A 57,671-nucleotide genomic window follows, 5' to 3' on the forward strand; every position below is an offset into this window, starting at 1 on the left:
GTCAAGCGGTTATTTTAGGATGTTTTCAAAGTTTCCTTTGTAACATCAACCACTTGCGCTTTCGATCTCTCGTTAGCGGGAGGCGAATTCTACAGCGTTACACGCTGCTGTCAACACCTTATTTCCTACTTCGATGACTTGAAGCTGACACTGCCGAAGAACCATCCAACTCATTGAATCTCAAGGAGTTTTCCGTTTCGACTGCGCCGGAAGTGGGCGAATTATAGGCCGTTAGAATTTTGAGTCAAGGGCTAATTCAGATTTAGACCACCGATACCGGCTTCTTCTTATATAGACGAGGAATTCGACGCATAACTGCAGGAATGCGCAGCAGTAGCAGGCAAATACCTATAAAGGCGTAGATTGACCATTCCTTGAGGTCCGCCCGCACAATCCAAAGCATATGCAGCAAACCTAGCCCCAAAATCACATAGACCAGACGATGGAGCTTCTTCCAGCGCCCCCCCAAACGCCTCTGGCTATAGCGGTTTGAAGTCACAGCCAATACCAGTAAACACAGAAACCCCAAACTCCCGACAATAATGTAGGGCCGCTTACGCAGCTCCACGCCCAGCTGCGACCAGTCGAACCCCAACACGAAGGCCAAATAGGCACACAGGTGCAAGACTACGTACGCAAAACACCACAAACCTAATTGACGGCGCACTGCAATCCAGCCTGCCCAGCCAGTGAGTTTCTGCATTGGAGTCATACAGAGAGTCACCAACAGCAGAATCAGCGTCCCCAATCCAAGCCGATCGACCAGCACCTTCCCCGGATCAGGCCCCAAAGCCAAACTCCAGGCTTCATACAGCCAAAATACGGGCCAGACAGCAGCTGCAATAAAGACACTTAGACGCCACAGACCTGATCGCATCAGTAGTTCTTCCTCAGGTCTAGACCGGTATATAAAGAAGCAACTTCATCGGCGTAACCGTTGAACATCTGGGTATCACGCACATTCGGGCTAAACAGACTGCTCGGTAAACGCCGCTCACGCGCCTGAGTCCAGCGCGGATGATCGACTTGCGGATTCACATTAGCGTAGAAACCGTATTCATCCGCAGCAATGCTTTGCCATGTAGTCTTGGGCTGCTCCTCGACCAGACTGATCCGCACAATCGACTTAACGCTCTTAAAACCATACTTCCAGGGCACCACCAAACGCAGCGGTGCGCCATTTTGATTGGGCAATTCGCGCCCATACATGCCCACTGCCAGTATCGCCAACGGATTCATGGCCTCGTCCAGCCGCAAGCCTTCAACATAGGGCCAGTCAATCAACGCAAAACCTGAGCGCTGCCCCGGCATGACCTTTGGATCCTGCAAGGTTTCAAAACGTATGTATCGGGCTTTAGAGGTCGGCTCCACTTGCTTGAGCAATGCAGAAATTGGAAAGCCGATCCACGGGATCACCATTGACCAGGCTTCAACGCAGCGCAATCGGTAAATCCGCTCCTCCAACTGGTAAGGCTTCATAAAATCTTCGAGGGCGTATCGCCCTGGTTTGCCCACCTCGCCATCCACCACTACAGTCCAGGGCTCTGTTTTCAAAGCACCCGCGTTCTGGGCAGGATCGCCCTTATCAGTGCCGAACTCGTAAAAGTTGTTGTAATGCGTTGCATCCTTGAATGGCGTAATCGCCTCGTCCTTGACCGTGACTGCCTGCCACTTGGTCTGCGGCAGTTTCTCGGCAAACCAGCCCGGCGCCTTGCCCGACTCTACACCGGCATAGCGGGCCGCATCATCTGCATTCGCCCAGCGCGGAATTGCACCCACGGCCAATCCGGCAAGGGAACTACCCAGTAGCGCACGACGGGATAAATAGAAAGGTTCAGGCGTAACGTCCGACTCTTTGCAGTCGGACGCTTTAGGCAGCTTGATGAGCATGGCAACTCCGTAGTATTGGAGGACTGATGCACCAATAGACTACGGAGTTCGGGAGAAATTACATCACTCCGCGGCTTTGTTACGGCGCAGACGCAACAAATACTGGATCGGACCCGAGGCGGCATAGGCCAGGAAAGCCAGCAACAAGATGCGCGGCGGATCGCTGAACACAACAGCAAATACCAGGACCACAGCCAGGATCGCTACAAAAGGAACGCGCCCTTTCAAGTCCAGCTCTTTAAAGCTGTTGTACTTGATATTACTGACCATCAGCATGCCCGCGGCAGCTACCAGCAAGGCCACCAAGAACGACATTTTCGAACCCTGGATTCCGTAATCGCTGAACGCCCAGACAATACCCGCCACCACACCCGCCGCAGCCGGGCTGGCCAGACCAATGAAGTAACGCTTGTCAGCTGTTCCGACTTGCGTATTAAAACGCGCCAGACGCAACGCGGCACCCGCTACATAAATGAATGCCACCATCCAGCCAACCTTACCCATATCTCCCAATGCCCAGCCGAAAGCCAGCAAGGCGGGAGCAACACCAAAGGCAACCATGTCCGACAAGGAGTCGTATTCGGCACCAAACGCACTTTCGGTGTTAGTCATACGGGCAACACGACCATCAAGACCGTCCAGCACCATCGCGACAAAAATCGCAATTGCCGCAAATGCAAAATACTTGCTGGCACCAGCAGCATCGCCCGCACTCATTGCGCTTTGGGCGCTCATGGAACTGATGATGGAATAAAAACCGGCGAAGAGGTTCGCCGTAGTGAACAGGTTCGGCAGCAGATAGATACCACGATGCCGGACTTTGCGGCCTTCAGCGTCATGCCCTTCTTCGACATGCTCATCGATAGGCAGGAGGCTATCGGCGTCAGAAGCCTGTTTTGGCTCTTCGGGACGTTCGCTCATGGACATTACCTTGCAACGATATGAAAAGTTTCAGTAGAGGTCTGCGGATCGACACTGATCCGCAAACGATCCTGCTTTATACCAGAAGCCGCTGCTTAAACGAAAAAACGCGGCCTAGGCCGCGTTTTCTTCATACGCTTTTACTTAGTTCTTTTCTTTGTCGACAATCTTGTTCGCGCCGATCCAAGGCATCATCGAGCGCAATTGGCCACCGATAACTTCGATACCGTGAGCAGCGTTGTTACGACGCTTGGCGGTCATCGACGGGTAGCCAGTAGCGCCCTCGGAGATGAACATCTTCGCGTACTCACCATCCTGAATGCGCTTCAGAGCGTTGCGCATTGCCTGACGGGATTCAGCGTTGATGATTTCCGGACCAGTCACGTACTCGCCGTACTCGGCGTTGTTGGAGATCGAGTAGTTCATGTTGGCGATACCGCCTTCGTACATGAGGTCAACGATCAACTTCAACTCGTGCAAGCACTCGAAGTAAGCCATTTCCGGGGCATAGCCCGCTTCAACCAGCGTTTCAAAACCGGCTTTGACCAGCTCAACAGTACCGCCACACAGAACAGCCTGCTCACCGAACAGGTCGGTTTCAGTCTCGTCCTTGAAGGTAGTTTCGATGATGCCGGTACGACCGCCACCCACGCCGGCTGCGTACGACAGCGCTACATTTTTGGCGTTACCGGAAGCATCCTGGTAGATCGCGATCAGGTCAGGAATACCGCCGCCTTTGACGAACTCGGAGCGCACGGTGTGGCCCGGAGCTTTTGGCGCGATCATGATCACGTCAAGGTCAGCACGCGGAACAACCTGGTTGTAATGGATCGCGAAGCCATGGGAGAAGGCCAGCGTGGCGCCCTTCTTGATGTTCGGCTCGATTTCGTCCTTGTACAGCGCAGACTGGAACTCGTCAGGGGTCAGAATCATGACCAGGTCAGCAGCGGCAACAGCGCTGGCAACGTCAGTTACTTTCAGACCATGAGCTTCGGCCTTGGCAACAGTTGCCGAACCTTTACGCAGACCAACAGTAACGTCTACGCCGGAGTCTTTAAGGTTGCACGCCTGGGCGTGACCCTGGGAACCGTAACCGATAATGGCTACTTTCTTGCCCTGGATGATCGAAAGGTCGCAGTCTTTGTCGTAATAAACTTTCATGATTTTCCCTTATATCCAGGCCATTCAGGCCATTTACTAATTGTTAGATTTAGATGCTGAGTACTTTGTCGCCACGAGCTATGCCCGTAACGCCACTACGAACCGTTTCCAGGATCGACGCGGTACCAATCGACTGAATGAAGCTGTCGAGCTTGTCACTTGTGCCGGTCAATTGCACGGTATACACACTGGCGCTGACATCAACGATCTGCCCACGGAAAATATCCGTCGTACGCTTGATTTCTGCGCGCTGCGCACCTGTTGCCTTGACCTTGACCAACATCAGTTCACGCTCGATGTGAGCGCTCTCCGACAGGTCAACCAGTTTGACTACTTCGATCAGCTTGTTCAGGTTTTTGGTGATCTGTTCAATGACCTCATCGTGACCGACAGTGGTCAGCGTCAGACGCGACAAGGTCGGGTCTTCAGTCGGTGCCACAGTCAGGCTTTCGATGTTGTAGTTACGTTGCGAGAAAAGACCGACAACGCGAGACAGGGCACCGGGTTCGTTTTCGAGAAGCAAGGAGATAATGTGCCGCATGATTAAGTACGCTCCGTCTTGCTCAGCCACATGTCACGCATGGAGCCATCTTTGATCTGCATCGGGTAAACGTGCTCACTGGTATCGACCTGGATATCCAGGAACACCAGGCGATCTTTCATGGCGAAGGCTTCTTCCATCTTCGGCTTCAGATCTTTCAGATCAGTGATGCGGATCCCGACATGCCCATACGCCTCGGCCAGCTTGACGAAGTCAGGCAGCGACTCCATATAAGAGTGCGAATGGCGACTGCCGTAGTTCATGTCCTGCCACTGGCGAACCATGCCAAGAACGCCATTGTTCAGGCTGATGATCTTTACTGGCAGGTCATACTGCAGGCAAGTCGACAACTCCTGAATGTTCATCTGAATACTGCCCTCGCCTGTCACGCAAGCAACGTCAGCGTCAGGAAAACTCAGTTTCACACCCATGGCAGCCGGGAAGCCGAACCCCATCGTTCCCAGACCACCAGAGTTGATCCAGCGATTAGGCTTGTTGAAGCGGTAATACTGAGCAGCAAACATCTGGTGCTGGCCCACATCGGACGTTACATAAGCATCGCCCTTGGTCACTTCGCAGAGCATTTCGATCACGGCTTGTGGCTTGATCTTGCTCCCGTCACCCTTGTCGTAAGGGAACAACCCGCGATCACCGCGCCATTCGTCGATTTGCTTCCACCAACTGGCAACCGCCTCAGCATCCGGCTTCTCGCCAATGTCCTTGAGGATCGCGACCATTTCGCTCATCACGCTTTCCACCGGACCTACAATCGGCACGTCTGCCTTGATGGTCTTGGAGATGGATGCCGGATCGATATCTACATGGATGATCTTGGCATTCGGGCAGAATTTGGAAGGGCCGTTAATGACACGGTCATCAAAGCGCGCACCGACCGCCAGAATCACGTCCGCGTTATGCATCGCCATGTTGGCCGTGTAGCTGCCATGCATGCCGAGCATGCCGACAAACTGACGATCAGTGCCAGGGTATGCCCCCAGGCCCATCAGCGTGTTGGTTACCGGAAGGTTGAGCATTTTGGCCAGCTCAGTCAGAGGTGCCGAACCGCCACCCAGAATAACGCCGCCGCCTGCATACAGAACTGGACGCTTGGCCGCCAGAAGCATTTCGGCTGCTTTGCGGATTTGCCCCGAATGGCCCCGTAGCGCCGGGCTATAAGAGCGCAACTTGGCCTTTTTCGGAAAAACGTATTCGAACTTTTCAGCCGGATTGGTCATATCTTTCGGGATATCGACCACGACCGGGCCAGGACGGCCGGATTGTGCAAGGTAGAACGCTTTTTTCATGACCTCCGGGATTTCCGAAGCATGCTTGATCATAAAGCTGTGCTTCACGATGGGCCGGGAGATACCGATCATGTCGGTTTCCTGGAAAGCATCGGTTCCTACCATGGTGCTGGGCACCTGGCCGGAAATGATCACCATCGGGATGGAGTCCATGTAGGCAGTCGCAATACCGGTAATGGCGTTGGTCGCACCCGGGCCGGAGGTAACCAGCACTACACCGGCTTTACCGGTAGCACGGGCATAGCCGTCTGCCATGTGGGTTGCAGCCTGTTCGTGACGAACCAGGATGTGGGTAACATCCGGCTCTTTGAACAATGCGTCGTATACGTGAAGGAGAGCACCGCCCGGGTACCCGTAGATATATTTGACACCTTCGTCGCGCAAAAAGCGGACGAGCATCTCACCGCCAGATAAAAGCTCCACGTTGTTCACCTCTAAAACGCCAGAATACCGTCCGTAAAAATTCGAACGGGTCTTAATAGGTTTACTTTTCAGCAGAGCATGAGCGACGGTGGTCGCCGACTACGTCAGCACTGACTGAGCAAGTATTGGGAGCGCCCCAAATGTTGCGGGGTTTTCCCACCCAGCGCGAGGTAACGCGTTGCGGGTGTTACAAGTCGGCGCGGGTGTGCGCCTCATGATCTGCTGAGAGAGTCTGCTTCTGGCAGTCCCTCTACAGCGGACTTTCGATTCTTCTGTTTCAGCCTCCCCAAGTCAAGCAGTAATTGCGCTTTTTTCCATCTAAGCGCATGAGAACGTAGAAGAAAGCGGCTTGAGGAGGGATAAAACTCGCCTAAATGGCGCAAAGTGGTAGAAATATGCGCGAGACTGCCGAAAAACCCGGCAGTCAGGCAATTAACCAGCGTTGACGATCAGTTGATCGAACTTTTTCAGCGCAGTGCGAAGCCCCAGGCTTTCCTGTGGCCGATCGGCATAAACCATCTCGGCCATCTCCAGAATCCCCGACACCGTTGGCAGTGGCAGGTCCTGCTCCAGGATTTGCTTCATCCTTGTCAGAAAAACCCACTGCAGCCACTGATGAAAGTCCAGGGTATCCACAGAAAAAGGCTCAACGCTGCTCAAGGCTTCGGGGCTGGGGGACACTTCATCCCACCACCCTTGCACACGCAACTCACGTTCTATGAGCAACAACTGGTCAGCAAGCGATGCAAAACGCGCATCCATCACAGACTCACCTTGGCCTTTTGACGAGCCAGTGCCGCGCCAGCTGCATCGCCCTGCTTCTCACGGGCCTGGGCAATCAAACCCCACAGGCTTGCCTGCAAATCCGGACGTCCACTGGCGAAGGTCAGACCGCGACGGGCAAACTGCTCTGCTTGAGCTGCATCGCCTTGAGCCATGCGTACTTGGGCAAGACGATACAGCACTTGCGGTTCACGAGGCGCTACGCGTTGTGCCCGTTCCAGACTGGACGAAGCACCATTGAGGTCGCCACTCGATTGTTGCTGCTGAGCAGTCGTCAACAGCGCCAGCACCGGACCATCCAGCTGCTCATCGGCAGCAAGACCGCCACTGCTGGACGGAATGCCGCTCGCAGTGATCGGCGCAGGAGCTCTGTACGTCGTACTTGGTGTATAGCTGCCAGTGGTAATCGGAGCTGCTGCCGGGCCCGGAGTAATGGGCCCCGGTGTAAACGGCTGACTGCTGATCGGTGTCGAGACAGCTGCCCCGCCACCCGGGATCATCACAACCACACCCGAATCCTCGGTGATCGCCCGGGGCTGAGCTGTCCGTTGCGCCGTAGCCTGTGGATAATTATTCGCCGTACGCTGGGACGAAACGCGCTCGCTGTTCGATACCGGCACACCGGAATCGACCACAGGGATCGAACCCTGCGGCACGCTGGCACAACCATTGAGCAAAGCCAGGGCTGAAACAGCCGGAATCCACCACTTATTCACGTCAAACCCTCTTTGCTTAATTCAACCAGCCCTTGACCCAATCCATCACGGCATCGCCTGTCGCAGGCGCCTGGGCGCCACAACTGGCCCCCGCAGGTGGCTCACTGCCGCGAATATACGGCATCTGCACCGCGCCAGGGCAGCTGGCATCAGAGCCCTGCCCTGTATGCGGATCAATCCAGGCCTGAACAATGTTATCGGGCTGTGGCATATCAAGCGGCAACGGATCGGCTTTATTCATAAAGCTGGTCCATACCTGCAAGGCGCCAGTGGCTCCGGTGAACGGCGTTTTGCCATTGTCATCGCGCCCCAGCCAGACCACCGCCAGCAAGTCCTGGCTAAACCCTGCAAACCAGCTGTCACGGGAATCGTTACTGGTACCGGTCTTGCCCGCCAGCGCAAGGCTTTTAGGCAACACGTTATAGACAGAGCGACCCGTACCTTCGCGCATTACATGCTGCATGGCGTTCTGAATGAGGTAGATAGAGCCCGGATCGAAGCGCTGCTGGATCTGGAACGGATAGCGTTTGAGCGGCTGACCTTCTGCCGTCAATACACTGCGGATCCCGCGCATCGGCGTATTGAAGCCGCCGTTGGCCAGCGTCTGATACATCGTCGCCACCTCCATCGGGCTCAGCGCGCCAGCACCCAGCAGCATGGACGGGAATGCAGGGAACTGACGTTCAACGCCGAGTCGCGCCAAGGTCTTGAGCACATTAGGCACGCCAACTTCCTGACCCAACCGGACTGTGCCCAGGTTGTAGGAGTTCATCATCGACTGATACAGAAAAATCGTCCCGTGAGAGCGACGGTCATAGTTCTGGGGCTTCCATATCTGCCCGTCAGCGCCTTTGATCGACAGCGGGTCATCCGACAGCCAACTGGTCAGCGTGTACTGGCTAGGCCGCTCAAGTGCAGTGAGATACACCGCAGGCTTGATCAGCGAGCCGATCGGACGAACCGCATCCAGCGCACGGTTGAACCCCGCGAAGCCGGGTACGCGACTGCCAATAAGCGCCTGAACTTCGCCGGTTTCCGGGTTAGTCACCACCATCGCGGCTTCAACCTCATCAGACCCCTTGCGCCCTGCAAGGCGTTTAAAGGTCTCACCGACGGCAGCTTCCGACTTCATCTGCAGGATCGGGTCGAAGCTGGTGAAAATGCGCAGTCCCTCCTCGGTCAAATCTTCATCGCGATAATCTTCACGCAGCTGACGCTTGACCAGATCCAGGAAACCCGGGAACGAACTGTCTGCAAGACTGCCGCGCTTGGTCACGCCCAATGGCATCTTCTTGGCCGCAGCCACCTGTTCAGCCGTAGCAACGCCCTGCTGCTCCAGCAGGTCGAGCACCAGATTGCGGCGCTCCAGCGCACGTTCAGGGTAACGACGCGGGTTATAGGCCGAAGGCCCTTTGACCATACCTACCAACAATGCCACCTGATGCAACTTAAGCTCGGCCAGGGGCTGACTGAAGAAAAACTGACTGGCCAGACCAAAGCCGTGCACGGCGCGCTGCCCGTCCTGACCGACAAATACTTCGTTCAGATACGCTTCCAGGATCTCGCGCTTGTCGTAATGCAGTTCCAGCAGCAACGCCATCATGGCCTCGGTCAGCTTGCGACTCAGGCTACGTTCGTTGGTCAGGTAGAAGTTTTTGACCAGCTGCTGGGTCAAGGTACTGCCACCCTGACGCATTTGCCCGGACGATGTGTTCACCCACATGGCACGGGCGATCGATTTCGGCGACACGCCAAAGTGATGATAGAAGTCCCGGTCTTCTACGGTTACCAACGTGTCCAGCAGGAACGGAGGCGCCTGATCAATGTTGATCAGGATGCGGTCCTCAAGGTTCTTCGGATAAAGGCCGCCAATCAGCAACGGCTCCAGGCGCACCACTGGCAATTTGGAACCGTTGGTCGACGAAAGCTCTGCAACGTAGTCACCAGAGAACCGAACCCGCACCGGCTGTGCTTGTTCAGCGCCTTCATAGAACTGGAAACCCCGCGTGTTGAGATCAACAGTATTGCCATTAACCGCAGCAACACCGGGCCCACTGACAGCGCTTTCGCGACGATAGCCCAGAGCATCGAGTTCTGTAAGGAAGTCGTTCTTGCTCAGTTTCTGGCCGACGAACAGCTCGAGCGGGCGAGCGTAAACCTTGGCAGGGATGGTCCAGCGCTTGCCGGAGAACTTCTCCTGAACGATGGCATCGAGGTACATGGCAAAACCTGCCAGCACTACCAGGCCAACCAGACTGAGCTTGAGAGCCCAGCCCAGCCAAGGGCGCAGGCCGCCAGAAGGAGGTTTTTTACGGGAACGAGGAGATCGGGTACGAGTCATGGCGCGAGATTATACGCACTTTGTTCATGTTCATCATGCGCAGCCCGGCGGTTTGCACTACCGCTGTCAGCAGCCATAATGGCGACCATTAATTTTCTAAACCTTGAAGGATCAACCGTGAGCCAGAACCTGATTGCTGCCCTGAAGAACCCGGACCTTTACCCGCATCAAGTCGATGGATTTCAGGTAATCGAGACGCACATCTCCTGGGTCATTCTCACCGGGCCTTACGCCTACAAGATGAAGAAACCGGTCAACTTCGGCTTTCTTGACTTTACCGGGCTCAGCGCACGCGAGCACTTCTGTAATGAAGAGCTACGTTTGAACCAGCGGCTGACAGAAGGCTTGTACCTTGAGGTACTGCCGATTACCGGCACCGCTGAAGCGCCGGTTCTGGGCGGCGAAGGCCCTGCGCTGGAATACGTTCTGAAAATGCGCCAGTTCCCACAAAGCCAGTTGCTGAGCACCTTGCAAGCCAATAGCGAACTGACGGCTGCGCATATCGACGAAATGGCCCAGCAGATCGCCCGTTTCCATAGCCAGGCGCCGCATGTCCCTCTGGAGCACTACCAAGGCTCACCCGAAGCGGTGATGGACCCGGTCCGCCAGAATTTCGAGCAAATTCGCCCATTCCTTTCAGACAAAGCTGACTTGCAGCAACTGGATGCGCTCCAGGCCTGGGCAGAGGCAAGCTTTACCCGCCTGAAGCCGCTTTTTGAGCAGCGCAAGGCTGAAGGTTTTATTCGTGAATGCCACGGTGATATTCACTTGGGCAACGCCACCATTATTGATGGCAAGGTCGTCATCTTCGACTGCATCGAATTCAACGAGCCGTTCCGCTTTACCGATGTGTACGCCGACGCGGCTTTTCTGGCGATGGACCTTGAAGACCGTGGCTTGAAATCCCTGGCCCGACGCTTCGTCAGCCAGTACCTGGAGCTGACCGGCGACTATCAGGGGCTTGAGCTGCTGAACTTCTACAAGGCCTACCGCGCACTGGTTCGCGCCAAAGTCAGCCTGTTCAGCATGCCGGCAGAAGCCAGCCCGGTTCAACGTAAAGCTACCCTGCAGCAATATCGCAAGTACGCCAACCTGGCAGAAAGCTACAGCACTATCCCTTTTCGCTTTATGACCATTACCCACGGCGTATCGGCTGTAGGCAAAAGCTCCGTAGCCATGCGTCTGGTCGAGTCTCTGGGGGCCATTCGTTTACGCTCAGACGTTGTTCGCAAGCAACTGTTCGGCGAACAAACCGCCGAAAATGCGGTAGGCGATGGCATCTATAACGCGGATGCCAGCGTTGCAACCTACAACAAGCTCCATGAGCTGGCCGGGATCGTACTGCGCGCAGGTTTCCCGGTGGTAATTGATGCCACCTACCTCAAGCGTGATCAGCGCGATGCTGCCGCCAAAGTGGCAGAGGCCACCGGCGTGCCCTGCCTGATCCTCGACTGCACCGCGCCAGACGCAGTGATCGAAGGCTGGCTGGCTCATCGCCAAAGCATTGGTACCGACCCATCAGACGCGACCATTGAAGTGGTCAAAGCACAGCAAGTGAGCCGCGAGGCGTTGGGCGCGGATGAAGTCCTGCGTAGCAAGCGCGTGGAAACCCATAACAGTAAAAGTCTCGACACCCTGATTGCTGACATCCGCCAGCGCCTGCCAGGCTTGTAATTACTCTGGCGCGCCGTGAGACCGCAATGGTTTCACGGCGCATCAATAGTGGCACTATAGTATTACCCGCTCTCTGCAGGAGTTACCCCATGAGCCGCCCGGCACTGCTTGATTCGGCGCTCTATGCATTACTCCATGAAGACGATATACGCGGGTTTAACCAACAGCGGCCTGCCGGCCCCATCGACATGCGCGGCGGAGACTTTCGCGGACTGGATTTACGCGAACTGAATGCCGAAGGCGTGGACTTTACCGATGCTTACTTTCGCTCAGCCGACCTGTGCGGGCTCGATCTTCGTACAGCCAGCATCGAAGGTGCCAGCCTGGCTCATGCACAAATCTCAGGCACGTATTTTCCGGTGGAACTGACCGCAGATGAGATTCTGATGTCAGTCAAATTCGGCACCCGCTTACGGTACAGCATCAAATAAAGCAATTACGACACAGCTCCTGCGCTACCGCGTAGCGACGCTTCGCGCACGTATCTTTACTGCAAACGCTCTGTTCTCTACCTCACGAACCTGGGCTGACATTTCTTTAGTTCAATTTCCCAATACTGTCCTCGCCTGCTTGTTCCAAAAACGACTATTAAAGGGCGAGTTTTCTGCCTGACGCTACACTCTTGTACTAGTCGTTTTGTCCCGTAACCGCTGAGCTCATGCCGTCGCAAGGAGGGCTGATGAACGATGAACTCCAGCATCTGAAAAATCTTGGAAAAACGTCGTCGCAATGGCTACACGCTGTGGGCATTCACAACGCTTCGGATTTGAAACGTCTGGGTGCTGCCAATGCTTATCGGGCGGTCAAGGCACGAGGCTTCAGAGCCTCGAAAGTGCTGCTATATGCAATCGAGGGTGCCCTACAGGATGTTCACTGGAACGATATCCCCGCAGAACGTAAAGAGGCGCTGAATCGACAGGTAGAACTGTTATCGGCTGCACACAAGGCCTGACATAGATTTTTACAACGGCGGCGGGAAGAAGAAAAAACAGTTGTTGACAGCGTAATGAGAATTGTTATTATTACGCCATCTGGTCGCGAGGCCAGTGGATCTTCTGGAAGGCCCTTGGTTCGGACTCTCAGAAAATCTCCTCATCAGGCTAATCACGGTTATTTGACCCGGCTCTTGCCGGGTCTTTTTTTGTCTGCCGAAAACCCCGGCGAAGAACGTCTGGCGCTATCTGTCAGCGTGCAATGATGACCGGGTGGCCAAGTTCGGGGTGCGGCTGCACAAGCACATCCAGACCGAACACAGCCTTGAGCAACGCCGGCTGCAGCACTGCCTGCGGGCAATCCAGTGCACACACCCGCCCCTCTTCGAGCAGAAGCAAGCGGTCGCAATACCGCGCAGCCAGATTCAAGTCATGCAGGATAATCAGCACTGCAGCGCCGCGATCGGCAAAGGCACGTATCGCCTTCAATGTGGTGTGTTGATGCAAAGGGTCGAGCATTGAGGTGGGCTCATCGAGCAACAGCGTCTGGCCGTTTTGCCCCGGCCATAATTGCGCCAGCACCCGTGCCAAATGTACGCGCTGGCGTTCACCGCCCGACAACGCCAGATAACTGCGCCCCGTCAGATGCTCAACATCCGCAGCCTGCAAGGCAGCTTCAATAATCTCAGCATCTCGGGCATAACCGGTCTGATGGGGCAATCGGCCCATACCCACAACTTCTTCGACACGAAATGCAAAGTCCAGAGTGGAGGTTTGCGGCAGCACGGCGAGACGCTGTGCACGCTCGGAGCCTTTCCACTGGTTCAAGGCTTGCCGGTCCAGCGAGACCTGACCTGCGGTTGGCGCCAGCTCCCCACATAATGCCGCCAGCAATGTGCTTTTACCTGCACCATTAGGACCCAACACACCCAGCACTTCGCCCGGTCGCACATCAAGGGTGACGTCAGAAAGGACCACTTTTTGCCCGCGACGTATCTGTAAGTTTTCTGTGCGCAGCATCAGTGGCGGCCTCGCAGCAGTAAATATAGAAAGAAAGGTGCTCCCAGGAATGCAGTAACAATCCCGATAGGCAGCTCTGCCGGCGCCAGGGCCAGCCGGGCGATCAGGTCGGCGAATAACAACAGCGCGGCTCCCGCCAGCACGGACGCGGGCAACAGGACACGATGATCGGGCCCGGCCAGCAATCGCACCAAATGCGGCACCACCAAGCCAATAAAACCGATCATGCCTGCCGCTGCGACCGCCGCACCGACACCCAATGCCGTGCAAAACACCAGCTCGCGCTTCAGGCCTTCAACATTGATCCCCAAATGACTGGCTTCTGATTCGCCAAGCAGCAACGCGTTGAGTGCCTTGGCCCGGCGAGGCAACCACAAGGCGACACCTGCGGTAACAATCAGCAGGGGCCATAGCCGCGAGTAGCTGGCGCCATTGAGGCTACCCAGATTCCAGAACGTCAGCGTACGTAATGTCGCGTCATCGGCCAGATAGGTGAACAGTCCTACCGCAGAACTGGCCAGCGCAGTGAGCGCGATCCCCGCCAGCAACATGACGGCCACATTGGTCTGCCCGTTGCGCCGGCCCAGCCTGTAGACCAGCGCCGTAACACCCAGCCCGCCCATAAATGCACACAAGGACAGCAGATACGGGCCAAAAACATCGGGCAGGCCGCCAAACGCCGAGCCACCGACAATCGCAATTGCCGCACCCAAAGCTGCACCGCTGGAAACACCGACCAGACCCGGGTCCGCCAGAGGATTACGAAACAGCCCCTGCATGGCCACACCCGACAGCGCCAGCACACCGCCAACCGCCAGCCCCAGTAGCGTGCGGGGTAAACGGATCTGGCCCAGAATCAACTCGGCCTGCTCCAGCCCGTCGCCCTGAATCGGCACGCCGACCATGCGCAGTGCGGCCCGCAAAGTGTCAAATAACGGCAAGCTCACGGGCCCCAGCGCCAGCGATAACCAGATCGCCAGCAAACACAACGCACTCAGACCAACAAATAAAGAGCGAGGCTTGACCAGCGTCCTCATGGGTTGGCCGCGGCGGCTGGATAAAACTCGGCCGTCAGCTGCTTCAAACTGGCCGGCAGACGCGGCCCCAGGCCTCCCACCAGCAGAGTCGGATCCAGCTCGTAGACCCGACCGTTCCTGGCTGCACGGATCGAGCCCAGAATCGGGTTCTCTTTCATCAGTGCCTTGCGGGCCTCTTCGCCTGTAAGGCTACGATCAGCAAATACCAATACTTCGGGGTTAAGCCCGGCCAGAGCCTCGACCGAAAACGGCTTATAGCCGGTATGAGTGGCAAGGTTATGGCCACCCGCCTGAGTCAGTAACCAGTCCGCCGCGGTGCCCTTGCCGGCAATCAAAGGCTTGCCGCCTGCATGCCCCAACAGCAGCAGCACTCCAGGTTCCTGATGATGAGCTTTAGCTTGTTTGACTTGCTGCTGATGCGCCTGCAGTTGCTGCTGGTAATCCTTGAACAGTTGTGCGGCTTGCGCCTCGTCACCCAACAGACGCCCCAAATGCGTGAGCGTCGCTTCCAGGCTAGCCAGGTCGGCCTGCGCCGAAAACATCTCGACCGGCACTCCGGCGCTACGAATCTGCGCCAAAACAGGCGGCGGCCCCATCTCATCGGTGCCTATCAACACATCCGGCTTCAAACTCAGAATGCCTTCCGCCGAGAGCTGGCGCTGATAGCCGATGCTGGGCAACGACTTCAGTGATTCAGGATGTTGGCTGGTGGTATCGACCCCAACCAATTTAGACTCTGCCCCCAACGCACTGACCCACTCCGAAAGCGCACCTCCCGCACTGACCCAGCGTTGTGGCAACTCGCCAGCCAAAGCGGCATGACTGATCATAAGGCCTGCACAGAGCGTAATCAGGCGGGTACTCAAGCGCATACAGTGACGTTCCTAGATAAATAGGGCCCAGCGCGACAAAGGGATTGCCACCCCGTGAAAACAGCACATTGCAGAGCAAGCAGCTATTTGATAATTGTTTGCATTTGCACGTCAACCTATAACCCGCCACAACCCGCGCCACTGACCAGACGTTTAGGTGCCATTAAGGATTGTCATGAAGTTTTTATGCACCTCGAAGGCGCTGATTGAAGGTAGCAGCCGCGGCTTCGAATACAACGGCATGCGCTTGCTTGCGGTTCGCCGCAATGGCCAGGTTTATGCCTATAAAAATCGCTGTCCGCACCGCGGTGTGCCGCTGGAATGGCAGCCGGACCAATTCCTCGATTCCAGTGCCAGCCTGATCCAGTGCGCGACCCACGCCGCGCTGTTTTTGATTGAAACGGGCGAATGCGTTGCCGGGCCCTGTGCCGGTCAGTCATTGACCGCCATTGACTGCCGCGAAGACAGTCAAGGCATCTGGATCACGCCACCAGCCTCAGAGGATGACCTCTAAGCGACGATCAACCACTACCGCATCAGATGTAAGGCTTACACCATAAGCCAGCACCTGCACCCCGGCGGCAACCGCTTCGCGTAGCGCAGCGGCGTAACCCGGGTCGATTTCCTCAGCCGGACGGACCGCGTCGATCCCCGTGAGATTGACACAATACAGTTGCACGGCACGCACCCCTTCCCGGGCCAGAGTCGCCAACTCGCGCAAGTGCTTGGCACCGCGTTGTGTCACTGCATCCGGGAATGCTGCCACCCGCGAGTCATCAAAGCCCAGGGTGACACTTTTAACCTCGACAAAGGCATAGCCGTCGGGGTACTCCAGCCGAAAATCAATCCGGCTGTTTTCCTGCCCGTAAGCGACTTCGCGCTTGAGCGCAGTGAAGCCTTCAAGTTCGGTGATCAACCCGGCCAGCAGTGCTTCCTCGATCAAGCGATTGGCACGCCCGGTGTTCACACACGCCAGCCGTCCTTGCGGGGTCTCACTGATTTCCCAGGTCCCCGGCAGCTTGCGCTTGGGGTCGTTGGAGCGACTGAACCAGACCTGCCCGCCCTCCACCATGCAATTAAGCATCGAGCCGGTGTTCGGGCAGTGGATGATCATCAACTCGCCCGAAGCCGTTTCAATGTCAGCCAGAAAACGCTTGTAACGCTTGAGCAAACGCCCTTCTTCCAACGCCGGAGAAAAGCGCATCAGCCTTTCCAGCTCTGCAGGCCGCGGGCAATCCGCTCAACGGCTTCCTGTAACCGCGGCAGACTCTGGGTGTAGGCAAAACGTACGTGGTGACCTGACTGAAAACGGCCAAAGTCCAGGCCAGGAGTAATGGCCACATGTTCCGTTTCAAGGAAGTGCCGGCAAAATGCAAAGGCATCCCCACCAAACGCACTGATATCGGCATACAGGTAAAACGCACCTTCAGGCTCTACTGCAATACCAAACCCAAGCTCACGCAAAGCCGGTAACAGAAAGTCGCGACGACGCCCAAACTCGGTGCGGCGCTCCTCCAGAATAGCCAGCGTCTGCGGCTCAAAACAGGCCAGGGCGGCATACTGGGCCATGCTCGGAGCACTGATGTAGAGGTTCTGCGCCAGTTTTTCCAGATCAGCTACAGCTTCCGGTGGCGCTACCAGCCAGCCTAGTCTCCAGCCAGTCATGCCGAAATACTTGGAGAAACTGTTAAGCACAAAAGCACTGTCATCGACTTCCAGCACGCTGGTCGCATCACAGCCATAGGTCAGGCCGTGATAAATCTCGTCCACGACCAAATGCCCGTTACGTGCCTTGATTGCTGCCGATAGAGAGGCCAGTTCATCACGGCTCAAGATCGTGCCGGTCGGATTCGCCGGCGAAGCGACCAGCGCTCCTACACTGTCTTGATCCCAATAGCGCTCAACCAGGTCGGCCGTCAGTTGATAACGCACGTCCGGACCAACAGGAACGAGCTGCGCCGCACCTTCAACCAGGCGCAGGAAGTGCCTGTTACAGGGGTAGCCGGGGTCGGCAAGCAGCCAGTGCTTGCCTGGATCCACCAGCAGGCTGCTGGCTAAAAGCAACGCGCCGGAGCCTCCGGGCGTAATCAGAATGCGCGAAGGATCAATGTTCAGACCGTAACGCTGCTGATAAAACCCGGAGATGGCTTCGCGCAACTCCGGCAAGCCCCGGGCCGCTGTATAGCGGGTTTTACCGGCGGCCAGCGCCGCCTGCCCGGCAGCAATAATCGGCTCAGCCGTAGTGAAGTCCGGCTCACCTATTTCCAGGTGAATCACGTCGTGCCCCGCCGCCTGCAACTCGTTGGCACGCGCCAGCAACGCCATCACGTGGAACGGTTCGATCGCGCGACTGCGCGCACTGTAAGACTGAGCCATGAGCCTGCCTTCCTGGGTAAGCAAAAGCCCGATTCTACCCAAGCACTGGCGCCAGGTAGAGCTAATTACAGTCTTAGATTGCCAGCCAGTAGAACCAATCAGCGCAAGCACTAGTCATAGCTCGGCTAAAATTATTATTCAGCCACTAATCTCAAGCATCACAGGCTCTTCACATGGCCACTGGCAACGGGCTAGACAACCGGGAGTAGCGCGGCCCGATTTGATCTGGTAAGTTCGCCCGCTTGCAGCCGCAGGGCCGGCAGGTGTCGGTGATGTTGCAATCCTGCGCAATGGATTAGAAGAATGAGAGGCGGTCCATTTCATGCCCACACAAGCTAAGCAACAGAATAGTCAACTCAGCGGTTTCGAACCGTACGTTGAAAAGAAGGGCGAAGAGTACATGGGCGAGCCCATGCGCAAGCACTTCACCAAGATTCTGCAAAAGTGGAAACAGGACTTGATGCAGGAAGTTGACCGCACCGTTGATCACATGAAAGACGAAGCGGCAAACTTTCCTGACCCGGCCGACCGCGCTAGCCAGGAAGAAGAATTCAGCCTGGAACTGCGTGCCCGCGATCGCGAGCGCAAGCTAATCAAGAAAATCGACAAGACGTTGCAATTGATCGAAGACGAAGAATACGGCTGGTGCGAATCCTGCGGCGTCGAAATCGGCATTCGTCGACTTGAAGCCCGTCCTACTGCCGACATGTGCGTAGACTGCAAGACCTTGGCTGAAATCAAGGAAAAACAAGTCGGCAAGTAATCGCCGGCTTGACCAGATGGGGCGTGCGAACGCCCCATTTTTGTTTCTGAAATATGCGATTCCATCGGGGACGCTGGCTTGCCGGCGATGCAGGCGATTCTGCTTGCCTGCAAAACCTCGGTGATCCCTTCGCAGGCAAGCCGGCTCCCACCAGAGGGGGCGTCCAGGATCAATGTCATGACTGTCTCCTCAAACCCCTCATATATCGGACGTTTCGCCCCGACGCCCAGTGGCCATCTGCATTTCGGCTCGCTGGTGGCCGCCCTCGCCTCCTATCTCGATGCGCGCTCAGTCGGCGGGCGCTGGCTGCTGCGCATGGAAGACCTGGACCCGCCACGGGAAATGCCCGGCGCCCAGGGCGCTATTCTCGACGCACTGCAACGTTATGGCTTTGAGTGGGACGGCGAACTGGTTCGCCAGAGCGAGCGCCACGATGCTTACGCCCAAGTAGTGGATCGCCTGTTCAGCATGGGCCTGGCCTATGCTTGCACCTGTTCGCGCAAACAGCTCGAGGGTTACCACGGCATCTATCCCGGCCTGTGCCGCAATGCCGGTCACTCCATGGAGAACGCAGCCATACGGGTGCGCGTCCCGGAACTGATGTATTCCTTTGAGGATCGAGTGCAGGGTTTGTTTGGCCAGCACTTGGGACGAGATGTTGGTGACTTCGTGATTCGTCGCCGTGACGGGCTTTATGCCTACCAATTGGCGGTGGTACTCGATGATGCCTGGCAGGGCGTGACAGACATCGTACGCGGGGCCGATTTGCTGGACTCCACACCGCGCCAGCTGTACTTGCAAGAGCTGCTGGGTTTGCCTCAGCCGCGTTATCTGCATGTGCCGCTGATCGTGCAACCGGATGGGCACAAGCTGGGCAAGTCGTATCGCTCGCCGCCCCTCACGGCCGACCAGGCTACGCCGTTGCTGCTTCGCGCATTACGTACACTGGGCCAGGCCACCGATGACAGCCTCACCCTTGCCACGCCGCGTGAAGTGCTCGACTGGGGCATCGCCCGCTGGAATGCCGGCCTGATCCCGCGCACGCTCACTCTGGCCGAGGCGCAATTACGCTGACAACCCTTGCAGGTTGGCAGCCATCCGTTACCATCGCCGCACGTTTTCGGGCATGCGGCCTGTAAAAGTGAGGGCGGGATGTATATCTATCGATTGGTCCTGTTGCTGGTTGTCGGGATCTACCTGTTTTCTCCCGCCATCATGGATTGGTGGATCGACGCGACGGGCGCCTGGTACAGGCCTTATCTGCTCTGGCTGATTCTGATTGTTGTGACCTTTATTTTGCAGAGCCAAAAAGATGCCGATGAGCTTTAGCCTGACCCAGATGATCCTCATCAGCGCCGCCTACCTGACGGTACTGTTTGGCGTTGCCTGGATCAGCGAGCGCGGCATGATCCCGCGTGCAATCATTCGTCACCCGCTGACCTACACCTTATCCCTGGGCGTTTACGCCAGCGCATGGGCGTTCTACGGCACCGTCGGGCTGGCTTACGAATACGGCTACGGCTTTTTATCCAGTTACCTGGGGGTTTCCGGGGCGTTTTTGCTGGCACCGGTGCTGCTGTACCCCATCCTCAAAATTACCCGCACCTACCAGCTCTCATCACTTGCCGACCTGTTTGCTTTCCGCTTTCGCAGCACCTGGGCCGGCGCGCTCACCACGATTTTCATGCTGATCGGTGTATTACCGCTGCTGGCCCTGCAAATTCAAGCCGTGGCCGACACCATCAGCATCCTCACCCGCGAACCGGTGCAACACCGGGTGGCCCTGAGTTTCTGTGCACTGATCACCCTCTTCACGATTTTCTTCGGCTCGCGACACATTGCGACCCGGGAAAAGCATGAAGGACTGGTGTTCGCCATTGCCTTCGAGTCGGTCGTAAAACTGATCGCCATCGGTGGCGTGGGCCTTTACGCGCTCTATGGCGTGTTCGATGGCCCGCAACAACTGGAAGTGTGGCTGTTGCAAAACCAGACCGCCCTTGCAGCCCTGCACACACCGCTGCAAGAAGGCCCATGGCGCACCCTGCTGCTGGTGTTTTTTGCCTCTGCCATCGTAATGCCGCACATGTATCACATGACCTTCACCGAGAACCTCAACCCTCGGGGACTGGTCAGCGCCAGCTGGGGGCTACCGCTGTTCCTGCTGCTGATGAGCCTCGCCGTACCGCTGATTCTGTGGGCAGGTCTCAAACTCGGGGCTACAACCAATCCCGAGTACTTCACCCTCGGCATCGGTATCGCCGCCAACAGTAAACCCCTTGCCCTGCTGGCCTATGTGGGCGGGCTGTCAGCCTCAAGCGGGCTGATCATCGTCACCACCCTGGCACTCTCGGGCATGGCCTTGAACCACCTGGTCCTGCCGCTCTACCAACCGCCTGCCGAAGGCAATATCTATCGCTGGCTGAAGTGGACACGCCGGGCGCTGATCGTTGCCATCATCATGGCCGGTTATGGCTTTTACCTGCTGCTGGGAGCCGAGCAGGATCTGGCCAACCTCGGCATCGTGGCCTTTGTAGCCACCTTGCAGTTCCTGCCGGGCGTGCTCTCGGTACTGTACTGGCCAACGGCCAACCGCCGCGGCTTTATTGCCGGCTTGCTGGCGGGGATCCTGGTGTGGATGGTCAGCATGCTGTTCCCGCTGATCGGTGACTTCCAGGGTTTCTATATTCCGTGGCTGAACATGATCTACGTGCTGGATGACACCAGCTGGCATATGGCAGCCATCGCGTCATTGGCGGCCAACGTTCTGATGTTTACCCTGATATCCCTGTTTACCAACGCCAGCCCGGAAGAGACCAGCGCCGCCGAAGCCTGTGCCGTGGATAACGTGCGGCGCCCGCAACGCCGCGAATTGCATGCCGCCTCGCCCCAGGAATTTGCCACTCAACTGGCCAAGCCGCTGGGGGCAAAAGCGGCGCAAAAGGAAGTCGAGCAAGCATTACGCGACCTGTTCCTGCCCTTTGATGAGCGGCGTCCTTATGCGTTGCGCCGCTTGCGCGACCGGATCGAAGCCAACCTCTCGGGCCTGATGGGCCCCAGCGTTGCCCAGGACATGGTCGAAACCTTTTTGCCCTACAAGTCCGGTGGCGAGAACTACGTAACTGAAGACATTCACTTCATCGAAAGCCGGCTCGAGGATTACCACTCGCGCCTGACCGGCCTGGCAGCCGAGCTTGATGCCCTGCGTCGTTACCACCGCCAGACACTGCAAGAATTGCCGATGGGCGTGTGCTCTCTGGCCAAGGATCAAGAGATTCTAATGTGGAACAAAGCCATGGAAGAGCTGACCGGCATCCCGGCACAGCGCGTGGTCGGTTCGCGCATGAGCACGCTGGGCGATCCGTGGCGCGAGTTGCTGCAGGGGTTCATCAACTTGCCCGACGAACATTTGCACAAGCAGCATCTGGCCCTGGACGGCCAGACCCGCTGGCTTAACCTGCACAAGGCGGCCATTGATGAACCGCTGGCCCCGGGCAACAGCGGTTTGGTGTTACTGGTCGAAGACCTGACAGAAACGCAAATGCTCGAAGACAAACTGGTGCATTCCGAACGTCTTGCCAGCATCGGGCGACTGGCTGCGGGCGTAGCTCACGAAATCGGCAACCCGGTAACAGGTATCGCTTGCCTGGCGCAAAATCTGCGTGAAGAGCGCGAAGACGATAGCGAACTGACGGAAATCAGCAGTCAGATCCTGGAGCAGACCAAACGTATTTCACGCATCGTGCAGTCCCTGATGAGCTTTGCCCATGCCGGCAGTCATCAGCACAACGATGAGCCCGTATGTCTGGCAGAAGTAGCCCAGGATGCGATCGGGTTACTGGCCTTGAACCGGCGCAATTTTGAAGTGCAGTTTTACAACCTGTGCGACCCGGATCACTGGGTTGACGGCGACCCTCAACGGCTGGCCCAGGTGTTGATCAACTTGCTGTCAAACGCCCGTGACGCCTCGCCTGCCGGCAGTGCCGTGCGAGTCAAAAGCGAAGCCAGCGAGCACACCGTCGACCTGATCGTGGAAGACGAAGGCTCAGGTATTCCAAAGAACATCATGGACCGATTGTTCGAACCGTTTTTCACCACCAAGGACCCGGGCGAAGGTACCGGCCTGGGCCTTGCACTGGTCTATTCCATCGTTGAAGAGCATTATGGACAAATCACCATCGACAGCCCGGCTGACATTCAAAGCCAACGCGGAACCCGTATCCGGGTGACACTTCCGCGTCATGTCGAAGCGACGTCCGCTGTGAACTGAGACCGTCGAGAGAACTGAATCAATGCCGCATATTTTGATCGTCGAAGATGAAACTATCATCCGCTCCGCATTGCGCCGTTTACTGGAGCGTAACCAGTACCAGGTCAGCGAAGCTGGGTCGGTACAGGAAGCGCAGGAGCGTTTCAGCATTCCCTCGTTCGACCTGATTGTCAGCGACCTGCGCCTGCCAGGGGCCCCGGGCACCGAACTGATAAAACTCGGGCAAGGCAAGCCGGTGCTCATCATGACCAGCTATGCGAGCCTGCGCTCGGCTGTAGATTCAATGAAAATGGGCGCCGTCGACTACATCGCCAAACCCTTTGATCATGATGAAATGCTGCAGGCCGTAGCGCGCATCCTGCGTGATCGCCAAAACTCCCAGAGCACCCCCGTCGAACGTCCTGCCAAGGCTGGCAGCACGGACAAAAGCACGGTGGACAACAGCAACGGTGAAATTGGCATCATCGGGTCCTGCCCGCCGATGCTGGACATGTACAGCAAGATCCGCAAAGTGGCGCCAACCGATTCCAATGTACTGATTCAAGGCGAATCAGGAACGGGTAAAGAACTGGTCGCCCGCGCCCTGCACAACCTGTCCAGGCGAGCCAAGGCACCGATGATTTCGGTGAACTGCGCCGCCATTCCCGAGTCGCTGATCGAATCCGAACTGTTCGGCCACGAAAAAGGTGCATTCACCGGCGCCAGCGCAGGCCGGGCCGGGCTGGTAGAAGCAGCTGATGGCGGAACATTGTTCCTTGATGAAATCGGCGAGCTGCCCCTCGAAGCCCAGGCACGTTTGCTGCGGGTACTGCAGGAAGGCGAAATCCGCCGTGTGGGCTCGGTACAATCGCAAAAAGTTGATGTGCGCCTTATCGCGGCTACCCACCGCGACCTCAAGAGCCTGGCCAAAGTCGGCCAGTTCCGCGAAGACTTGTACTACCGCCTGCATGTGATCGCTCTCAAGCTTCCTGCCTTGCGCGAGCGCGGTGCTGACGTCAATGAAATTGCCCATGCCTTTCTCGCCCGTCAAAGCGCCCGCGTAGGCCGCACCGACCTCAAGTTTGCCCCGGATGCCGAGCGCGCCATCAGCCATTACTCATGGCCCGGTAACGTTCGCGAACTGGAAAACGCTGTAGAGCGAGCCGTCATTCTGTGCGAAAGCCCGGAAATTTCTGCCGAGCTGCTGGGTATCGATATCGATCTGAACGACTTGCATGACGATGACTTCATCGGCCTGGCCCCGCAGCAGAGCATCAGCAGCGGTAACACCAGCCTGGACCCCACCGAAGACCTGTCTCTGGAAGACTACTTTCAGCACTTCGTCCTCGAGCACCAGGACCACATGACCGAGACGGAGCTGGCACGCAAGCTGGGCGTCAGCCGCAAGTGCCTGTGGGAGAGGCGCCAGCGACTGGGGATCCCACGCAGAAAAACCGGGGTCGTCAGCGAGGGGTAACACGCTTAAATGTGAAAAAACTGTTACCTCTGTCTAATCACGTAACAAAAGCCGGGTCTTACGGTAACGAAGACCCGGCTTTTTTTTGCCCTCAAAAAAGCAAAAACCCCGAAACTCCCTTATTTTGCTGGCCCGCACAAAAGTTGGCACGACACCTGCTATATGTATCCGTACAAGAACAATAAGAATCACAGCAACACACAATAAAAATAAGACGTATCGGCTCACGCATAACAAAAACAACACGGCGGAGGCGCAGCTAACTGATTCTTTTGGAGAGGTGTTGTGATTGGGGCTTGCCCCATGGCTAGGCAGAGAACAACAAAAACTGCACTTAAAGCAGAGCCTGAACTAGTCGGATCACTGATCACACCAACACAGCGACCAAAGCAATCCGTTTGCTCTTATCTCCCGATTGGGAGGGTTACACAGGCAAAACCTCTGTAACCAGGGCGATTAACAAAAACAAAAAGCCCGCAATCAATAATAAAAATAGAGCACGCAACTACTTCTGGGGGAGCTTCGGCTCCCCTTGTAGTTTCTGCAATTCAACGAAACTTCCCCGCAAGCTCTATCTCAGTCTTCTTGCAGCCATTTTTGCTTACTGTCAGCGGCTTCATACGCAAGAGCGGCTCAGCTTCCTACACCATCCCCTGACTAAATGCTAGAATCCCCGCCCATCATGCGGTCATTCTTCGTTTTGGCCGAACATTCCTTCAAACAGTGCATCCCATGCTGAAGAAGCTGTTCCAGTCACTCCGTTCTCCCAAGCGTCGCACGCAACAACTGCGCAGCACCCCTGAAGTGCTCAATAGCAGCCAACATTCGCTGCAACGTGCCCAGTTCAGCCGGTACGCGGTCAATATCGTCGAACGCCTGCAGAACGCCGGTTATCAGGCCTATCTGGTCGGCGGTTGCGTACGCGACATGCTGCTCAACATCACACCAAAAGACTTCGACGTCGCCACCAGCGCTACGCCCGAGCAAGTGCGGGCCGAATTTCGCAATGCGCGAATCATCGGTCGTCGCTTTAAATTGGTACATATCCACTTCGGTCGCGAAATCATCGAGGTCGCCACCTTCCGCGCCAATCACCCGCAAAACGACGAAGAGGAAGACAGCAACCAGTCCTCGCGTAATGAAAGCGGGCGCATTTTGCGCGACAACGTGTATGGCACCCTTGAAGAAGACGCCCAGCGTCGTGACTTCACGATCAATGCCCTGTACTACGACCCGGTCAGCGAGCGCATCCTCGACTACGCCAACGGCGTACACGATATTCGCAATCGCTTGCTGCGCCTGATTGGCGACCCGCAACAGCGTTACCAGGAAGACCCGGTGCGCATGCTGCGAGCCGTGCGGTTTGCCGCCAAGCTCAACTTTGGTATCGAAAAACATACCGCAGAGCCCATTCGCAAACTGGCGCCGATGCTGCGCGAAATCCCGTCAGCGCGCTTGTTCGAAGAAGTCCTCAAGCTGTTCCTCTCGGGGAACGCTTCAGACACCTTCGAAATGCTGGTCGACCTCCAATTGTTCGATCCTTTGTTCCCGGCCAGCGCCGAGGCACTGGAGCACAACCCTACTTATACCCACACCCTGATCAGCGAAGCCTTGCGCAACACTGACCTGCGCATCAAGCAAGGCAAGCCGGTCACCCCGGCATTCCTGTTTGCCGCGTTGCTCTGGCCTGCTCTGCCGGCTCGTGTGGAGTATTTGCAGGACCGTGGCATGCCGCCCATCCCTGCCATGCAGGAAGCCGCGCACGAACTGATCGCCGAACAATGCCAGCGCATCGCCATCCCCAAGCGTTTCACCATGCCGATTCGCGAGATCTGGGACATGCAGGAGCGTCTGCCGCGTCGCAGCGGTAAACGTGCTGACATGTTGCTCGACAATCCACGCTTCCGTGCCGGCTATGACTTCTTGCTCTTGCGTGAAAGCGCGGGCGAAGAGACCCATGGTCTGGGCCAGTGGTGGACCGAGTATCAGGACGCCAATGACAGTGGCAGGCGCGACATGATCCGCGACCTGAGCAATGCCAAGGATGACAGTGCCGGCCCGGCACCGCGCAAACGCCGTCGCACCAGCGCAACCAAGCGTAAACGCACAGGCGCAGCGGAAGAGTAAGCAATGGAACGTATCTATATCGGAATGGGCAGCAATCTGGCTGACCCGGTTGAGCAATTGCGCAACGCTGTACAGGCGCTGGCGCAATTGCCTGACTCCCGGTTCGTAGGGGTTTCGGCGTTCTATCAAAGCGACTCGTTGTTACCTGGCCAGCCGCGTTATACCAATGCGGTAGCAGCAATCGACTCTGCAATGGCACCTCTGGATCTGCTGGATGCGCTACAAGCCATCGAGATCGATCAAGGCCGCGAACGTCACGAACGCTGGGGGCCGCGCACACTGGACCTGGATATCCTGCTGTTCGGCGACCGCCTGATCGACCTCCCCCGCCTGAAAGTCCCGCACTACCATATGCAAGCGCGGCCTTTCGTGCTCTACCCCCTGGCTGAACTGGCGCCAGCCACGCTCACCCTCGCTGATGGCCGTACCCTCGCCCAACTGTTGGCCGACTGCCCTTTTGTCGGCCTGGAGCGCCTTTGCCCGGCAACTGAAACGAATCAATTGCAGCGGTAACACTCCAGCAGTAACACCCGGAATTGACTTCCAGTGTCCTCGTCACGACTATAGGCATCCCGCTGTCCTCCACTGGGCGGCGCAATGTGAAAAGCAGGCTTATCAAGCACCTTCGATAAAGGTGTACCTGCCCATAATGATGAATCACACGCGTTACTCGCAGTGGTTATCACACTGCCTGACGAGGATCCTTTTCATGCCAGCTATCACCCTGACCACCCTGCAAAGCCTTAAGCAAAAAGGTGAGAAAATCACCATGCTGACGTGCTATGACGCCACCTTCGCCCATGCCTGCAATCAGGCAGGTGTTGAAGTGTTACTGGTGGGCGATTCCCTGGGCATGGTTCTACAAGGGCATGACAGCACTCTGCCAGTCACTACCAGCGAAATGGCCTACCACGTTGCTTGCGTCAAACGGGGCAATCAGGACGCGCTGATACTTGCGGATATGCCTTTCATGGCTAACGCGACCCTGGAGCAAACCCTGAACAACAGCGCCCAGTTGCTCAAGGCCGGCGCGCATATGGTCAAGGTAGAAGGCGCCGTATGGCTTGCCGAATCGATTCGGGTAATGACCGAACGCGGCATTCCGGTGTGTGCGCACATGGGCCTGACCCCGCAAACCGTGAACGTATTGGGCGGCTACAAAGTCCAGGGCCGCAACGAAAACCAGGCGCGTCAAATGCGTGCCGATGCTATTGCCCTGGAACAGGCAGGCGCAGCCATGCTGCTGCTCGAATGCGTCCCCAGCGAGCTGGCAAAAGAAATCACCCTCGCGGTAAAAATCCCGGTAATCGGTATTGGTGCAGGCAGTGATACTGACGGCCAGGTTCTGGTACTGCACGACATGCTTGGCCTGTCCCTGACCGGACGCGTGCCCAAGTTTGTAAAAAACTTCATGACCGGCCAGCCCGATATCCAGTCAGCGCTTGGCGCTTACGTGACCCAAGTCAAAGCCGTCAGCTTCCCTGGCACCGAACACGGATTTTCTGCATGAACACTGTAAAAACTGTTCGCGAATTGCGCGCGGCTGTTGCTCGGGCACGCCGCGAAGGCAAGCAAATTGGCCTGGTCCCAACCATGGGCAACCTGCATAGCGGCCATGCTGCATTAGTCACCACCGCTGCGCAGCAGGCCGACTTTGTAGTAGCGAGCATTTTCGTCAACCCGCTGCAATTTGGCGCCAACGAAGACCTGGACACCTACCCGCGCACTCTTGCTGCCGACCAGGAAAAACTTCTGCAGGCGGGCTGCCACTTGCTGTTTGCCCCAACGGTTGAAGAAATGTACCCCCACGGCATGGCAGGTCTGACCCGCGTCACCGCGGCACAGCTGAGCAATGAACTGTGCGGCAGCCGCCGCCCGGGGCATTTCGACGGTGTCACGACCGTCGTCAGCAAGCTGTTCAACATGGTTCAGCCCGATCTGGCTATCTTCGGGCAAAAGGACTACCAGCAGCTGGCGGTTATTCGCGCCATGGTTCATGACCTAAACATGCCGGTCCAGATCATTGGCGAGCCGACTGTCCGGGCCGACGACGGCCTGGCGCTGTCTTCACGCAACGGCTATCTGAGCCAAGAGCAGCGTGCGATCGCGCCAGAGCTGTATCGCCACCTGAAAGAGATGAGCAAGGCCATCAATGCCGGCGAACGCGACTTCGCCGAGCTGACAGCCCGGCATCGTGCACAGATCGAAGAGGCGGGCTTTCGTACGGACTATCTGGAGATCCGTCACGGACAAACATTGCTCCCGGCTCAGGCCACTGACCGCGACCTCGTGGTTTTGGTAGCTGCATTTTTGGGCACCACGCGTCTGATCGACAACGTCCACCTGAACCTCGACGGCGGGCATTAACTGCGCCGTCTGCAGGGCATTTCACAGCAAAAACTGAAACGTTTCACCTTGCGTGACGTGGCGGTGACAAAAGTCCCCGCCCGTTGTCAGACAAAATCGAGACAGAAGCTGGCGCTAGGTTTACTGTTATCGCCCGACTTCTGACATAGATGCAGAAACAGACTGACCGAGCACCTCGACATTAACCAAGGTATCGGTGTTCTCAGTGTCCAAAAGGCAGTTCAAGCAAAAAGGATATTCGCAGCGATGGCGTACTACCGCACCCCTCACGACGTTACCGCTCTGCCCGCTTGGCAAGCGTTGAAACTCCACCGTGCCGACATGCAGCATTTCAGCATGCGCGATGCATTCAATAGCAACCCGAAGCGCTTTGAGGATTTCACCCTCAGCAGCTGCGGTTTGTTTCTGGATTATTCGAAAAACCTGATCACTGATGAAACCCGCGACTTGCTGGTGAATCTGGCCAACGAGGTCGACCTCAAAGGCGCGATCAAGTCTCTGTTTGAAGGCGAAATCGTCAACGCCTCCGAAAACCGGCCTGCCCTGCACACCGCATTGCGCCGTCCAGTGGCCGACAAATTGTCGGTAAACGGCGTAAACATCATTCCCCAGGTGCATAAAGTCCTGAACCAGATGACCGAACTGGTCGGGCGGATTCACGATGGCCTGTGGCGCGGTTACACCGAAAAGCCGATTACTGATGTGGTGAACATTGGCATTGGCGGTTCGTTCCTCGGCCCTGAACTGGTGTCCGAAGCGCTGCTGTCCTACGCCCAAAAAGGCGTTCGCTGCCACTATCTGGCGAATATCGACGGCAGCGAGTTCCATGAGCTGACTGCAAAACTGCGTGCAGAAACCACGCTGTTCATCGTCTCGTCGAAATCCTTCAACACCCTCGAAACCTTGAAAAACGCCCAGGCTGCCCGTGCCTGGTACCTGGCGCAGGGCGGCTCGGAAGCCGAGCTGCACCGCCACTTTATCGCTGTGTCGAGCAACAATGCGGCAGCGGTAGCATTTGGTATTCGTGAAGAGAACATCTTCCCGATGTGGGACTGGGTTGGCGGTCGTTACTCGCTGTGGTCGGCCATTGGTTTACCCATTGCCCTGGCCATCGGCATGTCCAACTTCAAAGAGCTGCTGTCCGGTGCCTACAGCATGGACCAGCACTTCCAGAACGCGCCGTTCGAGCAAAACATGCCTGTGTTGATGGCTGCGCTCGGTGTCTGGTACGGCAATTTCTGGGGTGCGCAAAGTCACGCGATCCTGCCGTATGACCACTACCTGCGAAACATCACCAAGCACTTGCAGCAACTGGATATGGAATCCAACGGTAAGAGCGTGCGCCAGGACGGCACTCCCGTGTCGACCGACACCGGCCCGGTAATCTGGGGCGGAGTAGGTTGCAATGGTCAGCACGCCTACCACCAGCTGCTCCATCAGGGCACACTGCTGATTCCGGCTGACTTTATCGTTCCGATCGTCAGCTTCAACCCGGTTTCCGACCACCATCAATGGCTGTACGCAAATTGCTTGTCGCAAAGCCAGGCTCTGATGCTGGGTAAAACCCGCGAAGAAGCCGAAGCCGAATTGCGCGACAAAGGCCTGCCAGAAGAAGAGGTGCAAAAACTCGCACCGCACAAGGTGATTCCGGGCAACCGTCCGAGCAATACCATTGTGGTTGAACGCATCAGCCCCCGTCGTCTGGGCGCACTGGTTGCGCTGTACGAGCACAAAGTCTTCGTTCAGAGCGTGATCTGGGGCATCAACGCCTTTGACCAGTGGGGCGTGGAATTGGGCAAAGAGCTCGGCAAAGGTGTCTACAACCGCCTGACCGGCAGCCTCGAAGAGCCTGCCGACGATGCATCGACCCAAGGTCTGATCAACTACTTCCGCGGTCGTCACCGCGGTTGATTGATAGCCAGTCTCCCGGACTGGCCAGGGACTGTTGACGCTTCGCTCTGACTGCGACGTCATCAGCCCCTAGCACCATCGAGGCACCATGGAATTTATCCGTCGCCCCATCGAACGCCAAATCATGAGTCTGACCGGGCTCTCGCTTGGCCAGCTCGACCTCGAAAACCCCAAAGGCGATCCCGGCCTGTTTGGCCCCACGTCCATCAGCTGGCAGGTACACGGTGATTTCACCAGCATGCTGATTGGCGGCATCAGCGCCTTGATGCTCCAGGCCTTGCACCCTCTGGCACTGGCCGGGGTGTGGGACCACTCCAATTTTCGGCAAGACATGCTGGGGCGACTGCGGCGTACCGGGCAATTTATTTCCGGCACGACGTTCGGCTCCACCAAAGACGCTAACTGGCTGATCGACAAAGTTCGCACCATTCACCTGCAGGTGGTGGGAACCGCGCTCGACGGCAGAGCCTATGCCGCCAGCGATCCCGAGTTACTGACCTGGGTGCATGTGGCAGAAGTCAGCAACTTCCTTGCGGCCCATCTTCGTTATCGCAACCCGCAGTTATCCGGTGCAGATCAAGACCGGTACTACGACGAAATCGCCTTGATTGCCGAGCGTCTGGGCGCAACCAACGTACCGCGCTCCCGCCAGCAAATCGCCGAATATCTGCAACGTATACGTCCACACCTACTGTGTGATGAGCGCAGTCACGAGGTGATGCGCCTGTTGCTCAACGCGCCGGCGCCCAGCGTGCTCGCCAAACCCTTTGGCGCGCTGATGATGCAAGCAGGGATAGAATTGCTGCCGGATTGGGCCAGCGCTCAATTGGGACTCTATCAACGCCCCCTGACTAAAAAGCTGGTGCGCGCAGGCGTTAACAGCACAGCTCCGATTCTGCGCTGGGCCGTGCGTAATGGCTCGGTCCAGAGGGCCCGGCGCCGCATGGGGCTGGGTTGAATACGGTGCTGATCCTGTCCCTGGCTTGCCAGCAATAGCTAAACCCGCCTGACTCCAGGCCTGACATTCAAATAATAATGAGGACTTTCGCAATGCAAGACGTCGTAATCGTTGCCGCCACCCGCACTGCCGTCGGCAGTTTCCAGGGCTCGCTGGCCCACGTACCCGCTGTTGATCTGGGCGCTGCAGTGATTCGCCAACTGCTGGAAAAAACCGGCCTGGACGGCGCCCAGGTCGACGAAGTGATCATGGGGCAGGTACTGACCGCCGGCGCCGGGCAAAACCCCGCACGTCAGGCTGCGATCAAGGCCGGGCTGCCATTTGCCGTGCCGGCGATGACCCTCAACAAGGTCTGCGGCTCGGGCCTCAAGGCTTTGCACCTGGCAGCCCAGGCCATCCGCTGTGGCGATGCCGAGGTGATCATTGCAGGCGGCCAGGAGAACATGAGCCTGTCCAACTACATCATGCCCGGCGCACGTACCGGCCTGCGCATGGGCCACAGCCAGATCATCGACACCATGATCACTGACGGCCTGTGGGACGCGTTCAACGATTACCACATGGGCATCACGGCCGAGAACCTTGTGGACAAGTACGGCATCAGCCGTGAAGAGCAAGATGCTTTCGCTGCACACTCTCAGCAAAAAGCCATCGAAGCCATCGAAACCGGGCGCTTTGTGGATGAAATCACACCGATACTGATCCCGCAGCGCAAGGGTGATCCGATTGCATTCGCCAGCGATGAGCAGCCGCGCGCTGGCACTACTGCCCAGACGCTGGCCAAGCTTAAACCGGCCTTCAAGAAAGACGGTTCGGTCACGGCCGGTAACGCCTCCTCCCTCAATGACGGCGCTGCGGCAGTGTTGTTGATGAGCGCAACCAAAGCCAAAGCCCTGGGCTTGCCGGTGCTGGCCAGGATTGCCGCCTACGCCAACGCGGGCGTTGACCCGGCAATCATGGGGATCGGCCCGGTCAGCGCCACTCAACGCTGCCTGAGCAAAGCCGGCTGGAACCTTGATCAGCTTGATCTGATTGAGGCCAATGAAGCTTTCGCCGCACAGGCCCTGGCGGTCGGCAAAGAGCTGAACTGGGATGCCAGCAAGGTCAACGTCAACGGCGGGGCCATTGCTATCGGCCACCCGATTGGTGCGTCGGGTTGCCGGATTCTGGTCACCCTGCTTCACGAAATGCTCAAGCGTGACGCCAAAAAAGGTCTCGCCACCTTGTGCATCGGTGGCGGCCAGGGTGTAGCCCTTGCAATCGAACGCGAATAACCAACAGCCTGTGTAGTCGCTGCCGAAGGCTGCGAGGCTTTACCGACGGGTTGCAGCGCAACCCTTCATAGCCTGCGGCAGCGACTACAAAAGACCGTTCTGTTAAACTGCCGCGCCTTATCTATCCCCCAAGGCGCACCGCATGTCTTCCTTGAATCAGGCGCTGCGCGCCGCCCTCGATAATCGTCAGGACTTACTGGCCGAGCTAAAAGCTCAGGGTACTGATTGCTATCGCCTGTTCCACGGCAGTCAGGAAGGCGCCGGCGGCTTGACTATCGACCGCTACGGCCCCCAGTTGCTGGTGCAGAGTTTCCACCAGCGTCTTGAGCGCGATGATTTGCTGCAGTTGCATGAGGCAATCAATCGTCATCTGGGTCTGGAGTTGCTGCTGGTTTACAACGACCGCTCCCAGGGCAACTCGCGTATTGATCGCGAAGACACCGTGTACCGCGCCGAAGATGCCGCCCTTGAAGATCTGGTCGGCCACGAATGGGGACTGAAATACCGGGTACGTGGGCGCCATGCCGGCCAGGACCCGTTGTTGTTTCTCGACCTGCGTAACGCCCGGGGCTGGGTCAAACAGCATAGCGCCGGCAAAAGCGTGCTCAATCTCTTCGCCTATACCTGTGGCGTGGGCCTGAGCGCTGCAGCGGGTGGTGCCAGTGAAGTCTGCAATCTGGACTTTGCCGAAGGCAACCTGGCAGTAGGTCGTGAAAATGGCCTGCTGAACCCCGAACTGAAAAAGATGAAGTTCGTACAGTCCGACTACTTTGCAGCTATCCGCCAGCTGGCCGGGTTGCCGATTGTGCAGCGTCGTCACAAGTTACCATCCTACCCGCGCCTTGATCAGCGTGAGTACGACCTGGTGCTGCTCGACCCGCCAGCCTGGGCCAAGAGCGCTTTTGGCACTGTCGACCTGTTGCGTGACTATCAGAGTCTGCTTAAACCCGCCGTACTGGCCACGGCTCCAGATGGCGTGCTGATTTGCTGCAACAATCTGGCAAAAGTCAGCATGGACGACTGGCGCGAACAGGTTTTGCGCTGTGCTGAAAAAGCAGGTCGCCCGGTACGTGACTGGCAAGTGCTGAGCCCGGCCAGCGACTTCCCGTCACTGGATCAGCAGCCTCCCCTGAAGACTCTGATTCTGCAGTTCTGATCACGGTCAATAAAAGCCAGCCCCGCTCAAAATAAGGCGTTCGTCTCGGAACCAGAAACGCGTGCCATACTCCAAGGCACCTTGGCCACCAATAGACGAAGCCTCACATGACCAAAGGATTGATCCGCGCCATTGGCGCCGTGCTGATAGCGATCGCACTCTACAGCGTGCTGGGCTTTTTGATATTGCCCGGCATCGGCCTGCGTATCATCAACCAGCAACTGGCCAATTACGCCACAGCACCGGCCAGACTCGACCGACTGGAGTTCAATCCGTTTAGCCTGGAACTGACCTTGTGGGGGTTTAAAGTCGGCGAACCGGGCAAGGAGCAAGTCGGGTTCGACCGCCTCTACGTCAACCTGCAAACAGACAGCTTGTGGACCAAAGCTCTGCACCTGGCAGACGTGCAGCTGGATAAACCCAAGACCGAGTTGCTGTTCAATAAAGATGGCACCCTCAATCTGACCAAGCTGTTCAAGTTGCCTGCCAGCGAGGCAAAACCTGCCGACCCCGAAAGCAAACCCTTCCCGCTGCGCATCGACAGCATCAAGCTGGCGGACGGCTATCTGCACTTCGTCGATATGCGCCCCAGCGAACCCATCGAATTTCTCTACGACTCAATGAACTTTGAGTTGAAAAACCTCAGCACCCTGCCCGATGACAACGCCGACATGACGCTGGTGGCTGCCGGCCCCGAGGGCGGCAGAATCGACTGGAGCGGCAAGCTGAGCCTGGTGCCGATCAGCTCCGAGGGCAAACTGAAAGTCACCGATGCGAAAATGAAAGCCTGGTGGCCCTATGTGCGTGATTCAGTGCCGCTGGTTCTCGAAGACGGCATTCTGAATTTCAGCACTGACTACACGCTGAACCTGGCCAAAGGCACAGAAATGGTCTTGAGCAATGCCTCGGCCAGCATTGCTCCGTTCAGGATCAATGCACCGGACGGCCGCCCGCTGGCGCGTCTGGAGCGTATTGATGTGAGCGACACCACAGTGGATCTGGCGAAACAGAAAGTGGTGGTCGGCAAGATTCAGAGCAAGAACCTCGAAACCTGGGCCGCTCGCGAGAAAGATGGCCAGCTTGACTGGCAAAAACTGTTTGCCAGCCAGCCCGCAAAGACCGCTCCAAAATCCAACGACCCCGTGACGGTTGAAGCGCCCAAGCCAGGCCCGGTTGCGCCGAGCAAGCCATGGCAGGTACTGCTCAAGGATGTCGAGCTGCGCGACTATCGTGTGCATCTGGCCGACAAGGAGCCAGCAACGCCGGTGGCACTGGATATCGGCCCCCTGAATCTGGACCTGAAAAATTTCGACAGCCTTAACCAGTCACCGTTTACGCTCAAACTCGATACCGGCGTTGGTAAACAAGGCGTGCTCACGGCCGTCGGCGATGTCAACTTGAACCCGGTCAGTGCAAAGCTCAAGGTCACGACCAAAGACATCGATCTGCGCGTGGCGCAGGCCTACATCGACCCCTTCATTCGTCTTGAACTGCGCAGCGGGATGCTCGGCAGCGATCTGGCGGTCAATCTCAAAAGCACCGAACCACTGGCCTTCACTGTCGAGGGGCGCGCGCAGGTCGATCAACTGCATACCCTGGACACCCTGAAAAATCGCGACTTCCTCAAATGGCAGCGGCTGGTGCTCGAAGACCTCAAGTATCAGCATGGCGACAGCCTCTCGATCAGCAAGGTCAACCTGACACAGCCCTATGTACGCTTCATGATCAACGATGACCGCACCACCAACGTGGACGACCTGTTGATCCCGCAACCGGCCGGCACTGCTACCAAAGACGCTGCCAAACCTGCGGCGACAAAGGAAAAACCACTGGGCATTTATGTCGGTGGTATCGCGATCAATGATGGTTCGGCCAACTTCGCCGACTTCAGTCTGACCCCCAACTTCGCCACGGCCATTCAACAACTCAACGGACAGATCGGCACCATCAATAGCCGTTCAGCCAAACCTGCCAACGTCAATATCTCGGGCAAGGTGGACCGCTATGCACCGGTTACGATCAAAGGGGAGGTCAACCCTTTTGATCCGATGGCCAGCCTGGATATTGCTGCCAGCTTCAAGCGCGTCGAACTGACCACGCTGACGCCCTACTCCGGCAAGTTTGCCGGTTACCGGATCCGCAAGGGCCGCCTGAATCTTGATCTGCATTACCTGATCACCAAGGGCCAGCTCAAGGCTGAAAACAAGGTTGTGATCGAGCAATTGCAACTGGGGGAGAAAGTCGACAGCCCGGATGCGGTGAACTTGCCACTGAAGCTGGCGATTGCCCTGCTCAAGGATTCCGACGGCAAAATCTCCATCGAGCTACCGGTAACGGGGGATCTGAACAATCCGCAATTCAGCGTAATGCCGATCGTCTGGCAAACCTTGCGCAACCTTGTGGTGCGGGCAGCTCAAGCCCCTTTCAAGTTCATTGGCGGGCTGATCAATGGCGGTGGCGCCGAAGACCTGGGCACGGTGTCATTCGCGCCAGGATCAAGCGAGCTGAGCCCTGAGGCGCAGAAAGCGCTGGACACCCTTGCCCAGGCGCTGAAACAACGCCCGGCCTTGCGTCTGGAGATTGAAGGCACGGCTGCGCAAAGCAGTGACGGGCCGCACATCGCCAGGGATCGTCTTGAACGCGAATACCAATACACCTATTACAAGATTCTCCAGCGCCGCGGTGAAAAGGTGCCGGCCCAGGCTTCGCTACTCAAAGTCCCGGATGATGAAAAAGGTCCATTACTGGAGGGGATTTACCGGGCACGCCTGAAACAGCAACCGCCTGCGGAGTGGGCTGACCTGAGTCGCGATGAACGTGCAGCCAAAATGAGTGCCGCGCTGATCGACTTCTGGAGCAAAAGTGAAGTTCTGCTCCGTCAGCTTGGGCAAGACCGCGCCAGCGCGATCAAGGACTACCTGGTGGATAAAGGCCAGCTGGCGGATGACCGCGTGTACTTTATTGATGCCACGCTGGGTCAGGCAGAGAGCGATGGCCGGATAATTACGCCGCTGCATCTGGATAGCGAGTAAAGCCCTCTTCTGGCTTGCACGCGCTACCCCATGGGCAGGACGCGAGCAAGCTCGCTCCTACAGGAGTGCGCTCTGTGGTGCCTTGGTGCAAGGCTTGACACCGCATTGGCAAGCTCACTCCTGGAGGGTTCCCGCCCTATTCCTGCGCCCAAATAGAACAGCCCCCGACGCAAGCGCCGAGGGCTGTAATGGCCACATCCGTGTGGCCGTCGCATGAACCTGTATTCAAAGCCAGCAGGCGATCTTTCAATCACCTGCTCCGGCCTTCCCCCGGTTCAACGAATTGGGATGTCTTACTCAGCTTTCAGGCCATCGGCCGAAACTGCCTTAACACCTTTAACTTTCTTGGCAATCGCGACTGCCGTAGCTTTCTGTGCGTCGGTTACCGCTACAGTCGAGGATAGTGAAACCACACCCTTGTTGGTTTCTACTTTGATGTCAGTACCTGGGATGCCTTTTTCAGTCAGCAAATCAGATTTAACTTTGGTAGTGATCCAAGTGTCAGAAGTAGCTTCTTTGGCTTTAGTCATTTCGCCAGCAGCGACAACCATAGGGGTCTGTGCAGTCGATTGAGCAGCAAATGCCGCGTTGGCCATGGTCAGGGTCAGAGCGGTAGCAGTTGCAGCAGCGATAGCAAACTTCTTCATACGAGTAACTCCTGTCTTCTTTAAAATCTGCGCCATCTTATGGCTGCAGGGTTACCTGTACTATTGCAGGGCTTATGCCAACTTTTTTAAATTTAAAAATCCTTATAAATCAATAACTTATAAACAATGCAAATTACATGAATCGTGCAGTTTGCATGACTGCCCGTCAAACTGCATGCAAGTTGCGGCTTTTTGCACATAGCCATTGGCCTTGAACCGGTCACTTTCTGGCAAGCATAAAAAAAGGATCCCGAAGGATCCTTTTTTCAACGCGGGTTTCGGCGGCTATTAAGCTTCCGAAGCCTTGGCTGCTGCTACGTCCTTGATGGAGAGCTTGATACGGCCGCGGTTGTCCACGTCCAGTACCAGTACTTCCACTTCCTGACCTTCTTTAAGAATGTCAGTCACTTTCTCAACACGAGCGTCGCTCAGCATGGAGATGTGAACCAGGCCGTCTTTGCCTGGCAGGATGTTTACGAATGCGCCGAAGTCGACGATACGCTCAACCTTACCGGTGTAGATCTTGCCGATCTCGGCTTCTGCAGTGATGCCCAGAACGCGCTGGCGCGCCGCTTCTGCAGCTTCCTTGGTTTCGCCGAAGATCTTGATCGAACCGTCGTCTTCGATATCGATCGAAGCTTTGGTTTCTTCACAGATTGCACGGATGGTCGCGCCGCCTTTACCGATAACATCACGGATTTTGTCGGTGTCGATTTTCATCGCAATCATGGTCGGAGCGTTGGCCGACAATTCATTACGCGATACGGCAATGATCTGGTTCATCTGACCCAAGATGTTCAGGCGAGCGTCCAGGGCCTGGCCCAGTGCGATCTCCATGATTTCTTCGGTGATGCCTTTGATCTTGATGTCCATCTGCAGCGCGGTAACACCTTTAGCGGTACCGGCTACTTTGAAGTCCATGTCGCCCAGGTGATCTTCGTCACCCAGGATGTCGGTCAGAACTGCGAACTTCTCGCCTTCTTTAACCAGACCCATGGCGATACCGGCAACCGGTGCTTTCATCGGCACACCAGCGTCCATCAGTGCCAGGGAAGCGCCGCAGACCGAAGCCATGGAGCTGGAACCGTTGGACTCGGTGATTTCCGATACAACACGGATGGTGTACGGGAACACGTCAGCAGCAGGCAGCATGGCCTGAACCGAACGACGGGCCAGACGGCCGTGACCGATTTCGCGACGACCGGCACCACCCATACGACCACACTCACCTACCGAGAACGGAGGGAAGTTGTAGTGCAGCATGAACGGGTCTTTCTTCTCGCCTTCCAGGGTGTCCAGCAGTTGTGCGTCACGGGCAGTACCCAGAGTTGCAACGACCAGAGCCTGAGTTTCGCCACGGGTGAACAGAGCCGAACCGTGGGTTTTTGGCAGAACGCCGACTTCGATGTTCAGAGGGCGGACGGTTTTGGTGTCGCGGCCATCGATACGCGGCTTGCCGTTAACGATGTTTTCGCGAACGGTGCGGTATTCGATTTCGCCGAATGCAGCTTTGACTTCAGCAGAAGTCGGCTGGCCTTCTTCACCGGACAGCTTGGCAACAACCTGGTCTTTCAGCTCGCCCAGACGTGCATAACGCTCGTGCTTGACGGTCAGTGTGTAAGCCTGGGAGATCGCTTCGCCGAACTCGGCGCGGATAGCAGCCAACAGTTCGGTAGCTTCTGGAGCAGCAGCCCAGTCCCAGGTTGGTTTTGCAGCTTCGGCAGCCAGCTCTTTAACAGCCTGGATAACGACCTGGAATTCGTCGTGGGCAAACAATACCGCGCCCAGCATCTGGTCTTCGGTCAGCTCTTTGGCTTCCGATTCAACCATCAACACAGCTTCCGAAGTACCGGCAACAACCATGTCCAGGCTGGAAGCGGCCAGTTGTTCGTAAGTCGGGTTCAGCAGGTAGCCGGTGCTTTCGTGGTAAGCAACGCGGGCAGCGCCGATCGGACCATCAAAAGGAATGCCGGAAATGGCCAGCGCAGCCGAAGTACCGATCATCGCAGCGACGTCCGGATCGGTTTTCTTGCTGGTGGACAGAACGGTGCAGACAACCTGCACTTCGTTCATGAAGCCTTCTGGGAACAGCGGACGGATCGGACGGTCGATCAGACGCGAAGTCAGGGTTTCTTTTTCGGAAGGGCGACCTTCACGCTTGAAGAAACCGCCCGGGATTTTACCCGCGGCGTAGGTTTTTTCTTGGTAGTGAACAGACAGAGGGAAGAAGCCCTTGCCTGGATCAGCTTGCTTGGAACCGACAACAGTCACCAACACGCTGACGTCGTCGTCAACGGTGACCAATACTGCGCCGGAGGCCTGACGGGCGATACGGCCAGTCTCGAGGGTGACGGTCGACTGACCGAACTGGAATTTTTTGATAACCGGGTTCACGGTGTCCTACCTTCTCTTTGTGGCTCTTGGGGAACGGGTTTCTTGCGAAATGCTTGCGCAATGTCGGATGTTGACCCGACTCAAGATGCTTACGAAAACCGGCGCAATGCACTGCTTTCGTAAGGATCCGGCTAGTCCAGATAAAACTTGAGGCTGGAAGCCTGTCGTACGCCTGCGGTGAACCCGCACACGTACGACAGACAACCAGCCTCTAGCAACATCGCTATTAGCGACGCAGACCCAGGCGAGCGATCAGCGTTTTGTAACGCTCAACGTTCTTGCCTTTGAGGTAGTCCAGCAGCTTGCGACGCTGGTTTACCATGCGGATCAGACCACGACGGGAGTGGTGATCTTTTTTGTTTTCTTTGAAGTGACCTTGCAGCGTGTTGATGTTAAAGGTCAGCAGTGCAACCTGCACTTCTGGAGAACCTGTATCACCTGGAGCTTGCTGGTAGTCAGCTACGATTTCTGCTTTGTGTTCGATTGTCAGTGCCATGAGGCATTTCCTTTCATTAGGGGTCTGCTTGCGGACAAGACAGATCCAATAGGCCGAGGACAAATCCTCGTATTAAAAAATGAGATGTGACCGTGCCTAATAACAGCCACCCTCGTTCCAGTTCGGCCCGGGACAGTTACATCCCGAACCGGCCTGCTCCGGTCATTCTGACCGAATCAGTCGACGCGGCGCGATGCGCCCGTCTTCGCTCACTTCACCGATACCGATAAAGCGACCGTTGTGATCTTGTACCCGCACCATGCCGAACTTTGGGGCATCCGGAGCGCGCACTGGTTGGCCGTTTAGCCAATAGAATGCGCTGTGCTCCGAGAAGTGCAGCAACGGCCAGTCCAGCAAACCGCTGTCCGATGGCATCAGGAAGCGATCAACTGCTTCGTTTCCGCCTTCGGCGTGTACTGCTTCCAACTCTTCCAGCGTAACCGTTTGGGCCAGGCTGAAAGGTCCGGCGTGCGTACGACGAAGCTCTGCAACGTATGCCCCGCAACCCAGTTGCTCACCAATATCTTCCACGAGGGTACGGATATAAGTGCCTTTGGTGCAGTCGACGGACAAGCGCGCAGTGTCGCCTTCGCTGGCCAGTAATTCGAGGCGGGTAATAGTAACAGAACGCGGTTCACGCTCCACCACTTCGCCTGCACGAGCCAGCTTGTAAAGCGGCTGGCCGTCACGTTTGAGTGCAGAGTACATCGGCGGTATCTGACTGATTTGTCCACGAAATTTGGGCAAAACAGCTTCAATATCGGCGCGACCAACGGTCACCGGGCGCGTCAGCAAAACATCGCCTTCTGCATCCGCTGTAGTCGTGGTCTTGCCCAATTGCATCAGGGTTTCATAACCCTTGTCGGAATCGAGCAGGTATTGCGAAAACTTGGTGGCTTCGCCAAAGCACAACGGCAATACGCCACTGGCCAATGGATCGAGGCTACCGGTGTGCCCTGCCTTCTCGGCATTGAGCAGCCAACGGACTTTCTGCAAGGCCGCATTGGAGGTGAATCCAAGCGGTTTGTCGAGCAGGATGATGCCGCTGACGTTACGACGGATACGCTTGACCTGAGCCACCGGTTACTCCTTGGTGTCTTCAGGAGCAGTGGCTTCAGGGTGCTGATTGTCCTCAGCCACTGCACGCTCAATCAAGGCGGACAGGTGAGCGCCACGCACGACACTTTCATCGTAGTGGAAGTGCAGCTGGGGAACGCTGCGCAGCTTCATTTCACGCGCCAGTTGCATGCGCAGGAAACCCGCTGCCGAGTTCAGCACCTTAACGGTCTGAGCGATGTCTTGAGCATTGTCCTGGCCCATTACGGTGATGAAGATCTTGGCGTGACCGACGTCACGGCTGACTTCAACAGCAGTAATTGTAACCAGACCCACGCGTGGATCTTTGACTTCACGACGGATCAGCTGTGCCAGCTCACGCTGCATCTGATCGCCAATACGTTGGGTACGGCTATATTCTTTTGCCATGTCTTGTTACCTGTTACTCACCCATGGGAAACCCATGCGGTCTGAAAGCGGCAAACGCCCGGCCAGACAGAAGCCGGACCGGGCGTTGCGTTTAGAGTCCAGGCCGGGCGCAACGCATTTGCATGCGCTGGCCCGTCCTCGCTCTTGAGGCTCGCGATTTAGAGGCTGCGAGCAACCTGGACCTTCTCGAACACTTCGATCTTGTCACCGACTTTAACGTCGTTGTAGCTCTTGACGCCGATACCGCATTCCATGCCGGCACGCACTTCGGCAGCGTCATCCTTGAAGCGGCGCAGGGATTCCAGCTCGCCTTCGAAGATAACGATGTCGTCACGCAGTACGCGGATTGGACGGTTACGGTGAACAACACCTTCCAGCACCATACAGCCTGCGATAGCACCGAACTTAGGCGAACGGAACACGTCGCGGACTTCAGCGATACCCAGGATGTTCTCCCGGACGTCACTGCCAAGCATGCCGGTAAGGGCTTTCTTGACGTCTTCGATGATGTCGTAGATGACGTTGTAGTAACGCATGTCCAGGCCTTCTTGCTCGACGATCTTGCGAGCGCCGGCATCAGCACGCACGTTAAAGCCGAACAGTACAGCGTTGGATGCCAGTGCCAGGTTAGCGTCGCTCTCGGTGATACCACCGACACCGCCGCCCACTACGCGCACTTGCACTTCGTCGTTACCCAGGCCGCTCAGAGCGCCCTGCAGAGCTTCCAACGAACCACGGACGTCAGATTTGAGGACGATGTTAAGCGTCTTCTTCTCTTCCTGGCCCATGTTCTCGAAGATGTTTTCCAGCTTGCCTGCGTGAGCACGAGCCAGTTTCACTTCGCGGAACTTGCCTTGACGGAACAGGGCAACTTCACGCGCCTTCTTCTCGTCAGTCATTACGCTCATCTCGTCGCCAGCATCTGGCGTTCCGTCCAGGCCGAGAATCTCGACAGGGATGGATGGACCGGCTTCCTTGATGGACTTGCCGTTCTCGTCGAGCATGGCGCGGATGCGGCCGTAGTTGGAACCGACCAGAACCATGTCGCCTTGGCGCAGGGTACCGTCTTGAACCAGAACAGTAGCAACCGGACCGCGGCCTTTGTCCAGACGGGACTCAACGACTACGCCACGGCCAGGAGCCGATGGAGTTGCCTTGAGTTCCAGGACTTCAGCTTGCAGCAATACGGCTTCGAGCAATTCGTCAACGCCGGTACCCATTTTCGCCGAAACCGAAACAAACGGAGTGTCACCACCCCACTCTTCCGACGTTACGCCGTGAACGGACAACTCGCTGCGGATGCGATCAAGATCAGCGCCCGGCTTGTCGATTTTGTTCACTGCAACAACCAGCGGCACGCCAGCAGCTTTCGCATGCTGAACAGCTTCGATGGTCTGCGGCATTACGCCGTCGTCTGCAGCAACAACCAGAATCACGATGTCAGTCGCCTTGGCACCACGAGCACGCATTGCGGTAAACGCAGCGTGACCCGGGGTATCGAGGAACGTGACCATGCCGCGCTCGGTTTCAACGTGGTATGCACCGATGTGCTGAGTAATACCACCGGCTTCGCCAGCAGCTACCTTGGCACGACGGATGTAGTCGAGCAGGGACGTTTTACCGTGGTCAACGTGGCCCATTACGGTCACAACCGGTGCACGGGAGAACGACTCGCCTTCGAACTTCAGGGACTCGGCCAGGGAATCTTCCAGGGCGTTGTCGCTTACCAGAGTCACTTTGTGGCCCAGTTCTTCAGCAACCAGTTGAGCAGTTTCCTGATCAAGTACCTGGTTGATGGTCGCCGGAGTTCCCAGCTTGAACATGAACTTGATGACTTCAGCAGCCTTGACCGACATCTGTGCAGCCAAATCGCCGACAGTGATGGTCTCGCCAATCTGCACGTCACGAACTACAGGGCCGGTTGGGCTCTGGAAACCGTGAGCGTTACGCTTCTTGAGCTTGCCCTTGCCACGACCACCGCGACGGAAGCTATCGCTTTCTTCATCGGAAGAGCGCGGAGCAACACGTGGAGTCGGTGCTTTTTCTTTAACCGATGCGCGATGCGGTGCGTTCTTGCGATCGCCGTCACCACTGCCGCGACGATTGTTATCGTCAGCGCGTGGTTTGTCCGGGCGACGCTGCTCATCACGTTTGCGTGCATCAGCGGCCGGCGCTGGTGCTGCAGCCACTGCTGCCTGCACAGGTGCAGGTGCCGCGACAGCCGGAGCTGCTGCTGGAGCAGATGTAGATGCAGGCTGACGGCGCGCGTCTTCTTCGGCGCGACGCTTGGATTCTTCATCAGCCTTCTGACGTGCGGCATTTTCTACTGCACGACGCTCATCCATCTCACGCTTGCGCTCGGCTTCGATTTCTTCCGGGCTGCGTTGTACGAAGACTTTCTTCTTGCGTACTTCAACACTAATACTTTTGCTGCCAGCAACACGCAGGGTACTGGTGGTTTTGCGCTGCAAAGTGATCTTGCGCGGTTCTTCCACTTTAGCCTTGTGGCTGCTTTTCAGGTGAGTCAGCAGAGCCTGCTTCTCACTGTCGGTCACATTCTGCTCGGCGGCGTTGTGCGGCAGACCTGCCTCACGCATCTGCTGCAACAGGCGCTCAACCGGTGTTTTGACCTCATCGGCCAGTTGTTTCACCGTGACTTGCGTCATGCATTTCTCTCCTCAGGCCGCGCCTAATTACTCGAACCAATGGGCTCGGGCGGCCATGATCAACTTGCCGGCACGATCAGAGTCAATGCCGTCGATGTCGAGCAGGTCGTCAATAGACTGCTCGGCCAGGTCTTCGCGGGTAATTACGCCGCGCACCGCCAGTTCCATCGCCAAATCCTTGTCCATACCCTCAAGCGAGAGCAGGTCTTCGGCCGGATGGGCGTCTGCCAGCTTTTCCTCAGTAGCGATGGCTTTAGTCAACAAACGATCCTTGGCTCGAGCGCGAAGCTCGTTGACGGTATCTTCGTCAAAGCCATCGATGTTGAGCATTTCCTCCACCGGTACGTAGGCAATCTCTTCCAGGCTAGTAAAGCCTTCATCTACCAGTACCTGCGCCAGATCTTCATCAACTTCCAGCTCTTCGATGAAATTGCGCAGGATATCGCCGGTTTCTGCTTGCTGCTTAGCCTGGATGTCCGATTCGGTCATCACGTTCAAGGTCCAGCCGGTCAACTGGCTGGCCAAACGTACGTTCTGACCACCGCGACCAATCGCCTGGGCCAGATTGTCTGCGCCAACGGCGATGTCCATTGCATGGGCATCTTCGTCGACGATAATCGCCGCTACTTCTGCGGGCGACATTGCGTTGATCACGAACTGCGCCGGGTTGTCATCCCAAAGGACGATATCCACTCGCTCTCCGCCCAATTCGCCGGACACTGCCTGGACGCGCGAACCGCGCATACCGATACAGGCACCTTGCGGATCAATGCGTTTATCTTTGGAGCGAACGGCTATTTTAGCGCGAGATCCAGGATCACGGGAGGCCGCCATCACTTCGATCAGGCCTTCGGAGATTTCTGGAACTTCAATACGGAACAGCTCGATCAACATCTCCGGCGCGGTACGCGACAGGATCAGTTGAGGACCGCGGTTCTCGGTACGAATTTCTTTCAGCAGTGCGCGAAGGCGTACGCCAACACGGAAAGTTTCACGCGAGATGATGTCTTCACGAGCCAGCAACGCTTCTGCGTTGTTACCCAGGTCGACGATCACATTGTCACGTGTCACCTTTTTAACAGTGCCAGAAATGATTTCGCCCAGACGCTCACGATAGGCATCGACTACTTGAGCACGCTCGGCTTCGCGGACTTTCTGCACAATTACCTGTTTGGCAGTTTGTGCAGCAATCCGACCGAATTCGATAGAATCGATTTTTTCTTCGATAATATCGCCAGCTACAGCGCCTGGCTGTTTCGCCTGGGCCTGGTCTACAGCCAACTCGATTGCTGGATCATCCAGATCTTCGTCTTCGACCACAGTCCAGCGACGGAAAGTCTCATAGTTACCGGTGTGGCGGTTGATTTCCACACGCAGATCGACTTCGTCTTCAAAACGCTTTTTAGTAGCGGTGGCCAGAGCCAGCTCCAGCGCTTCAAAAATAACGTTTGCCGGTACGCCCTTTTCATTGGACACCGACTCAACAACCAGCAGTACTTCTTTGCTCATCGTACGCCTCGCCTTTCGCAAGCCATTGGATCCGCGGGATCCGCGTCTCAGTCAAAACTGGGAATAATGTTGGCCTTGTCGATCATATCGATCGGCAACAGGAATTCATGGTCTTCAACTTGCACCACGATGTCCTGCTCCTCTACGCCGCGCAGAAGGCCCTGAAAGTTACGTCGCCCTTCAAAAGGCGAGCGCAGCTTGATCTTCACTTGCTCACCGGCATATTTAGCGAACTGTTCAAGAGTGAACAGCGGGCGTTCCATGCCAGGAGAAGAAACTTCAAGGGTGTATTCAACAGCGATAGGATCTTCGACATCCAGAACGCCACTGATCTGACGACTGACAATTGCGCAGTCATCAACCAATACGCCGCCTTCCTTGTCGATATACACACGCAACATTGAATGGCGGCCTTGAGCCGAAAATTCAATACCCCAGCATTCATAGCCAAGGGCCACGATCACCGGGGCCAGCAAGGCCTGCAACTCTTCTAGCTTGCTCGACACTTGAACCCCCTAGTGCATGTTTGTGCATGCTGTGCAAAATGAAAAAATGGGCGAAGCGCCCATCTCTGAAACGTCGTTGAATACCGACGCTATAAAGTGTCCAGTTAACAAAAAGCCCCTAATAAGGGGCTCCGCTAAAACTGGTTGCGGGAGCCGGATTTGAACCGACGACCTTCGGGTTATGAGCCCGACGAGCTACCAGACTGCTCCATCCCGCGACAAAGCTGGAGCGGAAGTATACGGTTGATCCTTTTCAGGGTCAATCCAACCTTCCACATACAAGAAAGCCCGCTACTGCGGGCATTCTTGATAATTGGTACCGAGAAGGGGACTCGAACCCCTACACCCTATGGGCACAACCACCTCAAGGTTGCGTGTCTACCAATTCCACCACCTCGGCAATACTACAGTTACATCATGAAACCCGTTTTACTTTTGCTCTTGAGCTGGAGGTACGTCAGTCGCAGGAATTGCCGACTTTTGCTCTTGAAGCACCGGAACATCATCTGAAGCCGGCTTTTGCACTGGAACTTCCAGAACCGCTGGATTTGGCAAACCTACTTGAGTCAGCTGTTCAGCTTTCTCTTTAGCAAAGTAACCTAACCCCAAGCTGGTTATGAAAAAACCTGCGGCAAGTATAGCAGTAAACTTACTAAGAAAGGTAGAGGAACCTTGGCTTCCGAACACAGTATTTGATGCACCTGCGCCAAAAGAAGCTCCAGCATCCGCTCCCTTACCCTGTTGCAGCAAAACCAGGGCAATTACACCCAATGCTGTCAGCAGATGAAAAACAGTTACGACGTTATCCAGCATTTTCAGTTTCCTGCGGCACGAATAATCGCACCGAACTCATCTGCATTCAGGGAAGCCCCGCCAATGAGTCCCCCATCGATATCCGGCATGCTGAACAGTTCGACCGCATTGGCCGCCTTCACGCTGCCGCCGTATAGAAGCCGCACACCTTGTGCGACCTCAGAATTCTTTTGCGCCAACTGTGCGCGAATGGCCGCATGCACATCTTGCGCTTGCTGCGGTGATGCAGTCAGCCCGGTACCAATGGCCCAGACTGGCTCATATGCAATCACTGCATTTGCAAAAGCTTCAATACCAAATGCGTCAATGACAACATCCAGCTGACGCCCTACCACTTCCAACGTTTGCCCGGCTTCGCGCTGCTCCAGAGTTTCCCCTATGCACAACACCGGCGTCAGACCTGAAGCCTGAACTGCTGCAAACTTGCGATTGAGGGTCTCGTCTGACTCACCCAGAATCAGGCGACGCTCAGAGTGACCCACAAGCACTAATGCGCAACCAGCATCCTGCAACTGATCCGAAGAAATCTCTCCGGTCAGAGCGCCCTGCTTTGCTTCGACCGCAGTATTCTGAGCACCAATCGAGATTGGCGCGCCTTGTAAGCCTTTGATCACACGATCAATGAACAGATCAGGCGGGAATACTGCGACATCAACACTGCCAGGCAAGGACATATCACGCAGACCAACGATCAGCTCAGCGACGCTGGCGCAGGTACCGTGCATCTTCCAGTTACCAGCTACCATCATGCGACGCATGCTTTACCTCGTCGGTCAAAGTGGGCGCAGATGTTACCCAACCACATCCGCGCTGGCAAGTCGAATTCAGGCACAAACTTCACTTACTAGTTTTGCCAGCTCATCGGCATAGCCGCGAACCATATTTTCATCGTCACCTTCGACCATTACACGCACTAGAGGCTCAGTTCCCGATTTTCGCAGCAGTACACGCCCGCGTCCTTTCATGGCCTCAGTGACTCGCGCGCAAGCTTCTTTGACGGCCGGGTGCTCGACAGGATCAACACCACCACCAAACCGCACATTTACCAGCACCTGCGGGCATTTACGCAAAGCCTGACGCGCCTGGGCCAGACTATCGCCACGTCGACGCAACGCCAGCAGCACTTGCAGGGCAGCGATGATTGCATCACCCGTGGTCGTATGCTGGAAGCACACGATATGCCCCGAGTTCTCTCCGCCAACCTGCCAGTCGCGCTCTTGCAAGCCTGCAATTACATAGCGATCCCCGACATTGGCGCGAACGAACGGAATGCCCAGATCATCCAGCGCCAACTCAAGTCCCAGATTACTCATCAGCGTACCGACGACACCACCTTGCAACTTGCCACGCTCCTGCAAGTCGCGAGCAATAATGAACAGCAACTCATCGCCATCAACAATCGCACCCGTGTGATCGACCATCAAAACCCGATCGCCATCGCCATCAAACGCGATACCCAGGTCCGCCCCCTCAGCCAGGACTGCAGCCTGCAACTGCCCCATATGGGTCGAGCCGCAATCATGATTGATGTTCAAACCATTAGGCTGAGCCGACAACACAGTGACTTGCGCGCCCAGCTCCTTGAAAACACTTGGCGCAACCTTGTAAGTCGCACCATGGGCGCAGTCGATAACAATTTTGAGGTCACTGAAGTTGGTACTGCTCGGCACACTGCTCTTGCAGAATTCGATATAGCGACCCGGCGCATCATTGATACGCGACACCTTTCCCAGCTTGTCCGACTCAACGACTGTCATCGGAGCATCCAGCAACTCCTCAATCATCAACTCGACATCATCAGGCAACTTGGTGCCATCCCCCGAGAAAAACTTGATACCGTTATCGTCATGGGGATTGTGCGAAGCACTGATCACGATGCCCGCCTCCGCATGGAAAGTACGCGTCAGATAAGCAATGGCCGGAGTAGGCATTGGCCCCAACAGCATTACATCGGCACCAGCCGCGGAAAGACCGGCCTCTAGCGCAGACTCAAACATATAGCCGGAAATGCGGGTGTCCTTACCTACCAGGATGCGGCAGGCACCCTTGCTGCGAAACGCCATACCCGCCGCCCAACCCAGCTTGAGCATAAAGTCAGGGGTAATGGGATAAACGCCGACCCGACCACGAATACCGTCGGTGCCAAAATATTTCTTCGTCATAAGTGCTCCATCATTCTTAGTCGGCGGACTCTACCGCTGCGATCATCCGTACCACATCAACTGTTTCGGCAACGTCATGGACACGCAATATTCGCGCACCCTTGGTCACGGCAAGCGCTACCAGAGCCAAACTGCCATAGAGGCGCTCCGCAACCGGCCGATTCAACGTCCGCCCTATCATGCTTTTACGCGAAACACCTACCAACAATGGTCGACCCAGCGCATACAGGGCCTCCATGTGCTTAAACAAACTCAGATTGTGCTGAAGTGTTTTTGCGAAGCCAAATCCCGGATCAAGCACGATGCGCTCAGCTGGAATCCCGCCAACTGCGCATTGCGCCATTCGTTCGGCAAGAAATGCTGAGACCTCACCAACCAGATCAGCGTAATGCGGATTATCCTGCATATCCCCGGGTTCGCCGAGCATATGCATCAGGCATACCGGCAGACCTGTAGCTGCAGCAGCCTGCAAGGCACCTTCGCGGCGCAATGAACGAACATCATTAATCAGGCCAGCACCAAGACGCGCAACCTCAGTCATGACGATTGGCGCGGATGTATCGACCGAGATAATGACATCAAGTTCACGACTGATGAGCTCGACAACAGGCGCCACCCGATCAAGCTCTTCTTGTGAGGAAACAACAGGAGCGCCAGGGCGAGTGGACTCACCTCCGACATCAATCAGAGTTGCACCCGCCAGAACCATAGCCTTTGCATGGCGCAAGGCCGCATCAACCGCAGCGAAGCGACCGCCATCAGAAAAGGAATCAGGGGTGACATTGAGAATACCCATCACGTGCGGATGGGCCAAATCAAGAACCCGGTTGCCGCAAGGCAACCGGGTTGAGGACTGAACAGAAGTCATTTCAAGCCTTATTGATCAGCAGCAGGACCGCCGATAGGTGTTTCTGGGCGTTCGGTCTTGTCCAGAGTTGGAGCCGTCGGAGTACCCGAGCCACCACCTTCCCAGTCACGCGGTTCGCGTGGCGGACGACCGGCCATAATGTCGTCGATCTGATCGGCATCGATCGTCTCGTACTTCATCAAGGCGTCAGCCATAGCTTCCAGCTTGTCACGATTATCTGTCAGTATCTGCTTGGCAGTGCCATAGCACTGATCAATGATGCTGCGCACTTCGGAGTCGATCAGCTTGGCTGTCTCGCCCGAAACGCTCGAGCTCTGACCACCGCCACGCCCCAGATACGACTCTTCGTCTTCGGCATACATCAAAGGACCCAATTTCTCGGACAGGCCCCATTTGGTGACCATGTTCCGAGCAATCTGGCTCGCACGCATGATGTCGTTGGACGCACCGGTAGTCACGCCGTCAAAGCCCAAGGTCATCTCCTCGGCAATACGGCCGCCATACAGCGAGCAGATCTGACTGATCAGAGCACGCTTGGACAGGCTGTAACGGTCCTCTTCCGGCAGGAACATGGTTACGCCCAATGCTCGACCACGAGGAATGATCGATACTTTGTAAACCGGGTCATGCTCTGGCACAACACGACCGACAATTGCATGACCTGCTTCGTGATAAGCAGTATTGCGCTTTTCCTTGTCCGACATGACCATCGATTTGCGCTCTGCGCCCATCATGATTTTGTCTTTGGCCAGTTCAAACTCTTTCATTTCCACAACACGTTTACCGGTGCGCGCGGCAAACAAGGAGGCTTCGTTCACCAGGTTGGCCAGATCAGCACCCGAGAAACCCGGAGTACCACGAGCAATAACGCCCGGCTGGACATCATCACCCATCGGCACTTTGCGCATGTGGACCTTGAGAATCTGCTCGCGACCACGAATATCCGGCAAACCAACCACAACCTGACGGTCAAAACGACCTGGACGCAAGAGCGCAGGGTCCAGCACGTCCGGACGGTTAGTGGCGGCAATCACAATGATGCCGTCATTCATCTCAAAGCCGTCCATCTCAACCAGCAACTGGTTAAGGGTCTGCTCACGCTCATCATGACCGCCGCCCATACCGTTACCACGGTGACGACCGACAGCATCAATTTCATCGATGAAGATAATGCACGGCGCGTGCTTTTTAGCCTGCTCAAACATGTCACGAACACGGCTGGCACCAACACCCACGAACATTTCAACGAAGTCCGAACCGGAAATCGTAAAAAACGGAACCTTGGCTTCACCAGCAATCGCCTTGGCGATCAAAGTCTTACCGGTCCCCGGCGGGCCAACCATCAGCACACCACGAGGGATTCGACCGCCCAGACGCTGAAACTTGCCAGGATCGCGGAGGAACTCAACCAGCTCACCCACTTCTTCCTTCGCTTCATCACAGCCGGCCACATCAGCCAGGGTCGTTTTGACCTGGTCTTCCGATAGCAGCCGCGCCTTGCTCTTGCCAAAGCTCATCGGCCCGCCTTTACCGCCGGCACCGCCCTGCATCTGACGCATGAAGAACATGAAGACAGCAATGATCACGAGAATCGGGAAGCTCGCTACGAGCAATTGAGTCCAGATGCTTTGCTGCTCAGGCAGCTTGCCCTCAACAGTCACATGGTTATCAACCAGATCACCGATCAAACCGTTGTCCTGAATAGCCGGACGGATGGTTTTGAAGGAATCGCCATCACTGCGCTTGCCGGTAATCACGTAGCCATCCACGGCAACGCGTTCGACCTTGCCATCCTTAACTTGCTGGATGAAGTCGGAATAGTTGAGGGTTTGTGGCTCGTTTGGACTGGAGAAGTTGTTCATCACTGTCACCAGGACAGCTGCGATGATCAACCACAGGATCAGATTCTTTGCCATATCGTTCAATTAGCTACCCTCTGAAGCAAGCCCCGCTACTGAAGCGTGCTTCGCATGATATTCACCGGCATAACTTACTACATTGCCTACAACCCTTGCAGGCTCCGTCTGTAACCCTTTGTGAAACTTTGACTACACAATATTCTTTATGCACGATCTGTAAAGCGATACAAAAAAACCTATCGCTCTTGTCAGAGACGCTCATCACTGGCTGAACCAGAGATGCCACGGAAGCCGCGCCCCAACAAATACTGCTCGCGGGACCTGTCTCTCGAAGAAGACGGCTTGCGCATCTGCACCTTGTCGAACAGCTTTCGAATGTCTTTATGGTACTCATCGAAGCCTTCACCCTGGAAGACCTTGATCAAGAAGTCACCACCCGGTCGCAATACACGTCCAGCAAGATCCAGAGCCAGTTCGCAGAGGAACATCGCACGCGGCATGTCCACCGCTGCCAATCCACTCATATTGGGGGCCATATCTGAAATCACAAGGTCTACCTGCGTATTTCCGACAGCTTCAAGAATCTGAGCGAGCACATGATCTTCGGTGAAGTCACCCTGAATGAAGGTCACATCAGGAATGCTGTCCATCTCAAGAATGTCAGAAGCGATCAGTCGCCCCTGACCACCGATCAGACGGCTGGTAACCTGTGACCAGCCACCCGGGGCGGCCCCCAGGTCAATGACGGTCATGCCCGGACGGATAATCCGGTCACGCTCTTGAATCTCGAGCAACTTGTAGCTCGCACGCGAACGATACCCATCTTTTTGCGCCATTTTGACGTATGGATCGTTGAAATGCTCTTTCAGCCAGTTAAGGCTAGTCTTGGAACGGGCCACGGGCCACCTCAAAAAATAAACGGGTCGTGATTAACTGGGCGGTCCCGGACTCGCTCGGGTAAACTGGCCGCCGCTTTTTACAAGATCAGACACAGGGGTCAGATTATGCCGCTCACTCAAGAGCAGAAGAAACAGTACAAATCCATTGGCCACCATCTGAAACCAGTATTGACTGTGGCTGATAATGGTTTGACTGAGGGTGTTTTAGCCGAACTCGAACGCGCATTGGGCGATCACGAGCTGATTAAAATCAAAGTCAACATCCTGGATCGCGAATCCCGCCTGGAGGCCATTGCAGAGTTGTGCAAGGCCGGCAAAGCGGAGTTGGTACAGGTTATCGGCAAAATGGCGCTTCTTTACCGCAAGAACGTCAATGTTAACAAGCAACTGTCGAACATCCATCGTTTCAAGTGATGCCGACAAGGGTCAAGGGTGCGCTCTGCGCACCCTGACACTCTTGCCTGATCAATAGCGATAACTGCCCGCGCAACGCATCAGGCAGCCAGTTCCACCCCACGCAATAAATCCCGCCAGCAGACAACATCAAGCAGCGCTTGCCGAATTCCAGCCACAACTGCGCTCGATGTATCGATCAACGACGGCGCCAACGCGTATCGCCCGGCACCGGTAAAAAATTCTGATTACAACATGCGCGACCGCCGACCCGGAAATCCGGGCCAGCCGCCAATGCAGTGCGCCCGCACGAAGCGGGCGCCTTTTCTCAGATGTGACGTACTTCGACAATCTCGTACTCAATGACGCCGCCCGGTGTTTTCACCGCAACCACATCACCTTCTTCCTTGGCAATCAAGGCGCGAGCAAGTGGCGAACCTACGGAGATTTTTCCGAGTTTGAAATCAGCCTCATCCTCACCAACGATCTGATACGTCACGCGCTCGTCAGTTTCAACGTTCGCGATCTCGACCGTCGTGCCGAAAATCACCTTGCCGGTATGAGGAATAGCCGCCACATCAATAACCACTGCGTTCTGCAGACGGCCTTCGATGTCACGAATACGGGCCTCGGACATACCCTGCAGCTCACGAGCCGCATGGTACTCAGCGTTTTCTTTGAGGTCGCCCAGCTCGCGCGCTGTACCGATTTCCTTGCTCAGCTTTGGCCGAACAACCTTGGTCAGGTGCGCAAGCTCTTCTTCCAGGGCTTTATGACCCTGAACCGTCATTGGGTATTTGATCATGCCTTCAATCCTGCGTGTAGATCCTGCAAGCTGCGTACGGTTTTTTCAGGACCGAACTTAAGCGCTTCACAGATCGCTTCGCCAGCAGCAATAGTCGTGGTGCAGTAGATCTTGTGCTGCAGAGCGTTGCGGCGAATGGAGTAAGAGTCAGCAATCGACTGACGACCTTCGGTCGTGTTGATGATCAGGCTGACTTCATCATTTTTGATCATATCGACAACGTGTGGACGACCTTCGGTCACCTTGTTCACGCGGCGCACTTTCAGGCCCGCAGCCTCGATGAACTTGGCAGTACCAACGGTCGAAACAATCTCAAAACCCAGGTTGATCAGATCACGCGCAACACCCGCCACCAAAGGCTTGTCATCGTCACGTACGCTGATGAACGCAGTACCACCAGTTGGCAGCACTTCGCTGGCACCCATTTGAGCTTTGGCGAACGCTTCACCGAAGGTATCGCCAACGCCCATCACTTCGCCGGTGGACTTCATTTCCGGGCCGAGGATCGGGTCAACACCCGGGAATTTGGCGAACGGGAAGACCGCTTCTTTTACGCTGTAGAAGTTAGGAATGATTTCTTTAGTGAAACCGATTTCCTTCAGGGTTTTACCAGCCATCACGCGCGCCGCGATCATCGCCAGAGAAACACCGATGCACTTGGATACGAAAGGAACAGTTCGCGAAGCACGCGGGTTCACTTCGATCACGTAGATATCTTCGCCTTGCAGAGCAAGCTGCACGTTCATCAGGCCGACAACGCCCAACTCCAGAGCCATCTTCTTGACCTGTTCGCGCATCTCGTCCTGGATATGCAGCGGCAGCGAGTACGGTGGCAACGAGCATGCGGAGTCGCCGGAGTGAACACCAGCCTGCTCAATGTGCTGCATGATCGCGCCGATCACTACGTCAGTACCGTCACAGACGGCATCCACGTCCATTTCGATGGCACAGTTCAGGAAGTGATCCAGCAGCACCGGGCTGTCGTTGGACACTTTCACCGCATCACGCAGGTAACGCTTGAGCTCGTCTTCTTCGTAAACGATTTCCATCGCCCGGCCGCCCAGCACGTAGGAAGGACGAACCACCAGCGGGTAACCAATCTTGGTTGCTGCACGAATAGCTTCATCTTCGCTGCGCACAGTGGCGTTTGGCGGCTGACGCAGATTCAGACGCTCAACCATTTGCTGGAAGCGCTCACGGTCTTCAGCACGGTCGATAGCGTCAGGGCTGGTACCAATGATCGGCACGCCCGCTTCTTCCAGTGCACGAGCCAGCTTCAACGGGGTCTGGCCGCCGTACTGCACGATCACGCCTTTTGGCTTCTCGACACGTACGATTTCCAGCACGTCTTCCAGAGTCACGGACTCGAAATACAGGCGATCAGAGGTGTCGTAGTCAGTGGAAACAGTTTCCGGGTTGCAGTTGACCATGATCGTTTCGTAACCATCGGCACGCAACGCCAGTGCAGCGTGAACGCAGCAGTAGTCGAACTCGATACCCTGGCCAATACGGTTCGGACCGCCACCCAGGATCATGATCTTGTCACGATCCGAAGGGTTGGCCTCGCACTCTTCCTCGTAGGTCGAGTACATGTAAGCCGTGTCGGTAGCAAACTCGGCTGCGCAAGTGTCAACGCGCTTGTAAACCGGGAACACTTCCAGCTTGTGACGATGGCGACGCAGGTTTTTCTCGGTCACACCCAGCAGTACAGCCAGACGTGCGTCAGAGAAGCCCTTGCGCTTGAGGCGATACATCGCATCGCGGTCAATCGAAGACAGGGCCATGGTCTTGATTTTCTCTTCGTCCTTGATCAGATCTTCGATCTGCACCAGGAACCAAGGGTCAATCATGTTCATGCCGAAGATATCTTCTACGGTCATGCCGGCGCGGAATGCGTCCGCCACGTACCAGATACGCTCGGCACCAGGCACTGTCAGCTCGCGCTTGAGCACTGCCATGCTTTCCGGGTTGCTCAGGTCGAGCTTTGGATCAAGGCCGCTTACACCCACTTCCAGACCGCGAAGGGCTTTTTGCAAGGATTCCTGGAAAGTCCGGCCAATGGCCATAACTTCACCAACCGACTTCATCTGAGTCGTGAGGCGCGCATCGGCCTTAGGGAATTTTTCGAAAGCAAAGCGCGGCAGCTTGGTCACAACGTAGTCGATGGACGGCTCGAAGGACGCCGGAGTAGCGCCGCCGGTGATTTCGTTCTGCAACTCATCCAGGGTGTAACCGATCGCCAGCTTGGCAGCGATACGCGCAATCGGAAAACCGGTGGCTTTCGAAGCCAGCGCCGAAGAACGCGAAACACGCGGGTTCATCTCGATCACAACCATACGGCCAGTGTCCGGGCAAATGCCGAACTGAACGTTGGAGCCACCGGTCTCAACGCCGATCTCACGCAGTACCGCCAGCGAGGCGTTACGCATAATCTGGTATTCCTTGTCCGTCAGGGTCTGTGCCGGAGCAACGGTGATCGAGTCGCCGGTGTGCACGCCCATCGGGTCGAAGTTTTCGATCGAGCAAACGATGATGCAGTTGTCCTTCTTATCGCGGACAACCTCCATCTCGTACTCTTTCCAGCCGATGAGGGACTCGTCGATCAGCAGTTCTTTGGTCGGCGACAAGTCGAGACCACGGGCGCAGATTTCTTCGAACTCTTCACGGTTGTAAGCAATACCGCCACCGGTGCCGCCCATGGTGAAGGAAGGACGAATGATGCACGGGAAGCCGAGCTTCTCGAGAACCGCATTGGCCTCTTCCATGCTGTGGGCGATACCGGAGCGCGGGCAATCCAGGCCGATGGACTTCATCGCCTTGTCAAAACGCGAACGGTCTTCAGCCTTGTCGATAGTGTCGGCATTGGC

General features: G+C 56.3%; 49 protein-coding genes and 2 tRNA genes (1 of these 51 running past the window's edge). 19 read left to right on the forward strand and 32 right to left on the reverse strand.

The genetic code is table 11. The features are described from left to right. Positions 1–262: 262 nt before the first annotated feature. The 9 genes from msrQ to mrcB all read right to left on the reverse strand — a co-directional run bounded on the left by msrQ (position 263) and on the right by mrcB (position 10,080). The gene (gene msrQ / locus ACP7BO_RS21145) at positions 263–877 is read right to left on the reverse strand and encodes a protein-methionine-sulfoxide reductase heme-binding subunit MsrQ (protein ID WP_426212579.1); all 615 of its coding nucleotides are present in this window, start codon (positions 875–877) and stop codon (positions 263–265) included. Beyond that, the gene (gene msrP / locus ACP7BO_RS21150) at positions 877–1,890 is read right to left on the reverse strand and encodes a protein-methionine-sulfoxide reductase catalytic subunit MsrP (RefSeq protein WP_426212581.1); all 1,014 of its coding nucleotides are present in this window, start codon (positions 1,888–1,890) and stop codon (positions 877–879) included. The genes msrQ and msrP overlap by 1 nt, the downstream gene beginning before the upstream one ends. Before the next feature lie 63 nt (positions 1,891–1,953). Further along, a complete protein-coding gene (gene pssA, locus ACP7BO_RS21155; RefSeq protein WP_073510063.1) occupies positions 1,954–2,811 on the reverse strand; it encodes a CDP-diacylglycerol--serine O-phosphatidyltransferase in 858 nt (285 codons plus the stop codon). Between the two features lie 144 nt (positions 2,812–2,955). Beyond that, positions 2,956–3,972 (reverse strand): ketol-acid reductoisomerase, encoded by a 1,017-nt coding sequence (ilvC, locus tag ACP7BO_RS21160; protein ID WP_060695253.1) that lies wholly within the window; start codon positions 3,970–3,972, stop codon positions 2,956–2,958. A gap of 49 nt (positions 3,973–4,021) precedes the next feature. Then, entirely contained in the window at positions 4,022–4,513 is a 492-nt protein-coding gene (gene ilvN, locus ACP7BO_RS21165) for an acetolactate synthase small subunit (protein WP_019410366.1), read from the reverse strand. Positions 4,514–4,515: 2 nt separating this feature from the next. Then, the gene (locus ACP7BO_RS21170) at positions 4,516–6,240 is read right to left on the reverse strand and encodes an acetolactate synthase 3 large subunit (protein ID WP_397454827.1); all 1,725 of its coding nucleotides are present in this window, start codon (positions 6,238–6,240) and stop codon (positions 4,516–4,518) included. Between the two features lie 432 nt (positions 6,241–6,672). After that, complete coding sequence (locus ACP7BO_RS21175; RefSeq protein ID WP_060695255.1) at positions 6,673–7,002, reverse strand: YqcC family protein; 330 nt, start codon at positions 7,000–7,002, stop codon at positions 6,673–6,675. Continuing rightward, positions 7,002–7,739 carry a tetratricopeptide repeat protein gene (locus ACP7BO_RS21180; protein ID WP_397454828.1) on the reverse strand — a complete coding sequence of 246 codons (738 nt, stop codon included), beginning with the start codon at positions 7,737–7,739 and terminating at the stop codon, positions 7,002–7,004. Before ACP7BO_RS21180 ends, ACP7BO_RS21175 begins: the two co-directional genes overlap by 1 nt. Before the next feature lie 16 nt (positions 7,740–7,755). Next, a complete protein-coding gene (mrcB, locus tag ACP7BO_RS21185) occupies positions 7,756–10,080 on the reverse strand; it encodes a penicillin-binding protein 1B (RefSeq protein WP_073510065.1) in 2,325 nt (774 codons plus the stop codon). Positions 10,081–10,197: 117 nt separating this feature from the next. Between mrcB and ACP7BO_RS21190 the strand changes: the two genes are divergently transcribed. The 3 genes from ACP7BO_RS21190 to ACP7BO_RS21200 all read left to right on the forward strand — a co-directional run bounded on the left by ACP7BO_RS21190 (position 10,198) and on the right by ACP7BO_RS21200 (position 12,706). Beyond that, entirely contained in the window at positions 10,198–11,754 is a 1,557-nt protein-coding gene (locus ACP7BO_RS21190; protein WP_426212585.1) for an AAA family ATPase, read from the forward strand. Between the two features lie 89 nt (positions 11,755–11,843). Further along, positions 11,844–12,185 carry a pentapeptide repeat-containing protein gene (locus ACP7BO_RS21195; RefSeq protein ID WP_397454831.1) on the forward strand — a complete coding sequence of 114 codons (342 nt, stop codon included), beginning with the start codon at positions 11,844–11,846 and terminating at the stop codon, positions 12,183–12,185. Positions 12,186–12,433: 248 nt separating this feature from the next. Further along, positions 12,434–12,706, forward strand: a complete 273-nt coding sequence (locus tag ACP7BO_RS21200; RefSeq protein WP_060695266.1) for a TfoX/Sxy family protein — start codon at positions 12,434–12,436, stop codon at positions 12,704–12,706. 232 nt (positions 12,707–12,938) lie between these two features. Here ACP7BO_RS21200 and ACP7BO_RS21205 read toward each other — a convergent pair whose 3' ends face one another. Genes ACP7BO_RS21205 through ACP7BO_RS21215 form a run of 3 tightly spaced genes read right to left on the reverse strand, consistent with a single transcriptional unit; the run spans position 12,939 to position 15,615 of the window. Beyond that, a complete protein-coding gene (locus ACP7BO_RS21205) occupies positions 12,939–13,823 on the reverse strand; it encodes a heme ABC transporter ATP-binding protein (protein ID WP_426212705.1) in 885 nt (294 codons plus the stop codon). Continuing rightward, the gene (locus ACP7BO_RS21210) at positions 13,706–14,689 is read right to left on the reverse strand and encodes a FecCD family ABC transporter permease (protein ID WP_426212588.1); all 984 of its coding nucleotides are present in this window, start codon (positions 14,687–14,689) and stop codon (positions 13,706–13,708) included. Before ACP7BO_RS21210 ends, ACP7BO_RS21205 begins: the two co-directional genes overlap by 118 nt. A gap of 50 nt (positions 14,690–14,739) precedes the next feature. Continuing rightward, positions 14,740–15,615 carry a heme/hemin ABC transporter substrate-binding protein gene (locus ACP7BO_RS21215; RefSeq protein ID WP_426212590.1) on the reverse strand — a complete coding sequence of 292 codons (876 nt, stop codon included), beginning with the start codon at positions 15,613–15,615 and terminating at the stop codon, positions 14,740–14,742. A 175-nt stretch (positions 15,616–15,790) separates the two neighbouring features. Here ACP7BO_RS21215 and ACP7BO_RS21220 point away from each other — a divergent pair, with 175 nt between their 5' ends. Beyond that, on the forward strand, positions 15,791–16,129 hold the full coding sequence (locus ACP7BO_RS21220) for a Rieske (2Fe-2S) protein (RefSeq protein WP_426212592.1): 339 nt from the start codon (positions 15,791–15,793) through the stop codon (positions 16,127–16,129). Here the strand turns inward: ACP7BO_RS21220 and sfsA are convergent. After that, the gene (sfsA, locus tag ACP7BO_RS21225) at positions 16,112–16,819 is read right to left on the reverse strand and encodes a DNA/RNA nuclease SfsA (protein WP_426212594.1); all 708 of its coding nucleotides are present in this window, start codon (positions 16,817–16,819) and stop codon (positions 16,112–16,114) included. The genes ACP7BO_RS21220 and sfsA overlap by 18 nt on opposite strands. Continuing rightward, the gene (locus tag ACP7BO_RS21230; RefSeq protein WP_397454838.1) at positions 16,819–17,991 is read right to left on the reverse strand and encodes a pyridoxal phosphate-dependent aminotransferase; all 1,173 of its coding nucleotides are present in this window, start codon (positions 17,989–17,991) and stop codon (positions 16,819–16,821) included. Before ACP7BO_RS21230 ends, sfsA begins: the two co-directional genes overlap by 1 nt. A gap of 322 nt (positions 17,992–18,313) precedes the next feature. On the opposite strand from ACP7BO_RS21230, the gene dksA reads away from it, so the two are divergent. The 14 genes from dksA to ACP7BO_RS21300 all read left to right on the forward strand — a co-directional run bounded on the left by dksA (position 18,314) and on the right by ACP7BO_RS21300 (position 37,302). Next, positions 18,314–18,754, forward strand: a complete 441-nt coding sequence (gene dksA, locus ACP7BO_RS21235) for an RNA polymerase-binding protein DksA (RefSeq protein WP_003439669.1) — start codon at positions 18,314–18,316, stop codon at positions 18,752–18,754. Between the two features lie 177 nt (positions 18,755–18,931). Continuing rightward, positions 18,932–19,828: a tRNA glutamyl-Q(34) synthetase GluQRS gene (gluQRS, locus tag ACP7BO_RS21240; protein ID WP_397454839.1), complete on the forward strand. Its 897-nt coding sequence runs from the start codon at positions 18,932–18,934 to the stop codon at positions 19,826–19,828. A 78-nt stretch (positions 19,829–19,906) separates the two neighbouring features. Then, positions 19,907–20,083, forward strand: coding sequence for a hypothetical protein (locus tag ACP7BO_RS21245; RefSeq protein WP_003176118.1), 177 nt, complete (start codon positions 19,907–19,909; stop codon positions 20,081–20,083). Continuing rightward, the gene (locus tag ACP7BO_RS21250; protein WP_162232795.1) at positions 20,067–23,021 is read left to right on the forward strand and encodes a sensor histidine kinase; all 2,955 of its coding nucleotides are present in this window, start codon (positions 20,067–20,069) and stop codon (positions 23,019–23,021) included. Before ACP7BO_RS21245 ends, ACP7BO_RS21250 begins: the two co-directional genes overlap by 17 nt. A gap of 22 nt (positions 23,022–23,043) precedes the next feature. Beyond that, positions 23,044–24,477 (forward strand): sigma-54-dependent transcriptional regulator, encoded by a 1,434-nt coding sequence (locus ACP7BO_RS21255; protein ID WP_060695283.1) that lies wholly within the window; start codon positions 23,044–23,046, stop codon positions 24,475–24,477. Between the two features lie 732 nt (positions 24,478–25,209). Further along, positions 25,210–26,604: a polynucleotide adenylyltransferase PcnB gene (locus ACP7BO_RS21260; RefSeq protein WP_426212599.1), complete on the forward strand. Its 1,395-nt coding sequence runs from the start codon at positions 25,210–25,212 to the stop codon at positions 26,602–26,604. A gap of 3 nt (positions 26,605–26,607) precedes the next feature. After that, complete coding sequence (folK, locus tag ACP7BO_RS21265; RefSeq protein ID WP_426212601.1) at positions 26,608–27,117, forward strand: 2-amino-4-hydroxy-6-hydroxymethyldihydropteridine diphosphokinase; 510 nt, start codon at positions 26,608–26,610, stop codon at positions 27,115–27,117. A gap of 196 nt (positions 27,118–27,313) precedes the next feature. Further along, entirely contained in the window at positions 27,314–28,114 is an 801-nt protein-coding gene (gene panB, locus ACP7BO_RS21270; RefSeq protein ID WP_397454842.1) for a 3-methyl-2-oxobutanoate hydroxymethyltransferase, read from the forward strand. Continuing rightward, positions 28,111–28,971 carry a pantoate--beta-alanine ligase gene (gene panC / locus ACP7BO_RS21275; RefSeq protein ID WP_060695293.1) on the forward strand — a complete coding sequence of 287 codons (861 nt, stop codon included), beginning with the start codon at positions 28,111–28,113 and terminating at the stop codon, positions 28,969–28,971. The genes panB and panC overlap by 4 nt, the downstream gene beginning before the upstream one ends. Positions 28,972–29,217: 246 nt before the next feature. Further along, the gene (gene pgi, locus ACP7BO_RS21280) at positions 29,218–30,882 is read left to right on the forward strand and encodes a glucose-6-phosphate isomerase (protein WP_060695295.1); all 1,665 of its coding nucleotides are present in this window, start codon (positions 29,218–29,220) and stop codon (positions 30,880–30,882) included. Between the two features lie 88 nt (positions 30,883–30,970). Further along, positions 30,971–31,840 carry an oxygenase MpaB family protein gene (locus ACP7BO_RS21285; protein ID WP_397454844.1) on the forward strand — a complete coding sequence of 290 codons (870 nt, stop codon included), beginning with the start codon at positions 30,971–30,973 and terminating at the stop codon, positions 31,838–31,840. A gap of 92 nt (positions 31,841–31,932) precedes the next feature. Further along, positions 31,933–33,114 (forward strand): acetyl-CoA C-acetyltransferase, encoded by a 1,182-nt coding sequence (locus tag ACP7BO_RS21290; protein ID WP_060695299.1) that lies wholly within the window; start codon positions 31,933–31,935, stop codon positions 33,112–33,114. Positions 33,115–33,256: 142 nt separating this feature from the next. Beyond that, positions 33,257–34,270 (forward strand): class I SAM-dependent rRNA methyltransferase, encoded by a 1,014-nt coding sequence (locus tag ACP7BO_RS21295; RefSeq protein WP_060695301.1) that lies wholly within the window; start codon positions 33,257–33,259, stop codon positions 34,268–34,270. A 107-nt stretch (positions 34,271–34,377) separates the two neighbouring features. After that, on the forward strand, positions 34,378–37,302 hold the full coding sequence (locus tag ACP7BO_RS21300; RefSeq protein ID WP_426212605.1) for a DUF748 domain-containing protein: 2,925 nt from the start codon (positions 34,378–34,380) through the stop codon (positions 37,300–37,302). A gap of 293 nt (positions 37,303–37,595) precedes the next feature. Here ACP7BO_RS21300 and ACP7BO_RS21305 read toward each other — a convergent pair whose 3' ends face one another. The 16 genes from ACP7BO_RS21305 to rlmE form a co-directional block, all read right to left on the reverse strand. Continuing rightward, entirely contained in the window at positions 37,596–37,949 is a 354-nt protein-coding gene (locus ACP7BO_RS21305) for a BON domain-containing protein (protein ID WP_397454846.1), read from the reverse strand. A gap of 288 nt (positions 37,950–38,237) precedes the next feature. Next, positions 38,238–40,343 carry a polyribonucleotide nucleotidyltransferase gene (gene pnp, locus ACP7BO_RS21310; RefSeq protein WP_073510075.1) on the reverse strand — a complete coding sequence of 702 codons (2,106 nt, stop codon included), beginning with the start codon at positions 40,341–40,343 and terminating at the stop codon, positions 38,238–38,240. Positions 40,344–40,569: 226 nt separating this feature from the next. Further along, positions 40,570–40,839 carry a 30S ribosomal protein S15 gene (rpsO, locus tag ACP7BO_RS21315; RefSeq protein ID WP_003439639.1) on the reverse strand — a complete coding sequence of 90 codons (270 nt, stop codon included), beginning with the start codon at positions 40,837–40,839 and terminating at the stop codon, positions 40,570–40,572. Positions 40,840–41,001: 162 nt separating this feature from the next. Then, positions 41,002–41,919, reverse strand: a complete 918-nt coding sequence (truB, locus tag ACP7BO_RS21320) for a tRNA pseudouridine(55) synthase TruB (RefSeq protein WP_003439625.1) — start codon at positions 41,917–41,919, stop codon at positions 41,002–41,004. 3 nt (positions 41,920–41,922) lie between these two features. Next, positions 41,923–42,324: a 30S ribosome-binding factor RbfA gene (gene rbfA / locus ACP7BO_RS21325; RefSeq protein ID WP_060695308.1), complete on the reverse strand. Its 402-nt coding sequence runs from the start codon at positions 42,322–42,324 to the stop codon at positions 41,923–41,925. A gap of 158 nt (positions 42,325–42,482) precedes the next feature. Further along, a complete protein-coding gene (gene infB, locus ACP7BO_RS21330) occupies positions 42,483–44,990 on the reverse strand; it encodes a translation initiation factor IF-2 (RefSeq protein ID WP_060695310.1) in 2,508 nt (835 codons plus the stop codon). 27 nt (positions 44,991–45,017) lie between these two features. Further along, on the reverse strand, positions 45,018–46,499 hold the full coding sequence (nusA, locus tag ACP7BO_RS21335) for a transcription termination factor NusA (protein WP_003439619.1): 1,482 nt from the start codon (positions 46,497–46,499) through the stop codon (positions 45,018–45,020). Between the two features lie 47 nt (positions 46,500–46,546). Then, entirely contained in the window at positions 46,547–47,005 is a 459-nt protein-coding gene (gene rimP, locus ACP7BO_RS21340) for a ribosome maturation factor RimP (RefSeq protein ID WP_397454847.1), read from the reverse strand. 141 nt (positions 47,006–47,146) lie between these two features. Continuing rightward, positions 47,147–47,223 (reverse strand) — tRNA-Met (locus ACP7BO_RS21345). A 96-nt stretch (positions 47,224–47,319) separates the two neighbouring features. Next, positions 47,320–47,405: transfer RNA gene (locus ACP7BO_RS21350), tRNA-Leu, on the reverse strand. Positions 47,406–47,434: 29 nt separating this feature from the next. Further along, positions 47,435–47,818 (reverse strand): preprotein translocase subunit SecG, encoded by a 384-nt coding sequence (secG, locus tag ACP7BO_RS21355; protein WP_426212611.1) that lies wholly within the window; start codon positions 47,816–47,818, stop codon positions 47,435–47,437. Between the two features lie 2 nt (positions 47,819–47,820). Further along, on the reverse strand, positions 47,821–48,576 hold the full coding sequence (gene tpiA, locus ACP7BO_RS21360) for a triose-phosphate isomerase (RefSeq protein WP_060695312.1): 756 nt from the start codon (positions 48,574–48,576) through the stop codon (positions 47,821–47,823). 66 nt (positions 48,577–48,642) lie between these two features. Beyond that, positions 48,643–49,980 carry a phosphoglucosamine mutase gene (glmM, locus tag ACP7BO_RS21365; protein WP_397454848.1) on the reverse strand — a complete coding sequence of 446 codons (1,338 nt, stop codon included), beginning with the start codon at positions 49,978–49,980 and terminating at the stop codon, positions 48,643–48,645. A gap of 16 nt (positions 49,981–49,996) precedes the next feature. Next, a complete protein-coding gene (folP, locus tag ACP7BO_RS21370; RefSeq protein WP_426212613.1) occupies positions 49,997–50,848 on the reverse strand; it encodes a dihydropteroate synthase in 852 nt (283 codons plus the stop codon). A gap of 8 nt (positions 50,849–50,856) precedes the next feature. After that, on the reverse strand, positions 50,857–52,764 hold the full coding sequence (gene ftsH, locus ACP7BO_RS21375; RefSeq protein WP_003439601.1) for an ATP-dependent zinc metalloprotease FtsH: 1,908 nt from the start codon (positions 52,762–52,764) through the stop codon (positions 50,857–50,859). Between the two features lie 191 nt (positions 52,765–52,955). After that, entirely contained in the window at positions 52,956–53,606 is a 651-nt protein-coding gene (rlmE, locus tag ACP7BO_RS21380; RefSeq protein WP_060695318.1) for a 23S rRNA (uridine(2552)-2'-O)-methyltransferase RlmE, read from the reverse strand. A gap of 105 nt (positions 53,607–53,711) precedes the next feature. Here rlmE and yhbY point away from each other — a divergent pair, with 105 nt between their 5' ends. Then, positions 53,712–54,020, forward strand: a complete 309-nt coding sequence (gene yhbY, locus ACP7BO_RS21385; RefSeq protein WP_003439595.1) for a ribosome assembly RNA-binding protein YhbY — start codon at positions 53,712–53,714, stop codon at positions 54,018–54,020. A gap of 307 nt (positions 54,021–54,327) precedes the next feature. On the opposite strand, the gene greA is transcribed toward yhbY, so the two are convergent. Together greA and carB are read right to left on the reverse strand one after the other, a co-directional pair. Further along, complete coding sequence (gene greA, locus ACP7BO_RS21390) at positions 54,328–54,804, reverse strand: transcription elongation factor GreA (RefSeq protein WP_003439592.1); 477 nt, start codon at positions 54,802–54,804, stop codon at positions 54,328–54,330. Continuing rightward, on the reverse strand, positions 54,801–57,671 hold the 3' portion of the coding sequence (gene carB, locus ACP7BO_RS21395; RefSeq protein ID WP_426212617.1) for a carbamoyl-phosphate synthase large subunit. The gene runs 351 nt beyond the window's last position; the window shows 2,871 of its 3,222 coding nt (coding positions 352–3,222); the start codon falls outside the window, past its right edge; its stop codon occupies positions 54,801–54,803. Before carB ends, greA begins: the two co-directional genes overlap by 4 nt.

Source organism: Pseudomonas sp. TWR2-1-1 (genome assembly GCF_049897045.1).
GTDB classification, from domain to species: Bacteria; Pseudomonadota; Gammaproteobacteria; order Pseudomonadales; family Pseudomonadaceae; genus Aquipseudomonas; species Aquipseudomonas versuta.

What these genes read in the sequence shown, in the direction of transcription:
- msrQ (WP_426212579.1), bottom strand. Translation starts at nt 877, where the DNA reads ATGCGATCAGGTCTGTGGCGTCTAAGTGTCTTTATTGCAGCTGCTGTC.
- msrP (WP_426212581.1), bottom strand. Translation starts at nt 1,890, where the DNA reads ATGCTCATCAAGCTGCCTAAAGCGTCCGACTGCAAAGAGTCGGACGTT.
- pssA (WP_073510063.1), bottom strand. Translation starts at nt 2,811, where the DNA reads ATGAGCGAACGTCCCGAAGAGCCAAAACAGGCTTCTGACGCCGATAGC.
- ilvC (WP_060695253.1), bottom strand. Translation starts at nt 3,972, where the DNA reads ATGAAAGTTTATTACGACAAAGACTGCGACCTTTCGATCATCCAGGGC.
- ilvN (WP_019410366.1), bottom strand. Translation starts at nt 4,513, where the DNA reads ATGCGGCACATTATCTCCTTGCTTCTCGAAAACGAACCCGGTGCCCTG.
- ACP7BO_RS21175 (WP_060695255.1), bottom strand. Translation starts at nt 7,002, where the DNA reads ATGGATGCGCGTTTTGCATCGCTTGCTGACCAGTTGTTGCTCATAGAA.
- mrcB (WP_073510065.1), bottom strand. Translation starts at nt 10,080, where the DNA reads ATGACTCGTACCCGATCTCCTCGTTCCCGTAAAAAACCTCCTTCTGGC.
- ACP7BO_RS21195 (WP_397454831.1), top strand. Translation starts at nt 11,844, where the DNA reads ATGAGCCGCCCGGCACTGCTTGATTCGGCGCTCTATGCATTACTCCAT.
- ACP7BO_RS21200 (WP_060695266.1), top strand. Translation starts at nt 12,434, where the DNA reads ATGAACGATGAACTCCAGCATCTGAAAAATCTTGGAAAAACGTCGTCG.
- ACP7BO_RS21215 (WP_426212590.1), bottom strand. Translation starts at nt 15,615, where the DNA reads ATGCGCTTGAGTACCCGCCTGATTACGCTCTGTGCAGGCCTTATGATC.
- ACP7BO_RS21220 (WP_426212592.1), top strand. Translation starts at nt 15,791, where the DNA reads ATGAAGTTTTTATGCACCTCGAAGGCGCTGATTGAAGGTAGCAGCCGC.
- sfsA (WP_426212594.1), bottom strand. Translation starts at nt 16,819, where the DNA reads ATGCGCTTTTCTCCGGCGTTGGAAGAAGGGCGTTTGCTCAAGCGTTAC.
- ACP7BO_RS21230 (WP_397454838.1), bottom strand. Translation starts at nt 17,991, where the DNA reads ATGGCTCAGTCTTACAGTGCGCGCAGTCGCGCGATCGAACCGTTCCAC.
- dksA (WP_003439669.1), top strand. Translation starts at nt 18,314, where the DNA reads ATGCCCACACAAGCTAAGCAACAGAATAGTCAACTCAGCGGTTTCGAA.
- gluQRS (WP_397454839.1), top strand. Translation starts at nt 18,932, where the DNA reads ATGACTGTCTCCTCAAACCCCTCATATATCGGACGTTTCGCCCCGACG.
- ACP7BO_RS21245 (WP_003176118.1), top strand. Translation starts at nt 19,907, where the DNA reads ATGTATATCTATCGATTGGTCCTGTTGCTGGTTGTCGGGATCTACCTG.
- ACP7BO_RS21250 (WP_162232795.1), top strand. Translation starts at nt 20,067, where the DNA reads ATGCCGATGAGCTTTAGCCTGACCCAGATGATCCTCATCAGCGCCGCC.
- ACP7BO_RS21255 (WP_060695283.1), top strand. Translation starts at nt 23,044, where the DNA reads ATGCCGCATATTTTGATCGTCGAAGATGAAACTATCATCCGCTCCGCA.
- ACP7BO_RS21260 (WP_426212599.1), top strand. Translation starts at nt 25,210, where the DNA reads ATGCTGAAGAAGCTGTTCCAGTCACTCCGTTCTCCCAAGCGTCGCACG.
- folK (WP_426212601.1), top strand. Translation starts at nt 26,608, where the DNA reads ATGGAACGTATCTATATCGGAATGGGCAGCAATCTGGCTGACCCGGTT.
- panB (WP_397454842.1), top strand. Translation starts at nt 27,314, where the DNA reads ATGCCAGCTATCACCCTGACCACCCTGCAAAGCCTTAAGCAAAAAGGT.
- panC (WP_060695293.1), top strand. Translation starts at nt 28,111, where the DNA reads ATGAACACTGTAAAAACTGTTCGCGAATTGCGCGCGGCTGTTGCTCGG.
- pgi (WP_060695295.1), top strand. Translation starts at nt 29,218, where the DNA reads ATGGCGTACTACCGCACCCCTCACGACGTTACCGCTCTGCCCGCTTGG.
- ACP7BO_RS21285 (WP_397454844.1), top strand. Translation starts at nt 30,971, where the DNA reads ATGGAATTTATCCGTCGCCCCATCGAACGCCAAATCATGAGTCTGACC.
- ACP7BO_RS21290 (WP_060695299.1), top strand. Translation starts at nt 31,933, where the DNA reads ATGCAAGACGTCGTAATCGTTGCCGCCACCCGCACTGCCGTCGGCAGT.
- ACP7BO_RS21295 (WP_060695301.1), top strand. Translation starts at nt 33,257, where the DNA reads ATGTCTTCCTTGAATCAGGCGCTGCGCGCCGCCCTCGATAATCGTCAG.
- ACP7BO_RS21300 (WP_426212605.1), top strand. Translation starts at nt 34,378, where the DNA reads ATGACCAAAGGATTGATCCGCGCCATTGGCGCCGTGCTGATAGCGATC.
- ACP7BO_RS21305 (WP_397454846.1), bottom strand. Translation starts at nt 37,949, where the DNA reads ATGAAGAAGTTTGCTATCGCTGCTGCAACTGCTACCGCTCTGACCCTG.
- rpsO (WP_003439639.1), bottom strand. Translation starts at nt 40,839, where the DNA reads ATGGCACTGACAATCGAACACAAAGCAGAAATCGTAGCTGACTACCAG.
- rbfA (WP_060695308.1), bottom strand. Translation starts at nt 42,324, where the DNA reads ATGGCAAAAGAATATAGCCGTACCCAACGTATTGGCGATCAGATGCAG.
- infB (WP_060695310.1), bottom strand. Translation starts at nt 44,990, where the DNA reads ATGACGCAAGTCACGGTGAAACAACTGGCCGATGAGGTCAAAACACCG.
- nusA (WP_003439619.1), bottom strand. Translation starts at nt 46,499, where the DNA reads ATGAGCAAAGAAGTACTGCTGGTTGTTGAGTCGGTGTCCAATGAAAAG.
- secG (WP_426212611.1), bottom strand. Translation starts at nt 47,818, where the DNA reads ATGCTGGATAACGTCGTAACTGTTTTTCATCTGCTGACAGCATTGGGT.
- tpiA (WP_060695312.1), bottom strand. Translation starts at nt 48,576, where the DNA reads ATGCGTCGCATGATGGTAGCTGGTAACTGGAAGATGCACGGTACCTGC.
- glmM (WP_397454848.1), bottom strand. Translation starts at nt 49,980, where the DNA reads ATGACGAAGAAATATTTTGGCACCGACGGTATTCGTGGTCGGGTCGGC.
- folP (WP_426212613.1), bottom strand. Translation starts at nt 50,848, where the DNA reads ATGACTTCTGTTCAGTCCTCAACCCGGTTGCCTTGCGGCAACCGGGTT.
- ftsH (WP_003439601.1), bottom strand. Translation starts at nt 52,764, where the DNA reads ATGGCAAAGAATCTGATCCTGTGGTTGATCATCGCAGCTGTCCTGGTG.
- yhbY (WP_003439595.1), top strand. Translation starts at nt 53,712, where the DNA reads ATGCCGCTCACTCAAGAGCAGAAGAAACAGTACAAATCCATTGGCCAC.
- greA (WP_003439592.1), bottom strand. Translation starts at nt 54,804, where the DNA reads ATGATCAAATACCCAATGACGGTTCAGGGTCATAAAGCCCTGGAAGAA.